Genomic DNA, 52,736 nt, shown 5'->3' with positions numbered 1-52,736 from the left:
TCGTGAAGAAATACGGCGTTGTGGACGGAACGCCGACGATGACGGCCCATTGCCCGCCGTTATTGACCGGTCGCACAAAGGTGCCTGCCGACGTCCGCACAGAGCCGCCAGGCACGAGCCGCTGAAAGTCGCTCGGGAAATTCTCCGGCGATGCGGTAACCGTGTGCGACCGGTCAATAACGGCGGGCAATGGGCCGTCATCGTCGGCGTTCCGTCCACAACGCCGTATTTCTTCACGAAAGGCGGCCAATTCCTGTTCTCGCCCGCATCTTCGGCCGTTGGCGCCGTCGTCGATTATGTGTCGAAGAATTGGGTATTGAACGACCCGGCCGGGCCGCAGGCAACGTTGCAAGCCGATGACGACACCACGCTCTTTCCTGAACGGCTCTTGGTCAAAGGCGTGCTCTGGCGCTGGAAGAGGCAAAAGGGCCTCCCGTTCGAAGACAATCTTGCCGAGTTCGAAGCCGACCTCGAGCAGGAAATTAACGCCGATCGGGGTGCGGCATGAAGATGGCTGTCAGACCCGGCAGGATCGGGCAAAGCAATCGCGGGGCGGTCTCCATCGGCCGACAGCAGACATCGCAGCCGGTAACGTTCCCTGCGCCAAAGGGCGGACTTGTGACCACCGTGGACATGGCGGCGCAGCAACCGGGCTCGGCGGCAGTGCTCCGCAACTTCCTGCCGACGCTCACCGGTTGCAAGATCCGCGGCGGCTCCCAGAAAAAGGGGCTGGCGGCGGACGGCGGCGACATCAAGAGCGCGTTCAAATATAAATACGGCTCGACCGAAAAGCTGTTCATGGCGACAGATTCGGCGATCTACAACATGACGTCTCCCGCGGCGCCTCCGACCACCACCGCAGCGGACGTCAGCGGCATGAGCGGCGGCGACTGGTGCGCCTTCCAACATACAAACGCCGGAACGTCCTATCTTGTTTGTCTGAACGGCGCTAACGACCGGCAACTCTACAACGGCACGAGTTGGACGACATCTCCGGCTATCACCTTCAGTGACTCTACGACGATGTCGCAGCTCAATTACGGCTGGCTGTTCAAGAACCGGGAATTCTTCCTGAAGAACGGCACGCTGGACGCCTATTACTTGGCCGTGAATGCGGTTGGCGGCGCGGCCTCTGTGTTCCCGCTCGGCGGCGTCATGAAGCGTGGAGGCTCACTGCTTACCGGCTTCTCGTGGTCGGTGGAAAGCGGCGACGGCCTGTCCGATATGTGCGTCTTCGTTTCGACCGAGGGCGAGGTGGCAGTCTATGCCGGGTCGGATCCGTCCAGTGCGTCGGATTTCGCGCTGAAGGGCGTCTACCAGATCGGCCGGCCACTCGGCAAAAACGCTTGGATTAGAGCAGGCGGTGATATCCTCGTCGCCACCTCCGATGGGCTTACGCCGATTTCGCAGGTCTTCCAGCGCGACCGTCAGGCGCTGAGCCTCGTTTCCGTCTCGCGGCCGATCGAGGACAATTGGAGACTGGCGGCGAACGCGACGGGCGGTGGCTGGACGCTCAAGCAATGGCCTGAGCAGAACCTTGTCTTTGTCGCTTTCCCCGAGAACACAGTCGTCACTGACACGACGTTCGTCCTCAATGTTCTCAACGGCCGCTGGTCGACCATCACCAACTGGCTCGCCAACTGCTACGACACCCTGCAGGGCAGTTTGTTCTTCGGCTCGATCGACGGTTATGTCTGGCAGGGTGACACCGGCGGAACAGATGACAGCCTGACATTCAGCGCCGCCTATCTCTCGCAAGCCTCGCCCGCCGGTCAGTTCGGGCAACGGGCTACCGCGACCATGGCGCACATGTTCTTTCGCGCTAAGACTAAGCCGAAGGTCCGGTTGTTCGCCCGGGCGGACGATGCCAAGTCCGTCCCGACCTTCAACAGTGTGTCCGAGGGCGACAGCACCTCATCCGAGTGGGATGTGGGCCTTTGGGACGTCGCCACATGGGACGGGGTATCGCAGCAAGCGCGCTACGACTTCCGCCAGAACGTCAGGGCAGCGGGCGACATGCTCGCAGTCGGCTGCATCATCACCTCGGGTGGGAGTTTCAAGCTCGACATCGAGGTTGATCTTGCCACCCTGCAAGTATCAATCGGGGAGGCGAGCGCCTGATGCTGCCCAACGATCCGGAGACGGTGCGCTCGGCGCTGTTGCGCTGGACGCGCGGCGATGAGACGGCGGCCGATTTCCTGGCCGAGATAGCCGCGATTGCGCGTCTCGCCGACAATATCGTTGACGAGGACGAACACCGGCAACGGAACGTCTGTTGGCTGCTCATCCGCACGCTCACGCAACTACCGCTCAACCCGTTTTTTATCCGTTACGCGGCGACCCTGGCACCACTGATCAACAGCGTCATTGTTCAGTGGCAGTTGAGCGACGAATGGCGCTCCTCGCGAGACGCGCTGAAGCGGCAATTCGGCTTCGTTATGCGGGAAGCGGTCGGATCGATTGTCACTGCGGTTGCCGCAATCTGCGGCGGCTACGACCACGCCAAAACCGCCACGGAAGACTTTTTCGAACTCTGCCATGCCGGCTCGCGAGAGACCGTCGAAGACTGGATAAGGGATTGACACATGGGCCTTTACGGTAGCGCGCCGGAATCTCCGGATCCGAAGGAAACGGCATCGGCACAGACCGCGACGAACATTGGAACCGCCGTCGCCAACAACGTCATGGGAAACGTCAACCAGGTCACGCCCGATGGGACGCTGAAATATACCTACACCACGCAGAAATGGACCGATCCTCTTAGCGGTAAGGTCTACGATCTGCAGGTTCCGACCGCGACACAGACGCTTTCGCCCGAGCAGCAGGCGATCAAGAACCAGACCGATGGCGCCGAACTGAACATGGCGACGCTGGCGAACACGCAGTCGGGTAAGCTGAACGACCTGCTCGGCAAGCCGATGGACATTTCCAAGGCTCCGGCGGCCGGGGACCCCACGAAGATTAGCTTGCCGCAATACCAGCAGTTCCAGAGCGGTCCCAATCTTCAGACCAGCCTTGGCAACGCAGGCGACATCACGAAGTCCTACGACGTTGATTTCGACACGACGAAATACGAACAAGCGCTAATGGATCGCCTCAACCCGCAGCTCGAGCGGGACCGGGCGGCGTTGGAAACGCGTCTTGTCAATCAGGGTCTGCAGCCGGGATCGGAGGCCTACAACCGGGCGATCGACGAGGCGAGCCGGCAATCCAACGACGCCCGGATTTCTGCCGTTCTCAATGCCGGTCAGGAGCAGAGCCGCCTAGCCGGGCTCGCGCGCGACCAGGCGACGTTCCAGAATTCGGCACAGCAGCAGCAGTTCGGCCAGAACCTCGCATCTGCGGGCTTCAGCAATGATGCCAATCAGCAGATGTTCCAGAACGCGAACACGACCACAGCCGGCAACAATGCATTGAAGGATCAGACCTTCAACGCCCAGCAAGCCAAGCTCAACATGCAGAACCAGGCGCGGGCGCAATACCTCAACGAGCAGTACGCCCAGCGCAACCAGCCGATCAACGAAATCATCGGCCTCATGTCCGGCGCGCAGGTCAACAATCCGCAGTTCGTCCCGACGCAATCAAATCCGATGCCCACGGTCGATTATGCCGGACTCGTCCAGCAGGATTATGCGAACAAGATGGGCGCTTACCAGCAGCAGCAGGCGAACATGCAGAGCCTCTGGGGTGGGGCTCTCGGCTTCGGCGGCCAGCTTGCCAGCCTTTCCGACAAACGCGCGAAAAAGGACATCAAGAAGGTCGGCGGCCTCTACTCTTACCGCTACAAGGGCGAAGGCAAGAACGCTCCGAAGCGCATCGGCGTGATGGCGCAGGAGGTGGAGAAGGTCCGCCCCGATGCTGTCGTAAAGGGCCCTGACGGTCTCCGGCGCGTCAATTACGGCGCTCTCTTCAACGCTGGGAAGCGCAAATGATGGGCTATAGCGGCTATCAGGGCTCAAAGCCCACGCGCGAGGATCTGGCTAAGCGGCTGCAGGCCCAGATCATGGGGCAGCCCCTACCTCAGAGAATCGGCGGCGGAATGGGCATGCTCGGGTCGGGCCTCGCGGCTGGATTTGCCAAGCGCAACGCCGCATTCCCGACCACTCCGGGCGGCGCTCAGCCGTCAATGATGACCGGCTTGGCTAACTTCTTTACTGGCGGCCGCAATGGAGGTCTTTACTGATGGCCTATTCCTTCCTGTTCGGCGGCGACACCGGAGAGACGCCCGAATCCATCAAGCGCAAGCGTGAACTGGCGATGGCGATCATGGGCGCGTCGGCCGCCCCGAAGAATGTCGGAGAGGGCTTGAACGCGTTCGGCTCCGGTATCGTGGCCGGCGTCATGAACCGCAGGGCCGACAAGGCGGAAAAGGCCGGCCGCGGTGCGGCAAGCGACCTGTTTAATCGGATCATCGGTCAGGCGCCGCATGTTAGTGCCTCGAGCAGGCTTTCGCCGGGGAGTAGGCCGGCGGCGCGCGGCACGGCGAGCGTCGGCGATGTCAACATGAGCGGGAATGACATCTATTCCGGCTTCATGGATACGGTGGACGACACCATTACGAACCCGTACGGCCTTGCCGCCGTCGCGGCGACAGGACAGGCAGAGAGCAGGTTCTCTCCAAAGAACGTAGACCGCACGTGGAGCGATCCGAGCGAGAGCGGCAAGGACGGGACTGCCGGCGGCATCATGTCCTGGCGCGGGCAACGACTTGCAAACCTTCAGGATTATGCGGCATCAAAAGGCGAGAAAGGGAACGGTTCTCCGCAGACGCAGGCCGAATTCCTTCTGCAGGAAGATCCGAACCTCATCAATGAGCTGAACAACGCCAAAAGCGTCGATGAAGCGCAGGGGATCATCAACCGGGCTTGGAAGTTCGCCGGCTGGAACCGTCCCGGCGGCGAGGCTGCGAACCGGCTCGGCTACGCAAACGCCTTTCTGCCGAGCTTCCAAGGGCAGCAAACACCGCAGCAGGTTGCCAGTCTTGACCCGTCAATCGGCGTCCCCTCCGCGCGGCCGCAGCCGAACCAGTCGACGCCAGCGACCGCCGCACCTCCTCAACCCTCTCTTACCAATGAGGTCGCCGCCTTCGAGCAGACGCCGGAATACCGGGCTCAGTTCCCCGGCATGAACGCTCAGCCGGCACAAGCGCCGCAGGCACAGGCTCCGCAGCCGCAGCAGGTTGCCCAGGCGCAGCCGATCCCGCCACAGCCCCAGCCGCAAGGCCCAGATCAGATGACGTTGCTGCAGGCTCTAAGTAATCCGTTTCTGAGCGACGAGCAACGCGCCGTTCTCCAGACACTCTATCAACAGCAGGTGCAGCAAGCCGAGGCTCAGCGTGAGCAACAGGTTTGGCTTCAGCGCCAGCAATACGAGGTCGAGCAGAAGCGCAGCGATCCGTCCTACCAACTCGGGCTGGAAAAGACACGGCAGGAAGTCGAGAATCTGAAGACGCCGGAATATCAAACGCTCACGTCCGAAGAACGCCAGCGGCTTGGCATTCCTGAGACGGATCAGCGCGTCTATCAACGCTCTCGCGGCGGCAAGATCGACGCAGTTGGCGGCGCCGGCCAGACGATCAACGTGGGCAACGAGGTCGATGCGCGCAAAGTTGCTGCTGAGAGCTTGGGGCTGACTCCGGAAGATCCGCGCTATCAGTCCTTTATCCTAACGGGGAAATTCCCGCGCGAAGATGCGCAGGCGCTCACGGCCACGGACAAGAAAGCAATCCTCGAAGCCGACGAAATGGTTGCGGCGAACCAGAGTGCGCTGGACGCTCTGTCCCAGGCGGAATCTCTGTCGGACAAGGCAAACAGCGGCTGGTTTGCCGGCGCGCGAGCATCGATCGGAAATAATCTGCCCGATTGGGTGGTGCCGGATGTCGTTTCCAGCCCGGAAAGCTCCCAAGCCACGACCGACATGGACAACGCCATCATCGGTCAAGCCATCACGCAGCTCAAAACCATCTTCGGCGGCAATCCGACGGAAGGTGAGCGCAATATCCTGCTCGAGCTGCAAGGTTCTTCTACGATGCCTCGCGAGGTCCGTAAGCAGGTATTCGGTCGCGCTCGTGCGTTGGCCGAAAAGCGGCTGCAGTTCAACAAGGATCGGGCGACCGATTTGCGCGGTGGCACCTACTACAAGCCCGACGGGGCGCCCGCGACCGGCCAGAACATCGATGATCTCCTCAAGAAATACGGAGCGCCATAATGGCCACTCTCGAGCAGCTTTCCAATGCGCTAGTCAATGCCGATCGGGCTGGCGACATCGAAGCCGCGCGGGCGCTCGCGGCGGAGATTTCTCGGATGAGAGGCGGGTCGAACCAGGCATCATCCGGGCCGCCAGCACCACAGGCGATAGAGCCGCAACAGGCGGATGCCCGCGATAATTGGCTTGGGCGTGCTGATACGTTCATGCGAGGCGCTGCGGACACGATGTCATTCGGCCTGGCCGACGAAATTGCAGCCGGCGGGGATGCGCTCTTCAACCCGATTTTCGGTACCGGTGAAAACGGTGGTAGCGTTTCCGAGCGTTACGAGCGCAACGTCAAGCGTCAGCGAGAAATCGACGACCAGGACGCTAAGAACCGGATGGCGGAGCGTTTGACGGGCCAGATCCTTGGCGCGGTCGGCGGCGGGGTTGGGCTTGCTAAAAATGGGCTATCTGCCACCACGAGCGCGATCAATGCTGGCAAGGGCTTGGCTGGCGTCACCAAAGCCTCGGCCATGGAAGGTGCTATTCTCGGTGGAGCTCAGGGATTTGGCAGTGGGGAAGGGGTGGAAGACAGGCTCTACAATGCTGGCGTAAGCGGCTTCGCTGGAGCTGGCATTGGCGGAGCCCTTCCGAGCGTTACAACAGCGGCCTCGGGAGCGGTTAAAGGCGCTATCGCTCCCTTGGTCGCCCCGTTCCGGCCGACACAGTATACCGACAAGGCACTTGCGACCTATCTCCGCCGCTCGGGCAAGACGCCGGAGCAGATTGCCGGAATCATGCGCGCCGCCGCCGATGATGGGCAGCGCATGTATACCCTCGCCGAGGCGATGGGGAACGCAGGACAGCGCGCGCTGGTGCCGGTCACCAGAACGCCGAACGATGCCCGCCAGGAAGTGACGGACTTTCTCGTCCGCCGGCAGATGGGCCAACCTCAGCGCCTAGCTAATGCGCTTGCAGAAGGTTTCGAAGCGCCGCAGACATCCGATCGGGTTACGCGGGTCCTTACCGATGCCAGGGATCTGGAAGCGGATGCTCTCTACACCGCAGCGCGCCGCAACGCTGGAGCAGTCAATATAACGCCGATCTTGGACAGGATCGACGAAACGCTTTCTCCTGGCGTCAATCGCGTCGTCAACCCTCGCGACAATATCGGAAATGACACAATCGAGGGGGCGCTGGCTCGCGTGCGCCGTATGATCTCGGACGGCAATTCACAGGTGACGGATTTCAACGCGCTTTTCAGGGTCAAGCTCGACCTTGACGATATGATCGCAAGAGCGGACGCGCAGGGCGCCGGCAACCGCGCACACTACCTAACACAGGTCAAGCGAGAGGTTGATCGGGCGCTCGAAGAAGCTTCCCCGGCTTTTCGGAGTGCAAATGACATGTTCGCCACGCGGAGCCGCGTAATCGACAGCGTAGCGGATGGGCAGGCCGCGAAGTCCGGCCGTGTTCGGGCTGAAGACAGCATCGAGCAGTTCAACAGTATGACCCCTGATCAGCAGCAGGCGTTCCGATCCGGTTATGTTGACCCGATCATCGCGGATATCGAGAGCCACGCCATGGGGCCGGCGACGAACCGGGCCAGATCCTTGACTACACCGAAATACGAGCAGGAATTTCAGGCCTTCGCTGCACCTGGGAGGGCGGAGCAGCTCGGCAATCGCATCGGCCGAGAGAACCGGATGTTCGAGACGTCGAATGCCGCTCTCGGCAACAGCCGCACCGCTGACAACCTCGGCGATATCGACGACATGGCCAACTTCGATCCGGCGGTCTTGGCAAACCTGCTTACGGGTAACTGGAAGCAGGCCGCGCTAACAGGTGCTCGCCAGGCTTTCAACGCGGGGAAAGGGCTGCCGCCCCGCGTCGTCGAGAGGGTGGGTCGATCACTGATGGAAACAAATCCCGAACAGGCGTTGGCGACGCTTAATCGAGTTCACGGCCAACAAGCCAGCCGCGACCGCCTCCGCGCGCTGATCTTATCGAGCATATTGCAAGGATCGAACGCGGGGATTGCCCGCCTACCATAGGTGCTTGAAACGTACCGACGCCCACAGCATCAAGGCCCCTCCGGTGACGAGCCCCACGAGGAGGGATCGCCAATCAAAAGGAACGAAGTACAGGTACCACACCCATCCAAGCGCCAGGATGACGAAGAAGGCACGAAAGCTTTCGGGCCGACGATCGATCTTCGGCTCCTGGGGGTCGTGCTCAATGGTGTGCCGTGCGGTCATTCCCACAACATACACGAGTACCGGAGAAAATGAAGATGGCTCAGTTAGGCGCCGCCGAGCATTGCTTCGTCCGCGGCCCCGGTCACTGAATTGTCTTCGCTGTCGGGAAGATAACCATGCCCGATGAGCCAGTCCTGCACGATGCGGCGAAGCGCTTCGTCTCGGCTGACAGCGTACTCGGCCATGAAAAGTTGAATGGCTCGTTCTGCGTCTTCGTCCAGGTAGGTCATATACGCCCCTTCGTTGCCCCCCGAGGGGTATGAAACCCAAATCTTGTTGAAATGACAAGGCTTCCGGTTCGGAGGCTTTTTCTATGGAGAATGCCAATGCCCAGAACTGGTGGGGTTTACGCACCCCCGGCCGGCACGAAAGGCGTGTCGAACACGACCATTCAGAGCGTGCCTTACAACGCCTTCGTCGATGATCTGACGGCGGACGCCAATGCTGCCCGACCGATCACGGCAGGCGGTACCGGCGCGACCTCGGCAAGCGCAGCGCGTGCCGCCCTCGGGATTGAGATTGGGGTGAATGTTCAAGCCTATGATGCCGATCTAACGGCTATCGCCGCATTAGTCTCGGCGGCGGATAAGCTCCCCTACGCAACGGGGACGGGCGCATGGGCACTAACGACCTTCACCTCGTTCGGGCGTTCTCTGGTTGACGATGCCGACGCATCGACCGCACTCAGCACGCTCGGCGTCACGACGTTTGCAAAGACGCTACTGGATGATGCCTCCAACTCGGTCGCGCGCACGACACTAGATGTTTACAGCAAATCGGAGGTTGATGGCCTCACGTCGAATTCGACCCCTGCGGGGACGGTCATCTTCTACGCCAAAAACACGGCTCCTAGTGGATATCTGAAGGCAAACGGAGCGGCAGTCTCGCGCACCACTTATGCCGCCCTGTTCACCGCCATCGGAACGACCTTCGGCGCGGGCGATGGTTCCACGACCTTCAACCTTCCTGACCTCCGCGGCGAGTTTGTTCGGGGTTGGGATGATGCTCGCGGCATCGACACCGGCCGTGTCTTTGGGTCTGCCCAAGGCGCCAATATTCAGTCGCACACCCATGCGATCGACCCGCCGAGTACTACAACATCGTCTGACACCCACACGCATACCTTCTCGGCCACGACCAGCTCGAACGGGTCGCACACTCACGGGGTATCCCCCGGAAACTTTGTTACAGAGGCCGCTGGCGGCACATCTGGCGGTGTTGGAGACAGCGGCTCTGAGGCGGCGGCTACTGACGCGGCTGGCGATCACACGCATACGGTTTCCGGTACGACAGGTTCCGACACACACACCCATACGGTTGATATCGCATCGTTTACTTCCGGCGCTGCTGGCTCCGGCACGGACACGCGACCACGCAACATCGCCCTGCTTGCCTGCATCAAATACTAAGACAGAGGTTCCGACATGTCGCTTTCGGTCTACAACTACGATCCGAACACCCTTGAATACATTGGCGCCTCGGAGGCGGACGAGAGCCCGTTGGAACCGGGGGTATATCTTATCCCGGCTTATGCGACGGAGACCGCGCCGCCGGCAGATGTCCCTGGGTATATCTTCAAGTGGATCGACGGTGAATGGATGGCAGAGGAGATCCCGAAGTTGCCGCCCGTCCATATGCCCGCCCTTTCTTCTCGCCAAATCCGCCTCGGGCTTGTCAGCAGCGGTTTCACTTTGGCGCAGGTCAGCGCAATCATTGAGGCCATGCCCGACGGCGCTGACAAGGAAACCGCCCGGATCGAGTGGGAATATGCAACCACCTTCAACCGGACACACCCGCTTATCGGAAGCGTTGGCGTGGCGCTCGGTCTGACTGACGAGCAGATCGATACGATGTGGACTGCGGCACTTAGCCTTTGAGGCTTACTTGATCGCCCAATCGTTCAAGCCTCGGTCCAATTCATCCGGCGTCATCTCACGGGATTCCCACCGGCCATCGCGCCAGCGGCGCCAGTAGAATCGCCCGTCGTCTACGGCCTCGTGCCATGCCGTCAGGGCAAGCACCCGCATCACAAATTCTCTGACTGAATTCAGCATTGCCCCGTACTCCCTCTGTTGCGGATGTATCGCAACCAGAGGGCGAAATACAACTTAATTTTAGCAAGGTGAAACATGAATAAGACCGTGCAGTCTCTGCAGCGGCGCTTGATCGCGCTCGGATTCCCGCTGCCGGAACATGGAGCGGATGGAGATCCTGGCGGCGAGACGATCACCGCCATGAATTCGGCGCTGAATGAGTTGGAAGCGTTGAGAGGCGAGAAACCGCCACCGCCAAAGCCGGAACCGTCCGCCTCGATCGTCCCAGCCGACTGGATGCCGCCGGCAAAGGTGGACCGGATCATCTGCCACTGGACGGCTGGTGCGCACAAGGCGAGCGAGTTTGACCGGAGCCATTACCACATCCTCATTGAGGGCGACGGCAAGCTGGTCCGCGGCATCCCTTCGATCAAGCTCAACGAGGCGCCGGCAAGGAAGGGCTATGCGGTGCACACGCTCAACTGCAACTCCGGCTCCATCGGCGTCTCACTGTGCTGCATGGGCGGATCTCATGAGCAGCCCTTCAATCCTGGCAAGTATCCGGTGACGCGGAAGCAATGGGACGCGCTGACGAGCGCCGTCGCCGACCTTTGCCGGTGCTACGGCATCAAGATCACCGATAAGACTGTGCTCTCGCATGCGGAGGTCCAGAACAATCTGGGCATTCAACAAAGGGGCAAGTGGGATTTCACCCGGCTTGCTTTCGACCCGTCGATCGTTGGCGCGAAGGCCTGCGGCGACAAACTGCGCGCGGAAGCCTCCGCGAAACTCTGACCTTTCCCAACATCGAAGGAAACGATCATGCGTTCACTGATCATCGCATCAGCGGCGTCGGCATGCCTTATGCTGTCGTCCTGCACCACTACCGGCTCGATCGACTCGGCAATTCAGAAGAACCTGCCGCAGGTTTGCTCGGCCGCGGCAACCGCGCACTCTGCATTCCTCATTGTCGCAAGCACCGGCAACATCAAGCAACGCACCATCGCCAAAGAGGCCGCCGCCTGGTCGGCGCTCGACGTCGTCTGCAAGGACCCAGGCAGCGTCACAGCCGCGACGGCGCTCGTGAAGGCCGCCGAGGCCTATGCAGCAATCACGCTCGCTCTGCGCGAAGCCAAGGCGGCGGAATAAGGAGAGACCATCATGCAGAACATATCGAAAGCCATCGCCGCCGCAGCCGGTGGCGCTCTGACCGGAACGGCCGGAATCCCCTTCATGCCGGATGACACGCCCTGGTACGGATACTTAGCGCTCTATGCGCTCACGATCGGACTGCCGGCGCTGCTCACCTACTTCGCGCCGAAGAACACCTAAACAACAGAACACGCCGGCCCTCATCCTCGGGGGCCGGTTTCTTCTTCCGTGGCATTGCATACGAGGGACAGGGATTGACCAACGGGACAGATGATATGGCAAACGTCCGCGCACCAGCCTGGAAATGGGAGTGGAACCTAAACACCGTCGTTATCCTGCTGGGCTTTGCCGGAGGGCTCATAGCATGGGGCGCGACATGGGAGCGGTTGAGTGCGAACCAAGATTCTCACGCTCAAAGCATAGACCGGCTCGACAAGAGAATGACCGCGGTGGAGGCATCCATCCGGCAGATCGACAATCACGAGCTGCGGCTATCTGGGGTCGAGAAGCAAGCAGCCGAGGCGGCGACGTCGATGCGGGCGGTGGAGAGCACATTGAACGCTCTCGCAGCCGACATGCGGGTGACCCGGGAGATATTGCAGAGGATCGAGGCAAGCCAGCGCGACGGTGCTCAACTGCGCCGCTGAGCAATAGGCCCTTTGATCTAGCTCCCTCCGGGAGTACAATAGTTGTGAGCGACGTCGAAGCGGTTCCCTTGGATGGAACAGGGCGAGTAAGCCCCAGCTACATAATTGATACGTCGCGACCGGAGCTGCAGGGACTGACACCTCTGCAGCTCTATTTGTGTTGTTACGCCATTTCGCGGTCTTGAGGAGATGGACCGCCGTCGTCGCCGCCATCATCGTCACCCGGCCACCACCCCTTCCAATCATCACCGAGCGCCTCTTTCGCCTGCTGACCATCAAGCCGGGTCATGAGCCGTTGGAGTAGCTGGTGCTCCGTGATGCCGCTCTCCGGCGGCAGGTATGCGGCGATGTCCCTCTGGCAATCCCAGATCAGCTTTTTCATTTTGAGCGCATCGGCCATGATCGCCTCCTCGGCAGGTCAACACCTAACATGGCGTAAGGGTTCCGGCCCTTGCCGCCGGCTGCTCGGCCCCTATCCTTCATGGTTGAACATGGAGGAACGCATGGCAGATAATCCGAAGAAGAAAGGTCGCGACCGTGAGCTCGTTTCCGAGCAGGAGCACGAGGTAGCATACCTCATGAGGACGTCGAAGGTGACACGGCAGAAGGCTCTCGAAGCAATCCGTGAAGCCGGGCCGAACCGAAAGAAGGTGATGGACTATCTTCAGAGCAAGTAGAAGGCATCGAAAAAGTGAGTGCCCGCACCAGGGGGACGGGGGGCGGGCACTCTGATCAGGTTCGGGGACCTAGTGCCGCAGAATTGCGCGGCGCCACTAGCAACGCATCTCGTGGCACATTGTTCCCGGTCCTATTGTCTGGTCCGCATCCATTCCTCATTGTCGAGCATGCACTGCAGGTCCTCCGGTACCATGCCCGGCCATTCGCACCTCAGGATGGCCTCGTAGCATGCCTCGGCTTCGAGCGCCGCGGCCCTGGCGGAATCGGCTTGGCCGTTCGGCCGCTTCCATCGGCTCGCGTTTTTCGCCCAATTCCAGCACATGTACCAGTTCCACCAGCCGAGATGATGCCAGTGAATGGACGCAATATGTCGGCTGCCGTCGTAGCCGGAAAAGTGTTTCGGGGCATCCGGCCAGGTCTGCCGCCATTTGTATTTCGGTTTGGGGGGATCGGGCATGCGTTAATCCTCCTCGGGTGAGGTTGTCGATTCCCGCATGTCGTGCAAGGCGCGTCCGCATCGCGCCGGATCGCGTTCTTAATATGTTCTCATAATCCAAATAGTCAATGCGACCATTTCGATGATCTGTGCGTTAATGAGCGCATGGCCAGATCCTCCTCGAAAAAGCTACCCGACCATCCGATGCCGGCGCGCATCGAACCGTGCTTGGCTACCCTGGTCGAGAAGCCGCCGAAGGGGCAGGACTGGGCCTACGAGGTGAAGTGGGACGGCTACCGTCTGGCCGTGCACATCGAAACCGGGCGGGTGCGGATACTGACGCGCGGCGGCTATGACTGGACCGAAAGATTTCCCTCGATCGCTGACGACGCGCGCCGGCTCGCCTTGAAAACGGCCATCCTGGACGGAGAGGCTGTTGTGCTCAACGATCACGGCCGTTCCGATTTCGGCATGCTGCAGAGGGCTCTCGGCCGGCTGCCTTCCGCGATCGAGGCCGGCGCCATCGTCTTCTACGCCTTCGATCTCCTCTACCTCGACGGCCGTGATCTGCGCCGCCTGCCGCTGCACGAGCGCCGGCGGCTGCTGGAGCCGCTTGTTGCCGATCGTGAAGGCGCCGTTCGCCTTTCAGAGGAAGTGCAAGCGGACGGGGAAGAGTTCTATCGGGTTGCCTGCGCGCACGGCCTCGAAGGCATCATCGCCAAGCACATCGACAAGCCATACCGCAGCGGCCGCGGCGAGTGGTGGCAGAAGATCACCTGCAAGCGTCGTGACAGTTTTGTCATCGTTGGCTTCGAGCCGTCGACCGTGCCAGGCCATGTCGGTCGACTGCTGCTGGCGGCGCGGAAGGGAGCCGATCTCGTCTACGTCGGCGGTTGCGGTACTGGCTGGTCAAACGAGCTGTCACGCGAGCTGCGGAAGGTGCTTGAGGGAATGGTGACGGAAACGGCGGCCGTGTCGCTCCGTCGAAAGGCCGCAGTCTTCGTCGAGCCGTTCCTTATCGCCGAGGTCGAATATCGCGCCTGGACCGATGACGGAAAACTGCGGCACCCGTCGTTCAAGGGTATCCGCGAGCAGGCTGATGATGCGAGCGTTTATGAATTACAGGCGTGATTGTTCCGCTGTGCCTATTCCGCCGCGCGTTCGCGTGAGTTCATGCGCGTTGCCAAAGACGCAGACCAGCAGGAGCGATCGGCGGCGTGACGACCGATAGTATTAGAGACCTCTAAATCTATCTGTGGTACACTTCCGACATGCGCGACCTGCTGCTCTATATTGTTGTGCTGGGCTGCCTTGTGGCGGTCGATTGGATCACCATCGAAGGGAAGTACAGCCGCGCGGTATGGCAAGTAGTGAGCGAGCAATCTGAATCCGTCCGGTATCAGGTGGAATACTTGGTTGATGACATCGCCAAGCTTTAGGGCCGGCCCAGAGCAGGTTGAGTTAGGATGGAAGCGATTTCCGCGGTTCCCCTGCCATGTATCGGGAAATCATCGAAACCCTCTCCAACTGCCCTCTAGACGAAAAAGAGCGGCATCCTTCGAGGGGTCGGGACACCGCTCCCTGCAGCGATTGTCGCGCTGTAGGCGACGTTATAAAAACGCGGATCTCCTAGGTTAGTTTCCCGGTCGCAAACAAAAAGGCCGGGGTAAACCCGACCTTCCTGCAGCCATTGCCAGTACATCAGTGGTCAATGCGAATACGTATCCCTTAGCCGCCGATCGTGACGACAACGTCACGCCCACTTGGCCTAAAGGTCGTTGACCCTTTCAAGCAGGTCGACCGGGTTCCTGACGCCATTCTGATACAGCGCGATCAGCCTCCTTGCGAGCGCATCAGCATCCGGCGTGTCGCACTTCATATTCGTTCTGGCGAGCTCGCTCTCGAACAAGCGTTGCAGGAGATTGAGGTCAGCCGGTCGGATGACACAGTCAAAGTCGCGAAAAGGATACATGACGCGGCCTCCATGGTTGGGGCGAAAGCGTTACGTATCTTCCGGCCAACGGCGCCCTTGCTGATAGCCGCTGATGGGAGAGAGCATGCGCCTCAAATGAGGCACCGGCAAGGGACGAAGGTCCTACTAGGAGGTGAGTCCTCCGGCCTCCCGTTCAGGTTCGCCTCTACCCAATCACTGAACCGAAGGCAGAGCATAGCGCAACCAAAAAGGCCGCGGTAACCCGACCTTCCTGCAGCCATTGCCATACGTCCCTAGTCAACCGTCAATGTACAGTGTGAATCGACTGCTCAAGAAAGCTGCGGATGCCGTCGCGCCGGACAGTGGGAGAAACTCCTGGAAGGCATCACGATCAGTATCGAACTGATCATCCCAGACGGTCGAGTATCCCTCTTGATCAATGACCTTTAGCGTCCAATCTGCGTTGGTTCCGGCTGGGCGGTATATGCTGATAACCACCATCACGCCGTCATCGACAAATTCGCCGCAGAATTCAGAAAACTCGTAGTGCTGCTCGCTTTCAGGCATGGACATTCATAACATGTTCCGTGTGCGAACACGATTGCTGGCTTTGCCACCGCACCCGTGGCCTTGGGCTCCTCTGGCCACGAAAAAGCCCCGCGCGACGGCGGGGCAAATCCCACATCCAGTTGCCTTCATTGAATGCGGGGACGCAGCCGAAGAGAATCAGCTACGCAGAGACGCTATCTACGCTTTCACCAGAGAGGAAGTCCGATTCCGCGTTTCCGCTACGCCTCTTCAAAAAACACGGGGCAGCGTAAACGCATTTCATTCCTTGCCATCAAGCAGAATCTTCAACGTCCTGATCACATCGGCGGCATCGATGAGGGCGTCTCTAATTTCGCCGGAGGATAGGCGGTCCGCCCGGGCGGCCGCCACCTGAAGATCAATCACAACATCCTTAGCTCGCTTGCTGCCTGGTATGCCGGTCTCCTCGCGCATGTCGCGTATCGTGGCGATCGATCGGTTCAGGAGCCGCTTTACCTCGAACAGGGTCAGCCTGTTCGCTTCGTTCGCAGCTCTGACCAGTTCGGCAATGAATTGAGTCGTAAGGCTCATGGGTCATCAGTGACGAGGGGGCTTCAGTGGCAAGGTCAACAACGGACCATTGCGGACGGCAAACTGTCTCCTGACTTGGCGGGAGGCCGTTCCATCGAAAAGAGACCGTGGAAGCGGGCTATTAATGCCCCATTTGCACGGGGCGGCAGGATCAGCGCTCAGGTCCTTATGTCGTACAGCTTTGATCGGCAAGACGTACTCAGGCTTTCGGAGGCCCATTTCTGGATTTGCCAGCCATGTCAAAACCACCAGGATCTCACCCCTCAATTCGATCGCATCAAGGGCGCACAGCTTGTCCGCCGCCATAGCGTGGACTGCCTGCTCGTGGAACGTGAATGCACTTAGCTTGACCTCATCTGCATGGGACGTCATTTCGTTCGCGCCTTCCTCGCTGCTTTGTTTCGCTGCTTGTTCTGATTCAGAATTCTCTCCCTTAGCTTCTCGGTGTCGTCGTCCGTCCAAGCTCTGATTGGAGCGGGCTGAGGTTCGTAAGGGGAAACGTCATAGCGAACTCTGGGTTTGGGCTTTGCAGCCTCAAGAATCACCTCGATATCTGATGGTAGCAGGAACATTGCCTTCCCAATTACCCGGCAGGCGCCGAGGGCTCTTGCCCTCTCTCGCAACGTTCTTTCCGAAACCTGGATGCCAGCAGCCTGCAGCTTCGCAACTGCTGCGGCTGGCGTCAGCGCCCCGTCGAGCGTGTTAATTTCTGTCATCCCTATTCCTGCGCTCGTTATCGGACTTCACCCGTTCCGGAAGTCACTTCTTCTTTTTCGCCGCTGCTTCCTTTTCCTTCTTCATGCGTGCCCGCAGCCGCAAAAGCTCCGCATAGTCGCCTCTCGGGTGGTAGTCAGGTTTAGGCTTCGGCTTCGATGCCTCTAGAATTATCTCGATGTCGGCGGGCAACAGAAACATACGATTGCCAATAATACGGCACGCGCCCAGCTCACGTGCCATTTGACGCAGCTTGCGGGGGGAAACGCCGAAGTGACGTGCGACTTCTTCCGGAGTACGCCCCTCGGGTAACGCGACAAGAGCTTCTTCGGTATTTCCGTCTAAAAACATGGATACTTATCCCGGTGCGAACGCTGGTCACGCATCGCTTTTGCTCCCGCTCTAGTCAACCATACTTCGTCCGGGTGGCCGTGGCGGTCTGTTTCTGAGCTTGCCTCGATGAACCCCCGCTCTTGGAGTTTCTTCTGCGTGTGGGTGCCGAAATCCTTCAACATGTACCAGTCCACTCTGACCTCGGCGCCGCGCTCAACTAGGTAGTCCATCGCCTTGCTCTCTCTCCAATTCAGTGGAGGCTGAATTGGCTCTGGCGGAATATCTGCCCAAGGAATGTCCCACCGCGTATCCAGCTCCGGCTCTGGCTCTGGTAAGGGTGCGACAGCTGCTGGCGATCCTGGGGACATCCGGATCGTGTATCCTTCTGCCTCAACCTCAACAGTGATGTTGTTCCGCTTAACGACAGCAGCCAAGCGGTTGAGATCCGCTTGTTTAATCGGCGCTCTCTTCGTCATTTTCCCTCAATGCTCTTATTCAGTTCGACTTCGAGTGCCAGGCAAATATCGATTTTCGGGTACACCAGCTTCCCGCCGCGGCCTCGGAAACCGCGGATAACTCCCGAGCGCTTCCACTTGTTCAAGATTTGCGCGCTCAGCCACTCGTATCGCTCCAGCAACACGTCGTGCTCAATCATGTCGTCGATCGTAAAGGGTTGTCGAGGGGGAATAGTCGCCATCTTGCCTCCGCGGCGGATGCATGGCGAGACAGTTCCCAATGCGGATCGGCTATGTCAAGGGCCGTCTATGTCTGTCCCTGGGTTTGTCCAACTCCTTGATTGCCCGGCATAGCTCCCAAGCGAGTTCCTTTCTCATTCTCAGCCGCGCCACGACGTCAGCCTTCTTCTGTCCTTCGCCGTCCTGCGTCAGCGCGGCGAACGAAAGCCGAACTATCCCCTCCTCATCAGCGAGCTCGGTGAAAAGATCCACGAGCAAAGGTGGCGAACCGTTGTCGATGATTACGACCACGTCTTCAGGGCCGGAGCCAATGCGTATCTTCCCGACACTTGGCATCATCAACCTCCATCCGATCGAAGGTTGAAATCATAAGTGATATCGCTTATACCTCAATAAGCGATATCGCTTATGCGCCAGCGGAGGGCGGTTTGACTCACTTTCCGATATCGAATAATCCTCGCCGCATGGGGCGGCCTCCACTGAAAGTGAAACCTATTCTTGTGCGGCTGCCAGAGGGCATGCCGGAGCGGATAGATGCGCTCGTTGGCAAGAATAAGCGGGCTGAATTCATCCGCCAAGCCGTCGAATCTGAGCTTGAACGGCGCGAGCGCGCAAAGGCGGACGACTAAGCAAGATGGCAAAGTTGGAGGGATTATTCCCTGGCCCGTTCGCCGGTCCTGAAATGAGGAAAAAGTACGCCGCGGCGGTGGGCGAGTTCCTAGTGCATTTCAACGCCCTCGAAAACGCAGTCCGGCGCACCATAGAAATCATTTTGGCGCAGCATCATAGGGAAGACCTGCTCCCCGACCTCCGTAACGACTATTACGTGAAGCAGATTACGAATCTGCAGCTTCTCAGCCTCTCAATTCAAGGCTTCCCAGAACTTCCTTATGATCGGCTAATCGCCATCAATGGCCGTCGCAATACGGTCGCTCACGGTCATTTTGATCAAGACCTCTTTAGCGAAGCCTACAATGTCGTCGGGCGGGGCAAGCGCGTTGATGTATCACTCGATGAGATTAAAAGTAACACCGATGAGGCAATTGATCTCCTGCATGAGATAGAGGGGGCTTGGGCTTTCCTGTGGTTCGATGACCTGGACGCGCAGGAAGCCGCCAAGTAGCCCGTCTCGCTCAATCGAGCTTCTTCCCCACAAGCCGCACGCCTGGTTGGCCGTGGTTCAAGAATTCGATCCCTTCCTGTTCAAGGACCCGCTGAACGTTCTGCACGTTCTGAGCCCGCCCCGCTATCTGCCCGGCGCCGGCCGCTTCCATATTGCGGATGGTGTTTACGTTCACCCCCGCTTTCTCGGCCACATCCTTTTGCTCTAGTCCTGCTAGAGCCCGCGCCGCCTTGAGCTGATTCCCCGTCGCAAGCATCTGAATTTCCTCTCCAAAACTGGATAACTAGGTATCAGAACTAGATAGGTGTTGACAAGGCCTAGATCCTGAGTATGGTTACTACACATAGTTACCTAGTTCCTAAACCTAAGTATGAGGGATAGATAATGCCGAACGTACCAGTTCAGGCAGCCGCCGAAGGCTTGCCGAAGAATTTCACTACTCAGGCTCAACGGCTTAGGAGCATTTACAGCGAGGCGGAGTTCGGCCTGCTGAGCAGGGATCTAATTGCTGTTTCCGACAAGCTCAGCGAGGCGTCGGACTTCTGCGAGGCCATCTTCATGGCGGCAGGCACAGTCGATGACAAAGAGGAAGGAGCGGTTTTCCAGCGTCTCGCCATGGCTGCGAAAAGCCTCGTTCGGAATGCCAGGTCGATCGTCGAAGGCGTCAGGGGAATTCCGGAGGCGCGGCAATGAGCCAGATCACTCGCAGATCCATTCTTGGCGGCATTGCCGCAACTGCAGCACCGCTGCCGGCTATTGCCGCTCCTGCGCCTGTCCTGAGCCCGCGGGAGCGTATGCAGGCAGCGCTAGAGGAATTGAAGGCGGCGGCATTTGAGGCCAATCCGGGGATTAAGAAATGGCAATGTCATTGGGACCCCGATGATAAGGACTGCTTGCATTTGATGATCCTGGCCTTCAACAATTGAGATCAGTTCGCCAACTTGGCGATCTGAAAGCGCCCGCTGCGGAAACGTGGCGGGCTTTTTTCGTTTCTGTTTAACCGGCGCTCATGTTGCGTCGCATGTCGCGTGGATTCGCCGTTCAATCTTTGTGAAGGACTGGCGGCGATTGTGGTCCTATCCTCAGGCGATTCGCCTAGCAATGATGGAGACAGCATGGCGGTTCTGCAGTTCCCGGCCAATCGGCGCATGGGCGATGTCAAACGATGCGCAGAAGCCCTCCAGAGGCTCCATGGAGAGCAAGCAAACCGTTTCTGGCGGTCTGAGATGACCGACTTTGCCGCGGCGCTCAGAAGGTCGGGCGTTGTCGAGGAAGAGATATCACGCCAAGCCAGCCTGTTCATGCACGCGGTACAGATGGAGCTGCAGGTGGCGTTCGCCATCGAAGAGAACAACGCATCCGCTTAACCTGATCCGGCGTCACTGGAGAATTTGCCCGGACGCGCAGAAGGAATGCCCGTTGCTCGTCGCGGCATTCAAGCCAATCAAGTCGGAAAGCTAATATGCCACACTGGCCCGTCCCGAGAGGCGGGCTTTTTTGCTTCTGTTACCCGGAACGTTACCCCGATCAGCCGTCGAGGGCGGGTTAAGAAGGTCGAAGCTTGCTAAGTGTTTGAAAAGAATGGTGCCGCTTACGTGACTCGAACACGTGACCCCATCATTACGAATGATGTGCTCTACCGACTGAGCTAAAGCGGCCCTGATGGTTCCGCGGATGGCCGCGGAACGAAGTGTGAGGCGCTGATAAACGCAAAGCGCCAAGATTTCAAGCCATCAGTTTCGAGAACTTGAAAATTCCTTGGCCGGATGAACATCGCGACGGACGCCGAGCCCGAGCCGGGTTCGTGCCGCGGCATATTCCCGTTCCAGCCGGTCGATGAGCTCAGCCACCGTGCCGATCTCGCGGACGGCGCCGATGCCTTGGCCGCAGCCCCAGATGTCCTTCCAGGCCTTGGCGCCTTCGGCGGCGCTGCCGAAGTCCATCTTCGACGGATCCGCTTCCGGCAGCTTGTCGGGATCCATGCCGGCTGCGCTGATCGAGGGCTTGAGATAATTGCCGTGAATGCCGGTGAAATAGTTGGAATAAACGATGTCGGCGGCGCTGCTGTCGACGATCATCTGCTTGTAGGCATCACTGGCGCGCGCCTCTTCGGTGGCGATGAAGGAGGAGCCGATATAGGCCATGTCCGCGCCCATTGCCTGCGCGGCGAGGATGGCGCCGCCGGTGGCGATTGCGCCGGAAAGCAGGAGCGGTCCGTCGAACCATGCGCGGATCTCCTGGATGAGCGCGAAAGGCGAGAGCGTTCCGGCATGGCCGCCGGCCCCGGCCGCCACCGCGATCAGGCCGTCGGCGCCCTTGCGGATTGCCGAATTGGCGTGGCGATTGTTGATGACGTCATGGAGCACGATGCCGCCATAGGAATGGATCGCTGCGTTCACTTCCGGCACCGCGCCGAGCGACGAGATGACGATCGGCACCTTGTATTTGACGCAGAGCATCAGGTCCTGCTCGAGCCTGGCATTCGACTTGTGGACGATCTGATTGACCGCGAATGGCGCCGCCGGCCGGTCGGGGTGCTTGGCATCGTGGTCGGCGAGCGTCTCGGTGATTTCCGCAAGCCACTCATCCAGTTGCGCTTGCGGGCGCGCATTGAGGGCGGGAAAGGAGCCGATGACGCCGGCTTTGCACTGCGCGATCGTCAGTCGGGGATGCGAGACGATGAAGAGCGGCGCGCCGACCACCGGCAGTCTCGTTGTTCCGGAAAGAATTGGCGGCAAAGGCATCAGGCTTCTCCATCCCTCATTGCTTTGACGTTTGCGTAAACGTCAAAATAGATAGCAGCAATCCGATGGACTTGCAAAGAGACGCATTTTACCCGTCAATCCGGTCCTCGCTCGGTTTTCCCCGCGGAAGTCCCCGGCGGTCTTACGGCCGGACTTGCAGATTCCGAAAGCAACGGTTACCCAATCGTTAATAAAACCAATGTCGTGGATCGGGAAGGGAACCATTCTCTCCTCCCAAGGGTGGGAATGCCCGCTTGGCCACGCCGCGCCGCTGCAGCGTCGCGTGTCTCGTTAGACGCGCAAAAGGTCGCTGTGGTGCTTTGAATTGCTGCATGTTTCCTTAAATCGGAACGATCTAAGGAAACATGCAGCAGGGCTTCGTTGTGCAGAAGGATTTGATGTGAGCGGACTCGAAACTGCGATCAGGAATGCACTGGAACGTTCCGACCGGACCAATGCGGAAATCCGCGCACGCATCTATCAGTCGGCCCGTCAGGCGCTGGAAAACGGACTGAAGAAGCAGCAGATCGAAGACCCGGATCTGATTGCGAAACAACGCCACCGGCTCGAAGCGGTCATTCATGCGATCGAGACCGAAGAACGCGCTGCGTTGCGGCGTGCCGCTGCACCACCGGTCGTCAGCCTCGGTGAAGCAGGCGAGCGGGCAGCGCCGAATGCGGCGGCTGCGGACCTTTCCGTTTCTGCCCGGCGAGAGCCGGCTCTCGGCGGACAAGGACGTGCGGCGCAAGGCGAGAGCGACCTCGGCGCCCTGCGCGCTGATCGCGACGACTCGCTCGCCTCGGGTCGGCCCGTCGCTACACCAGCATCTCCATCGTCGGGTGGCAAGGTCGCACCCGCCGCACCTGACTTGGGCGCTGCCGACAAGCGCCCCCGCAAGCGCCGGCGCGGGCGCTTGCTTTCCTTCGCCATGGTCCTGGCAACGCTCGCGGCGGCAGCCGGCGCTGCTGTCTGGTGGATCCAGACCAACGACCTGCTGAAGTCTCCGGCCGAGCGCGACACCAATGTCGCCAATCCGCCTGCCACGGTGGAATCGGAAGATTTCGAAGGCGCCGCACGGCTTCAGAACCTCGGCGCACAGGAAGGCTTCTCCGGCGATTGGGTCGAGGTTTTCACAGCGGCGAACGCCGCCGCGATCAAGCCGGGCGTGCGCGCCACCGTCGAGCCTTTGAACGACGAGGGCGGAGAGCGCGTGCGCGTGACGTCGGCAGTCGCCGGCAAGGATGGAGATCTCGTCTTCGAAATTCCCGCCGATATCCTTGAGCAGCTCTCGGGCAAATCATCGACACTGGCGCTCACGGTCCAGGCCGCGCCCGGCAAGACCGCGGAATTTTCCGTCGAATGCGACTTCTCTTCGCTCGGCGCCTGCGGCCGCCACCGGTTCACCGTTCATGACGAACGCCTCGACATGCTTTTCAAGGTTTCGTTCGAGCAGAGCCCTGCGCCAAGCAGCCCGGGCAGGCTCGTGCTCAATAGCGACGTCAGCGGAGCGGGCAACAGCCTGGATATTTTTGCGATCCGCGTGCTGCCGGGTCAGTGATGCGGTCAACCGCTTCGCGGATCATTTCAGGAATCCCGGTCCGGAACCGACGATCTTGTCGTCGATCTCGCCGATGGCCGCCTTGTCCTTGCCGTCGTAGTCCAGGTTCTTGAGCATGTGGCGGATCAGGTTGATCCGGGCTCGGCGCTTGTCGTTGCCGCGGATGACAGTCCAGGACGCATGGTCGGTGTGCGTCTCCTTGAGCATCCGGTCGCGCTTTTCGGTATAGTCATCCCACTTGTTCAGTGCCGCGATGTCCATCGGCGACAGCTTCCAGATTTTCAACGGATCATGCCGGCGGTCATGGAAGCGCTTCAATTGCATCTCCCGGCCGATATTGAGCCAGAACTTGAAGAGCTGGATGCCCTCGTCGGCAATCATCTTCTCGAAGCGGGGCGCCTGTTTGAGAAAATGCTCGTATTGCTCGGGCGTGCAGAAACCCATGACCGGTTCGACGCCGGCGCGGTTGTACCAGGAGCGATCGAAGAGTACGAATTCGCCAGCGGTCGGAAAGGTCGCCACGTAGCGCTGGAAATACCATTGGCCGCGTTCGGTCTCGGTCGGCTTGGTAAGCGCGACGATGCGAGCGGAACGAGGATTCATATAGGCCATTGTCGCGTGGATGGCGCCGCCCTTGCCGGCCGCGTCGCGCCCTTCGAAAACGGCCATCACGCGCTTGCCGGTAGCCTGCATCCAGAACTGGACCTTGACGAGTTCGATCTGAAGTTTCGTCAGCGTTTCTTCGTACTCGTCCTCGTCGAGCTTCTTCTTGTAGGGGTAATCGTCGGAGGAAAAGGCCTCGTCATCGATCCATTTCGGCAATTCAGGAATGTCGATATCGAAGATGCGGGACTTGCCGCCGATCCGCAGTTCGACCGCCCGGCTCTCCGGTTCGGACTGGGCTGCCGCCGTTTCTGCCGCCATCTGCTTTGCCTCCCGCTGACGCTCGATTTCTCTGAAAGAGGCCATAATTGCGTTGCGGATTCAAGCATGTCGTGAAAATCATGTCATGAACCAGCGCTATCTCTCTGCCTTCGCGGTGCGTGATCAGGAGGGCGCAATTGAGTCATGAGGATGTTGTGTTGGACAATGCAAGGGTGCTCTGGCGGGCCCTGCTGCCGAAGCTGAAGGCGGAACGGTGGGTTCTCGGCCTTTCGGTCTTGCTGGCCGTTCTCGCTACGCTCGCCGGTATTCATATCCTTGCCGTATTGCCGTTCTGGATCGTGCTTGCCGCGGCGCTGCTCAATCGCAGCGTGCCGTCCGTGCAGCCGGCTCCGGTAACCGCTGTTGCGACCGAAAAGGGAGGAGACCCGCTGGTCCCGGCGTTGAATGCGCTCGACATGCCCGTGCTCGTCGTTGCGGCGGATGAAACCGTGCTCTTTCAGAACGTTGCTGCCGAAAAGGCGTTCGGCAGCATTCCCCCGAATACCGACCTTTCCGCACGCGTCCGTTCACCCGGCATTCTCGATATGGTTCGCGAGACCATCGCCACCGGCAAGATCAATCAGATCGAACACACCGAGAGGCTACCGTCGGATACTGTCTATGTCGTCAGGGTCGCACCCGCCGAGATTGAAGCCGATGCTTCGAACCGGCGCATCTTCCTGCTGACCTATCGCGACATTTCGCAAGTGCGCCGTATCGACCGGATGCGCTCCGATTTCGTCGCCAATGCCAGCCATGAACTGCGCACGCCACTCGCATCGCTGCGCGGCTTCATCGAAACGCTGCAGGGTCCGGCGCGCAACGACCTGAAGGCACAGGAGAGATTCTTCGGCATCATGCACGAGCAGGTCACCCGCATGAGCCGTCTCGTCGATGACCTCCTGTCGCTCTCCAGGCTCGAACTAAAGTCACATCTTGCTCCCGAGGACATGGTCGACCTGGCGCCGCTGCTCGGGCATGTGCGCGACAGCCTGCTGCCGCTCGCAACCGAGCTTGACGTCACGATCTCGCTCGATGTTCCTGATGCGCCGGTTTTCGTCCCGGGAGATCGCGACGAATTGATCGAGGTCTTCGAGAACCTGATCGAGAACGCGTGCAAGTATGGACAGGAAGGCAAGAAGGTGGATGTCCGGCTGACCGGAGACCAGGGCAAGCAGGCCGAGGTGACTGTCGAGGATTACGGGCGAGGCATTCCGGCCGAGCACGTACCGCGAATTACCGAACGTTTTTATCGCGTTAACGTGGAGGCGAGCCGCTCCAAAAAAGGCACCGGCCTGGGGCTCGCCATCGTCAAGCATATCCTCACGCGCCACCGTGCCCGTCTCCTAATTCATTCGGAGGTCGGGAAGGGTACGATCTTCACGGTCCGCTTCTGACACAAAACGTCGCCGGCGCATCGCGGATGTCGAAATTACGAAGCTTCTTCAATGACATAGACTGTCATAAATGTTTCACCGAATTGACATAAAAGGTGTGACCATCGGCGGCTAACTAGGGGCGGCCGATCATACGGCGAAGAGAGCGCTGGAATTGAAGCGCACCAACACAAGCCCATTCCGGGAGAACATCTATGAAAGCTCTTAAACTCACTGTAGCGGCGCTGGTCGCCTCCGCCGCGTTCGCGGGCGCCGCAGCGGCTCGCGACCAGATCAAGCTCGTCGGTTCCTCGACTGTGTTCCCCTATTCGCAGGCTGTGGCCGAAGAGTTCGCCAACAAGTCCGGCAAGACAGCTCCGGTCGTCGAGTCCACCGGTACCGGCGGCGGCTTCAAGGCCTTCTGCGGCGGCGTAGGCGAAGATTTCGCTGACGTCACCGGCGCGTCGCGCGCCATCAAGGAATCCGAAGTGAAGCTCTGCGCCGACAACGGCGTGAACGACATCACCGAAGCGATGATCGGTTATGACGGCCTCTCGATCGCTGTTTCGCGCGCCAACGAAACCGACTGGAATCTCACCGAAGAACAAATCTTCAAGGCTCTTGCAGCCGAGCTTCCGGACGGCAAGGGTGGCTTCGTCGCCAACCCGAACAAGAAGTGGTCGGACATCGACGCTTCGCTTCCGGACACCAACATCGTTGCCTTCGGCCCGCCGCCGACCTCCGGCACGCGTGACGCCTTCGTCGAACTCGTCATGCACGACGGCTGCAAGGGCCTGCCGGGCATGGCCGACCTGAAGAAGGCCGATGAAAAGAAGTGGACCGAAGTCTGCTCGCGCATGCGCCAGGACGGTCCGTTCGTCGAAGCCGGCGAAAACGACAACCTGATCGTGCAGCGCCTTGAATCCGACCCGAACTCGGTCGGCATCTTCGGCTACTCGTTCCTCTACGAAAACTCCGACAAGCTGAAGGCCATCAAGGTCAACAATGTTGAAGTTAACTTCGACACGATCGCTGATGGATCCTACCCGGTCGCTCGCCCGCTCTTTGTCTACATCAAGAACGCTCACCGCGACGTCATTCCGGGCATGAAGGAGTTCCTGGAAGAGTTCGTCTCCGACGCGGCTCTCGGACCGGATGGCTACCTGGCAGAGCGCGGCCTGACGCCGCTCGACGACGCCAAGCGCGGCGAAGTCCAGAAGGCTGTTTCCGAAGCCAAGAAGCTCGGATCGTAACTCAGGCATTGGGGCTGGCTGCCGCCTGTGGTAGGCAGCCCCACCTTTTGATCTGGGGGCCACGATGTCCGGATATTTGTTAGCCATTTTGGCGCTTGCGGCGCTTGTTATGCACTTTGTCGGCTCTGCGCGCGCACGCGCGACGCAAAACGGAGCTTCTGAAAAAACCCATTCGCGACCGATCTACCACGGTCTGAATGCCGCCATCTGGACCGGTGTGCCTGCCTTCATCTTCCTTTTGCTGTGGCTGGCCGGGCAGAACAGCGTCATCAATCAACTGGTTGTCGCCAGTTTTCCTGGCTCGGAAAGCCTCGACGCGACCACTCGTTCTCTTATTATGAGCGAAGTCCGCCAGGTCGCGGCCGGGAATATCTTCAAGGAACCGACCCCCGAAATCCAGGCTGCCGTTACGCATCTGAAGTCGCTTCAGCAGATTTCGGCCATTGCGATGGTCGCTGTCATCGCAGCCCTGATGGCGATCGGTGCCTTCCTCGGCTACAAGGTCATCGGCAACCGCTTCCGGGCACGCCATAGCGTCGAGCGTTCCGTCACCTACTTCATGATGTTCTCGTCGCTCGTCGCGATCGTGACGACCCTCGGCATCATCGCCTCGCTTGTCTTCGAGGCGCTCCAGTTCTTTGCGAAGGTGCCGATCACCGAATTCCTGTTCGGGTTGCGCTGGGAGCCGCAGATTGCCATCCGCGCGGACCAGGTGGCGGGGCAGGGCGCATTCGGCGTCATTCCGGTTCTCTTCGGCACCTTCGTGATCTCGCTCATCTCGATGATCGTCGCCGTTCCGACCGGAATCCTTTCGGCGATCTATCTGACGGAATATGCCGACAAGCGTTTCCGCGCGGTGATCAAGCCGCTGCTCGAAATCCTGGCAGGCGTTCCAACCGTCGTGTACGGCTTCTTCGCCGTTCTCACTGTGGCGCCTGCCGTGCGCAGCCTCGGCATCAGCCTCGGGATCGAATCCTCTCCGAACAGCGCTCTGGCGGCCGGGGCGGTGATGGGCGTCATGATCATCCCGTTCATCTCCTCGCTTTCCGACGATGCTCTCGCGGCCGTGCCGACGGCGATGCGCGAGGGTTCTTTTGCTCTCGGCGCCACGAAGGGTGAAACCATCCGGAAGGTTCTGCTTCCGGCGGCATTGCCCGGCATCGTCGGCGGCGTATTGCTAGCGCTCAGCCGCGCCGTCGGGGAAACGATGATCGTCGTGATGGCCGCGGGCCTGATCGCGAAGATGACGGTGAACCCGTTCGACGCGGTTACGACAGTGACCGTGCAGATCGTCACGCTTCTCATCGGCGACTCCGAATTCGACAATCCGAAGACACTGGCGGCGTTCGCGCTGGGTCTGATCCTCTTCATCGTGACGCTCATCCTGAACCTCATCGCTCTGCGCACCGTGCGGAAGTACCGGGAGAAATATTGATGTCCAGCGCAGCACTGACCGACACCGTCTCAGCGGCCGGCGTGGACTGGCACTCCGACGAGATGAAAGCCCGACGGAGGGCCCGGTACGCCTCCGACCGACGGCTGCAGATCTATGGCATCATCGCAATTACGTTCGCGCTGGGCTTCCTCGCAATTCTCGTCGGCTCGCTTACCTTCACGGGCTACACGGCCTTCACGCAGACCGTCGCGACCATCGAAATCGATCTGTCGACGGCAAAAGTAGATCCGGCGAACATTGGCGAGGCCGACTGGCGCGGCATCGTCCGTGGCGCATTGCGGGCACAGGTGCCTGAGATGCGCAGAAGCGATGAACGCAAGTTCTTCGAAATGTTCACCTCGTCGGCACCATTCCTCGTACGCGATGCCGTCGTTGACGACCCCGGCCGGTTGACCGGCAAGAGCAGCTTCACCATTCCGATGGCCGATCCCGTCGATCAGTTGGCCAAGGGCGCGATCAGCCGCGACATCCCGGAGAACCAACGCCGCATCAATGACAAGCAGATCGGCATGTACGATCAGTTGGTCGCCAATGGCGTGATCTCGAAGCCGTTCAACTGGGGTCTATTCTTCAATGCCGACAGCCGCTTCCCGGAGCTTGCGGGTCTGGCGGGTGCGATCTCTGGCTCGTTCTGGTCGCTGCTGGTGTGCTTCGTGATCAGCTTCCCGATCGGGATCGCCGCTGCGATCTATCTCGAAGAGTTCGCGCCGAAGAACAGGTTCACTGACCTCATTGAGGTGAACATCAACAACCTGGCCGCCGTGCCCTCCGTGGTGTTCGGTCTGCTCGGCCTTGCGGTTTTCCTCGGATGGCTAGGCTTGCCCCGCTCCGCTCCGCTCGTCGGTGGCTTCGTTCTCGCGTTGATGACGCTGCCGACGCTTATCATCGTGACCCGCGTATCACTGAAGTCGGTACCGTCCTCGATCCGCGAGGCCGCGCTCGGCGTGGGTGCGTCGAAGCACGAGGCGATCTTCCACCACATCCTGCCGCTTGCGATGCCGACCGTCATGACCGGCAGCATCATCTCGCTGGCAAGAGCGCTCGGCGAAACCGCACCGCTGCTGCTGATCGGCATGAACGCCTTCATCACCAGCCCGCCCGAGGGCGTCTTCGCTGCATCCACCGCACTACCGACACAGATCTACATCTGGGCCGATAGCCCCGAACGCGGCTTCGTTTCCCGAACCTCCGCTGCAATCCTGGTTCTTCTGGCATTCCTCGTGCTGATGAACGGGATCGCGATATTTCTCAGGCAGCGCTTCGAGCGCCGCTGGTAGGGAGAAACAGAGATGAATATTATGTCCGAAGCAGCAGTTGAAAAGGCGCTGGATCAGAAGATGAGCGATGCAAACTTCAAGATGGTCGGAAAGGACGTATCCGTCTACTACGGCGAGAAGCGCGCTCTCTTCGACGTGAACCTGAATGTTCGCAAGAATACCGTGACGGCGCTGATCGGTCCCTCGGGCTGCGGCAAGTCGACTTTCCTGCGCACGCTCAACCGCATGAACGACACCATCGAAGGCTGCCGCGTAACCGGCAAGATCACGCTCGACCAGTCGGACATCTACGATCCGAGCGTGGACGTGGTCGAACTCAGGGCTCGCGTCGGCATGGTGTTCCAGAAGCCGAACCCATTCCCGAAATCGATCTACGAGAACATCGCCTACGGCCCGCGCATCCATGGTCTGTCGCGTAACAAGTCCGACCTGGATCAGATCGTCGAGAACAGCCTGGTGAAGGCTGGCTTGTGGAACGAAGTCAAGGATCGGCTGCTAGAGCCGGGCACCGGCCTCTCCGGCGGCCAGCAGCAGCGCCTCTGCATCGCGCGTGCCGTTGCGGTCAGCCCCGAAGTGATCCTGATGGACGAGCCCTGCTCGGCGCTCGATCCGATCGCCACCGCGAAGGTCGAGGAGCTCATTCACGAGCTGCGCGCGAATTTCACGATCGTCATCGTGACCCATTCGATGCAGCAGGCTGCGCGTGTTTCGCAACGCACCGCCATGTTCCACCTCGGCAATCTCGTCGAGGAGAACGACACCGACAAGATGTTCACCAATCCGGATGATCAGCGCACGCAGGACTATATTATGGGTCGGTTCGGCTAAAGCGACTTCCAACCCTTACGATTGATGAAGGTCCGTCCAGACCAGCGCGCGCCTTGAGGAAACGAAAATGACTCATGCACACATAACGTCCGCCTTCGACGAGGAGTTGAAATATCTCACGCGCCGGATCTCCGAGATGGGCGGGCTTGCCGAGCAGATGGTGGCGGACTCTGTCCGGGCGCTGGTGAACTCGGATCTGGCCTTGGCGCAGAAGGTGATTTCCGACGACGCGATCCTCGATGACGCCGAGCGTCAGATCGGCGAGAAGGCGATCGTCACCATCGCCAAGCGTCAGCCGATGGCGTCGGATCTCCGCGAGATCATGGGGTCGATCCGGATCGCCGCCGATTTGGAGCGCGTCGGCGACCTCGGCAAGAATACCGCCAAACGGGTGATCGCGGTCGCCGGATCCGGCATTCCGCGCAAGCTTGCGCGTGGCCTGGAGCATCTTGCGGAGTTGGCTTTGGTCCAGCTCAAGGAAGTGCTCGACGTCTTTGCGTCCCGTTCGCCGGAAAAGGCGAACAGCATCCGCGAGCGCGATGAAGAGATCGACGCGATCTACACGTCGCTTTTCCGCGAACTGCTGACCTATATGATGGAAGATCCGCGCAACATCACACCGTGCACGCATCTTCTCTTCTGCGCCAAGAACATCGAGCGTATCGGCGACCATGCGACCAACATCGCCGAAACGATCTATTACATGGCGACGGGTGCTCAGCTGCAAGGCGAACGGCCGAAGGACGACACGACGTCGACGCTGGGCTCCGTGACGGACTAGAGCGATTCCATGAAGACGGTTTTTCGTCCGGAGTTGCGTCGTTCAGAGAGTCAGATCGTTTCACTGTTTCAATGAAACGATCTAGGGCGCCCGATACCGCATGCCGAGGTGCATGCGTTAATCTTGTCCCGGTCGCGATTATTCGCGGCCCGTATTGTGCCGCGGTGGCATGATGGCACCCGCGCGTGGGAAGGAGCATGACCGAATGTTGCCGAAGATCGCTGTTGTCGAGGACGAGGAGGCGCTGAGCGTCCTCCTGCGCTACAATCTCGAGGCCGAAGGATTCGACGTCGATACGATCCTGCGTGGAGACGAGGCTGAAATCCGCCTTCAGGAGCGGTTGCCCGATCTATTGATCCTCGACTGGATGCTGCCCGGCGTGTCCGGCATCGAACTTTGCCGCCGGCTGCGGCAGAGGCCGGAAACGGAGCGCCTGCCGATCATCATGCTGACCGCGCGCGGCGAGGAAAGCGAGCGGGTTCGCGGTCTCGCCACCGGCGCGGACGACTATGTCGTAAAGCCGTTCTCTACGCCGGAACTGATGGCGAGGGTGAAGGCGATGCTGCGGCGCGCCAAGCCCGAGGTACTTTCGACGCTCTTGCGCTGCGGCGACATCGAACTCGATCGCGAGACGCACCGCGTCCACAGGCGCAGCCGCGAGGTTCGGCTCGGACCGACGGAGTTCCGGCTCCTGGAGTTCCTGATGTCCTCACCGGGGCGCGTATTCTCCCGTTCACAGCTTCTCGACGGCGTGTGGGGCCATGACATCTATGTCGACGAGCGCACCGTGGACGTGCATGTCGGCCGTCTGCGCAAGGCGCTGAACTTTTCGAACATGCCCGATGTCATTCGCACCGTGCGCGGTGCCGGCTATTCACTTGAAAGCTGAACGCGCCGCTGTTGTCCGCGTTCTGCAGACATAAAAAAGAGGCCCTTGGGCCCCTTTTTTTCATTTGCGTTCGCAAGAACCGATCAGCGCATCCGCCGGCGCTCGCCGGAAGGCTGATAGGCGAGCCGCGTGTGATAGCTGCAATAGGGCGACGATTCCGGCGAGTCATTGCCGCAGAAATGGAACTCTTCCTTCAAAGGGTCGCCGATCGGCCACTTGCAGGTACGCTCGTTGAGCTCCGTCAGGCCGAGGCGGCGGGACATCGGAACGACGACGTTCGGTGCGAGTTCGAGGTCCTGATCCGCGACGAGATCGACTTCGATCTCTTCCTTGAGCACGGTGGCACCAGCGGTGCGGGTGACGGTGCGGGTTGTGACACGCGCGGCGTAATTCGGCGCGCGGGGAGCAGAAGTGGTGCGCTTGGGGCGTGCGGCAGCAGTGGTGCCCCCGGCCTTGGCCCGCCCCGGAAGGCTCAGCCGGTGAACCTTGCCGATAACGGCATTGCGGCTGACGCCACCCAGTTGTGCCGCGATCTGGCTGGCGCTCAGGCCTTCCGACCACAGCTTCTTCAGTTTCTCCACCCGCTCGTCAGTCCAGTTCATTCTGCACTCTCCGTTCTCGGCGTTGGATGGCAGAATCCATCACCATGCTCCGGAAAAACTCCGGAGCTGCAACGCGATAACTCTTTTGGTGACTAGGTCCGCCGCATGCGTCTAGTAATTGAATATTAACCTACTGGCAGGGTGACTCCGTGGCAAGAGTCGCAGGAATCGCGCCGAATCGATTTTGGGGTTTTCCCCAACTTGCTCGCTGGCCGTTGCATTTTTGCAAGCCCTCGCCGGACGTTTTTTCGCACGTCGGAATCCGCGCCTTCAGGGCCGTTGCAAGCCTTGGTTTTGTTGACATTGCGGTGCGAAATAGGAATAGTGCCTGCGCCGCCGAAAGGCGGCATTTTTGATTTTTATCGGACGCGATCAGCCGATATCGATGCCAACAGGACGGAAGGAGAAGTTCGCCATGGCCGCAACAACGCCGCTCTACGACACCTATATGCGCGCGCCGTTGCGTTTCGAGCGAGGCGAGGGCGTCTGGCTTGTTGCCGAAGACGGCTCGCGCTATCTCGATTTTGCCGCCGGGGTCGCCGTGAACTCGCTTGGCCATGCCCATCCGCACCTCGTCGAAGCGCTGAAGGCGCAGGCGGACAAGGTCTGGCATCTTTCCAATCTCTACGAGGTTCCCGGGCAGGAAAGCCTGGCCCGCCGGCTGACGGCCGTGACCTTCGCGGACCGCGTGTTCTTCACCAATTCGGGTGCGGAGGCGCTCGAATGCGCGATCAAGACTGCGCGCCGCTATCATTTCGCCAAAGGGCATCCGGAAAAGTTCCATATCATCACCTTCGAAGGTGCCTTCCATGGCCGCACGATCGCGACGATCGCGGCCGGCGGCCAACAGAAATACATCGAGGGTTTCGGGCCAAAGGCGCCAGGCTTCTATCAGGTTCCTTTCGGCGACCTCGCTGCGGTCAAGGATGCGATCAATGACGAGACGGCGGCGATCCTGATCGAACCGATCCAGGGCGAGGGCGGCATTCGCCTGGCCAGCAAGGAGTTTCTGCAGGAGCTGCGGGCGCTTTGCGACGAGTTCGGCCTGCTGCTGATCCTCGACGAGGTTCAGTGCGGCGTCGGTCGGACCGGCAAGCTCTTCGCCCATGAATGGGCCGGCATCCGGCCCGACATCATGGCGGTCGCCAAAGGCATCGGCGGCGGCTTTCCGCTGGGCGCCTGCCTTGCGACCGAAGAGGCGGCCGCTGGCATGGTCACGGGCACGCACGGCTCGACCTATGGCGGCAATCCGCTGGCAATGGCAGTCGGCAACGCAGTCCTCGACGTTGTTCTCGCCGAGGGTTTCCTGGACCAGGTGCGCGACGTCGCTCTCGTTTTCCGGCAGGGGCTTGCGTCGCTCAAGGACCGCTATCCGGATGTGATCGAGGAAATCCGCGGGGACGGACTTATGCTCGGTATCAAGGCAAAGGTGCCCTCGGCCGATCTGTTGAAAGCAATCCGTGCGGAGAAGCTGCTTGTTGTTCCGGCCGGCGAAAACGTGCTGCGCCTGTTGCCGCCGTTGATCACCACTGCCGCCGAAGCCCGAGAAGGGCTCGCAAGGCTTGAGCGTGCCGCCGAAGCGGTCAGAAGCAACAGCGGCAATGCGGCGGCCTGAACGGCCTGACTTTCACGACAGGAATTTTGAGTGATGACCGGTACCAGACACTTTCTCGATCTTTCGGCGATGACAGCTGCCGACTTGAGGACGATCATTGACGACGCCCGCGTTCGCAAGACGGCGACCAAAGCCGGCACCGCTGAACGGCCGCTTGCCGGCAAGATGCTCGCGATGATTTTCGAGAAGCCCTCCACCCGCACGCGCATCTCCTTTGACGTCGGCATGCGCCAGCTCGGTGGCGAGACGCTGTTTCTTTCCGGAACCGAAATGCAGCTTGGCCGAGCCGAGACGATCGGCGATACGGCAAAGGTTCTTTCGCGCTACGTCGACGCCATCATGATCCGCACGACAAATCATCGCCGGCTGTTGGAACTCGCCGAACACGCCACGGTGCCGGTGATCAATGGATTGACCGATGATACGCATCCCTGCCAGATCATGGCAGACATCATGACGTTCGAGGAGCATCGCGGGCCCGTCAAGGGCAAGACGATCGCCTGGGCGGGCGATGGCAACAACGTGCTCCATTCGCTGATCGAAGGCTCGGCGCGTTTCGGATATCGCATGAACATGGCGGTGCCGCTCGGTTCCGAGCCGCAAGACAAGTTCCTCAACTGGGCGCGCAGCCATGGCGGTGAGATCCTGCTTTGCCACGAGGCCGAGGAGGCCGTCGCGGGAGCCAATTGCGTCGTCACCGACACGTGGGTATCGATGAACCAGGAGCACCGCGCCCGCGGCCACAATGTTTTCCAGCCCTACCAGGTCAATGGGGCATTGATGAAGCACGCCGCGCCGGACGCACTGTTCATGCACTGCCTGCCGGCGCACCGCGGCGAAGAGGTGACGGACGAGGTTATCGACGGCCCACAATCGGTTGTCTTCGACGAGGCGGAGAACCGGTTGCATGCACAGAAATCGATCCTTGCCTGGTGCATGGGCATCGTCTGACGAGCGCGGTGCCGGTCTTTTGACGGCATTCCGCCCTGATCCGAAGACCCGGTCGTTTTGGGTGGTCCTGGAATGGCCGGCGCGGGACCGTCGGAGACCGGAAGCCTGTGGAACCGGGGTGCCTATTGAATTTGCCGAGCTGAAACACAATTTAGGCGGCATGAGGCCGGCTCCGGTCATGCTGCCGGATAGTGGCCGCCAATCAGTCATTGTGCATTGTGAGCGCGTGCCGCGCACCGTCGGAATGCACGTGCCTTCTGGACAAAATCCGATCGCGACAGGGTCAAACGAAATAACGGGCAGACTGCGCCGGGGTATCGATGTCCCCACGCACCTCGCCCGCGATGCAAGGAGCAAGATATGACAGAAACAGCGCGGGGGCTTGGCGAATTCGATTTTGCCGGCGACGACCATGTCGTGCCCTTCCACGTCGAGGGGCTCGACGTGCGCGGCCGCGCCGTGCAGCTCGGCCCTATGCTCGATGCCATCCTGGAGCGGCACAATTATCCGCTGCCCGTGGCGCGGCTGGTCGCAGAGACCGTGGTGCTGACGGTACTGCTCGGCACGTCGCTGAAGTTCGAGGGCAAGCTGATCGTTCAGACTCAGGGCGACGGTCCGGTCGATCTCGTCGTGGCGGATTTTTCGACGCCGGACCGGGTCCGGGCCTACGCCCGTTACAGCCAGGAGGCTCTGGCTGCCGCGGAGGAGGGGGGGCGTACGCAGCCCCACGAACTCCTTGGCAGGGGCGTTCTTGCCTTCACCATCGACCAAGGCGCCGACATGCAGCGCTACCAGGGTATTGTCGAACTCGACGGTGCAACGCTCGAGGAAATCGCCGGTGTCTATTTCCGCCAGTCGGAGCAGATCCCGACCAAGGTGCGCCTTGGTGTCGCCGAGCTTCTCGATCGCGACGAAAACGGCAAGCCGCGGCACCGCTGGCGCGCCGGCGGCATGGTTGCCCAGTTCCTGCCGGACGCTCCCGAACGCATGCGCCAGCCGGACCTTCCGGGCGGTGACGGCGACGAGGGGGAGGAGATGTTCCACCTCGTTGAGGAAGATGATCTCTGGTCGGAGGCGAAGGTGATGGTCGAGACGATCGACACTGACGAGCTGACCGACCCGACCGTCGGAACGGAAAGGCTGCTCTATCGGCTGTTCCACGAACGCGGGGTCCGTGTCTATCAGCCGCAAGCGGTCTATGATCGCTGCAGCTGCTCGCGCGAGAAGATCCGCGGGGTGTTGTCGGGGCTCGACAGCGATGACATCGAAAGCAGCATCGAAGACGGCGTGATCAAGGTGACGTGCGAGTTCTGCTCCACCACCTATCGTTTCGAGGCGAGCGAGGTGCGTCCCCAGTGATGAGCTATCGGGGCCGCACTCTCAGTTGAGGGTGCGCACAAGCCCGGGCGAATCGAGCGAGAAGGCGGGGATCGCCACATTGAATGTCTCCCCGCCTTCGGCCTCCATGCTGTAATGGCCGAACATGACGCCGGAGGGGGTATCCAGTGGGCAACCGGAGGAATATTCGTAAGTGTCGCCGGGGTTGAGCAGAGGCTGCTCCCCGATCACGCCGGGGCCGCTCACTTCGTCCACCTGGCCGTTCTCGTCGGTAATGTGCCAGTAACGGGTCATCAGGCGAACCGAGATATCGGAGTGGTTCGATATCACGATGCGGTAACCCCAGACATAGCGGCTATCGTCCGGATCCGACTGTTCTTCCAGATAATACGGTTCAACCGTGACCTCGATGTCGCGAGTCAGGGCACGATACATGTGCACACCCTATGCCAAATCTATTCGGGTATTTTACTGCAATATGGTTTCGGCAAGAATAACAGCAAGATTGCACAAGTCCCATTCAAATTAGACGGAGCCGAAATCCATGCTGGACGGTGCGGTGCGCAGGCGGCTTGATCCACTCCTTGACGGACTGGGCGTCGCTCTCGTGAAGCGGGGCGTAAATGCCGACGCTATCACCATTTTCGGCCTCGGCCTCGGACTGCTGGCCGCCGGCCTCATCGGACACGGGTTCTATCTCGCCGGCGCCGTCATGATCCTGCTCAGCAGGTTGTGCGACGGTCTCGACGGGGCGATCGCACGCGCCAGCCGCAGCACGGATTTCGGCGGTTTTCTCGATATCGTCCTCGACTTTGCATTCTACGGCGCGATACCGCTCGCCTTCATCGTTGCGGATCCGGTTGCAAACGGCCTTGCTGGCGCGTTTCTGCTTTTCTCTTTTTATGTCAACGGTTCGACGTTTCTCGCCTATGCCACCATCGCCGAGAAGCGAGCAATGACGACCAGCGTGCGCGGGACAAAGTCGCTCTATTTCACGACAGGGCTCGCCGAAGCGACCGAAACCATTATCGTCTTCCTGGCCTTCTGCCTGTTTCCCGGCTGGTTCCCGCTGCTCGCATCCTTATTCGCGATCGTCTGTCTTTACACGGCGGTGTCGCGCATCGTTCTTGCCCGCCTCAGTTTCCCCGAGCCGCGATAAAAACCGCCCGTGCGTGCGCGCGCGGTTTCGGAGCAATTTCAGGAAGCGCGTATAGCGGTTTTCCGTCCGGAATTGCGTCGTTTCAAAGAGTTGGATGCGGTTTGATCAGGCCTTCACACCTTTCAAAGCACGGGCGAAATCCTCGATGAGATCCTCGCTATCCTCGATGCCGGCGGAGAAGCGCACGGTGCCGGCGGAGATGCCGAGTTCGGCGCGTGCCTCGTCCGTCAGGTTCTTGTGCGTGGTCGTCGCCGGGTGGGTGATCAGGCTCTTGGAATCGCCGAGATTGTTGGAAATGCGGGTGATTTCCAACGCGTTCTGGAGAGCGAAGGCCGCCTCCTTGCCGCCCTTGAGTTCGAAGGCGACCAGCGTCGAGCCGCCGCTCATCTGCTTGGCGATGATGTCCGCCTGCGGATGGTCCTTGCGGCCGGGATAGATGACGCGCTCGACTTGCGGCTGTTCCGCCAGAAAATCGGCAAGTCGGCGGGCGCTCTCGGTCTGCTGCTTCACGCGCAGAGGAAGCGTCTCGACGCCCTTGAGCAGGGTCCAGGCATTGAACGGTGACATCGCAGGGCCGGTATGGCGGAAATAGTCGTGCAGGTTCTCGTCGATCCATTCCTTGCTGGAAAGCACGACGCCGCCGAGGCAACGGCCCTGGCCGTCAATGTGTTTGGTGGCGGAGTAGACGACCACATGGGCGCCGACTTCCAGCGGCTTCTGGAAGAGGGGCGTGGCGAACACGTTGTCGACAACAAGCTTGGCGCCGATTTGATCGGCAAGCTTCGCGACGCCGGCGATGTCGATCACTTCGAGCGTCGGGTTGGTCGGGCTTTCGAGGAAGAAGACCTTGGTGTTCGGGCGAACCGCCTTCTCCCAGTTTACGAGATCGCGACCATCCACCAGCGTGCATTCGACGCCGTATTTGGGGGCGAGCGTTTCCACGACCCACCGGCAGGAACCGAACAATGCGCGTGCAGCCACGATATGGTCGCCGGCCTTTACCTGGCAGAGGATCGCCGCGGAGACAGCTGCCATGCCCGACGCGGTGGCACGGGCGTCTTCGGCCCCTTCGAGCATGCACATGCGCTTCTCGAACATGTCATTGGTCGGACTGCCGTAGCGCGCATATATGAAGCCGTCGGTCTCGCCCTTGAAACGGGCTTCCGCCGCTTCGGAGGTTTCGTAGACGAAACCCTGTGTCAGAAAGATCGCTTCGGAAGTCTCGCCGTACTGCGAGCGGAGGGTCCCACCGTGAACGAGTTGGGTTGCCGGGCGCCAGGTCTTGCTCATGCGACAATCACTTTCAAAACAAAAAAACCGGCCGCGAAACGGGCCGGTTTGACACCCGGCCTTTTTAGCTACTTGTTTAACGTGGCTGCAAGCCGACCGGCCAAATCACCACGGGATAAAGCTCCAATACTGCCTGGGCGTGCTTGCGTCAATTCCCGGAGTTTGGTTTTGTCTGGCAACTGGAATGAGGATCGGAATGGCTCGCGAGACAGGAATTTTGGCCGACCGCGCAATTGCCGCGCTGTTCGCCACGAGACGCTTGAAAAGCGAGAGGCCGCTGGATGAAGACCAGATCCAGCCGGCGAGCCTCGACCTGCGTCTCGGCGCCAAGGCGTTTCGCGTCAGGGCGAGCTTCATGCCCGGTCCCGCCCATCTCGTTGCCGACAAGCTGGACCGGCTGAAACTGCACGTCATCGACCTCAGCGAGGGCGCGGTGCTCGAAACCGGCTGCGTCTATATCGTGCCGCTGATGGAGAGCCTTGCACTGCCGGAGAGCATGTCGGCCTCCGCCAATCCGAAGAGCTCGACCGGTCGCCTCGATATCTTCACCCGCGTCATCACCGACAGGGCGCAGGAATTCGACAAGATCCCGGCGGGCTACAGCGGACCGCTCTACCTGGAAATCAGCCCGCGCACCTTTCCGATCGTCGTCAGGCGCGGTTCACGGCTGTCGCAGATCCGTTTCCGCATCGGCCAGGCCATGCTCTCCGAACAGGAGCTTCTGGCGCTGCATGAAAGCGACGTGCTGGTTGCCAGCGAGCGGCCCAATGTCACCGGCGGCGGCATCGCGCTGTCGATCGATCTCAAGGGCACCGGACCGGACGGCCTGATCGGCTATCGCGGCAAGCACCACACCTCGGTGGTCGATGTCGACAAGAAGGCCGAGCACCCGGTCTTCGACTTCTGGGAGCCGCTTTACAGCCGAGGCCGTGACGACCTGATCCTCGATCCGGACGAATTCTATATTCTCGTCTCTCGCGAAGCGGTTCACGTTCCGCCGCTCTACGCAGCCGAGATGACGCCCTTCGATCCGCTCGTCGGCGAATTCCGCGTTCACTATGCCGGCTTCTTCGATCCGGGCTTCGGCCACGCTTCCGCCGGCGGCAGCGGCAGCCGGGCGGTGCTCGAGGTGCGCAGCCACGAAGTGCCGTTCATTCTCGAGCACGGGCAGATCGTCGGCCGCCTCGTCTACGAGCACATGATGGAGCGGCCGGAAGGTCTCTATGGCCTCGACCTCGGCTCGAACTATCAGGCGCAGGGCCTGAAGCTTTCCAAGCATTTCCGCGCCGAGTAAGCCTGCGGCATGTTCCTTGAACAGGGCCCGATTGGAAGAAAAACATGCGGCAATGCGCGTCTGATGACAGGCGCGGCGCTGTAAGTGCTTGACAGATCGCGGCCGTTGATGAAATTTCCGCTTCTGTTGCGGGTGTAGTTCAGTGGTAGAACGCCAGCTTCCCAAGCTTGATGTCGTCGGTTCGATCCCGATCACCCGCTCCACTTTTTCCTGTGGTCTTCCGACAATACTGATCGAACCGCCTTCGTCGCGCCTGCCCGTCTCGTGGAGGTTCCTGTAGCCAGCCGGGCAACATCTCGATAATCTTTCGAAAAACCAAACCGAATCCGCGTGTTCCCGGGCCGCGGCGCCAAGAATCGGATCGCAATGACGCGTGCTCTGAGTCTACGAATTTGCGTTACATTGGCGCTTTGCGCCCTGCTCGTCGCCAAACCGGTGCTTGCGCAACCACGGGATCTACCGCTGCTTTTCGACGCCCGCGAACGTATCGCCCGGCCGGATCTCACCGGGCTTGCACGGCTTCGTTTTCTGACAACGGTCGATTTCCCGCCGTTCAACTTCATTGACCAATCGGGAAAGCTTTCCGGTTTCCACGTCGACCTCGCGCGCGAAATCTGCCGGGAACTGCTGATCGAAGACAAGTGCCAGATCCAGGCCGTGACCTACGCTGAGCTCATCCCGGCGCTTGAGCAGGGCCAGGGCGAGGCCGTCGCGGCGGGCATTGCGGTTCGCCCGGAGTTGCGCCAGCGTTTCGCTTTCTCCAGGGCCTTCATGCAGTTACCGGCCCGTTTTGCCGTCAACACGAAGGCCGAAGAGCCTGTGGCAAGTGCGGTCGAGCTTGAAGGCAAGCCCGTCGGCGTCGTGTCCGGTACAACGCACGAGGCGATGCTCAAGACCTTCTTTCCGAAAATCGAACCCAAGACCTTTCCTGACCGGAACGCCATGCTCTCCGCGTTGCAACAAGGCGGGGTTGCAGCGGTCTTTTCCGACGGCATGCAACTCTCGTTCTGGATTTCGAGCAGCGTTGCCGGCGGATGCTGCGCCTTGCTCGACGGCGCCTATTTCTCGCAGCACTTCCTGGGAGAAGGATTGACGATCATGAACCGCAAGGCCGAGCCGGCCTTGACGCAGGCGATCGATCACGCGCTTTTGGCGCTGTCGCGCAACGGCAGGCTCGAAGAGATTTATCTGCGCTATTTCCCGAATGGCATCTACTGAGCAGAGCCGTATCCGTCTCAGCCTAAATCACGCCGGAACGGCAGCATGAGCGACCAGACGAGCTTGGTCGGCTCCTTGCGTCCGTAGGCCTTGAGGCCGGTCTCGATCGCATCGTCGCCGCTCGCGGGTTGTGCGACATAGGTCGAGAACAGCCGGTCCCAGATGGAAAAATTGAAGCCGTAGTTCGAATCCGTTTCAATTCTCTCGACGGAGTGATGGATGCGATGCATATCGGGAGTGACGATGAAGCGCCGCAATATGCTGTCGGCCCGCTGGGGCAGGCGTAGATTGGCATGGTTGAACATGGCACCGGCGTTGAGGACGATTTCGAACAGCAGCACGGATAGCGCTGGCGCGCCGAGCGCGATGATCACCGCAGCCTTCCAGGCCATCGAGAGAAGAATTTCCAATGGATGGAAGCGGAGCGCCGTCGTCAGGTCGACGCCCGGATCGGCATGGTGGACCCGATGGATGCGCCAAAGGATCGGCAGCTTGTGCGACGCGACGTGCTCCAGCCAGACAGCAAAATCCAGCATGACGAAGGCGATGAGGCCGGCAAGCAGAGGCGGGACGCCGAGCGCGGGCAGCGCTCCGTATCCGCGTGCGTCAGCCCATAGCGCAACCCCTGTGGCCGCAGCCGGAAAGGCAACACGCAGCAGCAGCGAGGAGAGAAGAAGGATCGAGAGGTTCGTCGCCCAACGGCGGGCCTTCAACGCCTTCATGAGTTCCGGTCGCTCAAGACGCGGATGAGAAAGTTCGAAAAGCGCGAGCAGGGTGAAGGCGGCGCCGAAGGCGACCAGCCGCCAGAGGGGTTCCGCAATACCGAAAAACAGCATCTGTCAGGACCTCATCAACGAGGCTGCGCTCCAGTTGAGCGACCGTCGGGCAGCTTTCCACGCGCATTCTTGTGTCTCAGCTTACGAGAATCGAGGACGCAAGACACGCTGGCATCCCGCGGGCGGCGGTTACTTCCGGAAGCGCGCGATGGCGGCGCGTTCGATCGCGGCGCAGGTCAGCTTGTCGAGGCCCAGCCGGTCGCGCAGCAATTGCAACAGCCGGATTTCCTCGTTGCGAATGCGCTGATCGGCGGCGGCAAGCTCGACGGCGAGCGCATAGGCCGTGTCATAAAAACGTTGCGGCAAGGCTTCGCGGATCATTTCGAGAATGACGTCAAGGCCCTCCGGCGCGGAAAGCTGGTTCGCGCATTCGCGACCGATCTCGATCAGTCGATGCTCGTCGAAGCCGTCGAAGGCAGGCAAAAACTGGACGAGCCTGCCGATCCCGGCGAACTCATCGTCGGCCATGTTCCTGTCGACGGCGGACATCATCACCATGACATAGATGAAGGCTTCGTGCTGGCTGAGGCTTGGCGGCATTGTTCTCCGGACTCCTGTAACCGAGTGCAGTCAGAGCAATTCCAGGTGGGCAACGGTTTTCCGTTCGGAATTGCGTAGTTTCAAAGAGTTAGATCGATTTCGCTGTTTCAAAGAAACAGTAAGGTGATCTAGGAATTTCGGGTTGGGCTTACAAGTCCGGTGCTGCGTCGTCCTCGGTCATGCCCGCCGTCGGGTCATCAATGACGAGCGGCGCACGGCCGAGATCGCGCGGGTCATCGCCGTAAAAGCCGCGCTTGGCGCTTCGAGCGGCTTCTGCCCTGGCTTCGAGGGCGGTGCCGGGCAACGGCGTCGCCCAGCCGTTGCTGACCAGCCATTCCGCCGGGTTTTCGGTTCCGATCTTGCAAGCCGCAGTAACGGTTCCCTCGGAACTGTTGTCGGGTTGATCGCAGACGAGGGCGCGCGCTCTCAGGAAGTTGCGAAAGGCGGTGCGTGCGACTATGCCGCAGGGCCAGCTTCGGCCGTTGCCCGCGCAGGTCTTCTCGGCGCTTTCCGGCTCGATATCCTTGAGTTGCACGGTCGTGTCGCCCGAGCGGATCAGCCCGGCTGCAAGCGCGACGGGACGCTGGAAGACCACCGTGGTCGCTGCCGGCTTCTCTTTCGGTTCCGAGAGCTGCGGCCTCGGTGCAATGCGCTCGAGCGGCTGCGCGATACCGTCTTCCGGCAAGGCGAAAAGCTGCGGCTCGATTTTGCGTACCGGGAGTCGGTCGACCTTTCCGGTTCTGGCTTTCTGCTCGGGCAATGCCGCACTTATTTCGACGGGAACATCTTCCGGCGAATCCGGCGCTTCGACTGCCGCCACATCCGGCGTTTCGAGGGGAAAGTCCGCTACGGCACTTTCGTGGCTGCGGATCGCGGCAGCACCGCCCCAAAGGATGCCGGCGTAGAGCAGGAGGGCGGCAAGCCCGCCGGCGAAGGTGAACAACTGCTGCCGCATCAGGAAGAATATCCTATTGGCTGGCCCAGATGATCCGGGCGATCCACTCCACGTCTGACATTTCGAAATTACGGTTCGGGTGGTCCGGGTTGAGCGACAGGAGCTCGATGCCGCGCGGCGTCTGCCGAGACAGTACCTTCGCCATCACCTCGCCCTCGCAGGTCTTGACGACGACGCGATCGCCGCGGCGCACCTGCGCGGCCGGATCGACGATCAGGACATCGCCGTCGCGATAGAGCGGCAGCATGCTGTCGCCTTGGATCTCCAGCGCGTAGATACCGGAGCGGCGGCCAAGCGCGGTGGGAAATTCGACAACATCCCATCCGTGGCCGACCGGAAAGCCGCCGTCATCGAAAAAACCCCCGGCGCCGGCCTGGGCGAAACCGATAAGCGGGATATCCGCTGCCGGATGCCCCCGTTCGTCCGCCGACGCACTGCTTCCCGCTACAGGGCGCATGAGGGCCATGAACTGGTCGAGGGATGAGCCGGTTGCTTCCAGGATTTTCGAGATCGATTCCGTCGAGGGCCACCGGTCCCGACCGTCGGCAGATTGGCGCTTCGACTTGTTGAAGGACGTGGGATCGAGCCCCGCACGGCGCGCTAGGCCGGACGGCGACAGCCGATGACGCTCGGCCAGCGCGTCAATGGCGCGCCAGATGCTGTCGTGTGAAAGCATTCGATCCACTCCGGAAGGGCGAGGGACCGCCATTCCTTCTGCCTCCTCTACATTAGCGAAGCAGGCAATGGCCGTAAAGAATGCGAAGGAAAATAGTCCTTTTCGGCAGAAGTCAGGCGAGCTCACGCTCGGTTGTGTTCCTGGCCACGACCTGCTCATAGGCCGCCTGCAGCGTCTGTCGCACTGTCGGTCCGTTCGGAACCGGAGGTGAGGCGCCGAGATGTTCGACCCGCAGTTCATCCATGAACCGCTCCCAGAGTTCCGGGCCGCCTTCCTCCATCAGCTGGGCGCGGATGCTTAACTCCTCGCTGACCGGCAGGTAACGCCGGCCCCAGGCCCCGAGATGCGCCATGATCGGCACCAGTGCGATCGTCATCTCGGTCAGGCTGTAGATCGCCTTCTGCTTGTGGCTGGGGTCGTCGCTCTTCGTCAGCATGCCCATTTCCACCAGTGTCTTCAGCCGATCGGCGAGAATGTTGGAGGAAATGCCCTCCTGCGAGCGCAAGAGTTCTCGGAAATGCCGTTTGCCGCCGAAAATCATGTCGCGGATGATCAGCAGGCTCCATTTGTCACCGAAGACTTCGAGCGAGAGATTGATTGGGCAAGCCGAGCGATGGTCGTCTGTCATGCTGGTCCCTGTGGTTCACGTTGATCTTGTGACTGACCCAAGATCATGAACGCGAACGATTCTGGCAAGTTGAGATGCGAGATGCTGGCGGAAATCGCTTGCATATTTGCACATCCGGCTAAACTGCTTGCATTATCGCACCAGTGAGGCTAATGTGCAACTGCTTTCAGTTTGATAGCAGTTGGCATCGAATGACATAGTCGCCAAGCCATGGACAAAGACGTTAGTCCCGAAGGATTCCTGGTGGAGGAGCGCCGGGGTACGATCACGGAAAGGAGAAGACCATGACCAGCCCATCCGCAGAGCATGCAAGCTTCACCATAGAACGCGTCTTCAAGGCATCGCCCGAGCAGGTCTTTCGCGCCTTTGCCGATCCTGCGGCGCATGACCGATGGTTCGTCAAAGCGGACAATTGGCCGGTGGCGGAATACCGGCACGATTTCCACGTCGGCGGGCGTGAAAGCGGCCGTTTCAGCCAGGACGGCAAAACGTTCTATTTCAACGAGACCGTCTATCTCGACATCGTCGAGAACAGGCGGATTGTCTCGGCCTACACTATGGCGAAGGATGACCGGCGGATTTCCGCCTCCATCGCCACCGTCGATATCCTGCCCGAAGGCAAGGGCACCCGCTTCATTTTCACCGAACAGGCGGCCTTTCTCGACGGGCTGGACAAGGTCGAATATCGCCGGGAAGGCTGGGAGCAGTTGATCGGCTTTCTCGCCGCAGAACTCGGTGAGACGGGCGATGCAGCCTGAGCCTGAGGAACGCGGCTTGCGCCATCAGGCCATGGACGCAAGCGCGCTGCTCGCCATACCGAACGAGAAGATCATCAGGCAGACAGCCGCCACGCGGCGCGGCAGTCCTGCCGCCGCCGGCGTCTTCGATAGCCGCGCAAGCGTGGCGCCGGCGAGAATCCACGCCGAACCGGCGAGAACGACCAGCAGCGAGAATCCGGCTAACCAAGGCATCATCGCGCCAAGCCCCACCTGCGGCATCATTACCAGAGCAACGATCAGGGCTTTCGGGTTCAGCAGCGTGGTCACGAACACCTGCCTGAACGAGATCGGCTGGTCGTCCGATTGAAGTCCACGGGCTGTCCAGAGCGTGTGAGCCATGAACAGGATCCAACCGGCAGCGGCCAGTTTCACGGCGAGGCTTATTTGCGGATGCGCAGCAAGCAGCGGCGCAGCGAAGCCGGCGACCGGGATGATGACGCAGAGATAGCCGCTGAGCTCCGCAAGGAGCAGCCGCGTAGAGGGCCGCACGCCCGAGACTGCGCCGGAAAGGCAAAGCAGCGTGTTTGTCGGCCCCGGCGTCGCGAGCAGGAGCAGAATGCCGAGCGTGAATTGAAGTGGCTGCATGAAGTCCGTTCTGGCTTGTCTGGATATTGCTGTCTTTTAGCCGGAAGACAAGCCGAGCGGCTTGATCATGATCAAAGCCGGCGAATTGATCTCTGCACGTCCACGGTTCTGATCACGGCTCGGAAACCTTCGTCAGATCTTGTGCAGCCGCATCGGACTCGTCTTTTCCCGCGCGATCACACCCTTCGCCTCAAGGTCGAGTTGCACGGTCTTCGACCACCAGCTTACCCCTTTGCCACGTGGAAATTTCTCCTCCAATAGATGCGCGAAAATACGCTCGCGGATTTCAGCAAGCGTGAGGCCGGGCACTTCGGCCGGAACGACGGCCAGCAGGGCGGTCTTCATTGCCGCGTATTTCTCGGCGTCGACCGAATTGGTCTTGCCGGGGCGGATGATGTTCTCAACGATGATCCTGTTTGGTTTGGCCATGGGAGCTCCTCCTGTCATGACCAGAGGACGATCTGGCCAAGCACGAGCCGACAGAACATTGTGGGTCAGCCGTTTGCCAAGATTGATTGCCTCCATTCCGAGGGTCACTGATAAAGAGGCCAGCGCATCTCGCAAAAAAAGGGCCGCACCCGACGGGCCGGCCCTTGAATGCTGCCATGAACGTAACAGGCGAGCGATTTACGCCGCCTTCTGCGCCTCCCCGTAAGGATCGAAGCGTCCGTAGAAGGTCTCGCCCTTTTCCGCCATCTCCTTGAGCAGCGGCGTCGGCTTGAAGTGGTCGCCGTAATTCTTGGCGAGCTTCTCGCAGAGATTGACGAAAGCCTTCGCACCCATGCCGTCGATGTAGGAGAGCGTGCCTCCGGTATAGGGCGCGAAGCCGAAGCCGAGGATCGAGCCGACATCGGCTTCGCGCGGGTCGGTGACGATGCCTTCCTCGATGGTGCAGGCGGCTTCCAGCGCGATGGTCGCCAGGAAGCGCTGCTTCAGCACCTCGACGTCGATCCTGTCGGCGTCCTGCTGCGGATAGAGCGTCTTCAGTTCCGGCCACAGGTACTTCTTGGCGGGCTTCGCCGGATACTCGTAGAAACCCTTGCCGTTCTTGCGGCCGCGGCGATCGAGCTCATCGACCATTTTGTTGATCAGCTCCATGTGGCGCGGATCGACGGCCTTTTCACCGAGATCGGCGACGGTCGCCTTCAGGATCTTCTGGCTGAGATCGATCGCCACCTCGTCGTTGAGCGACAGCGGACCGACCGGCATGCCCGCCATCTTGGCAGCGTTTTCGATCATCGCCGGCGGCACGCCCTCGATCAGCATATCGTAGGCTTCATGGATATAGCGGAAGACGCAGCGGTTGACGTAGAAGCCGCGGGTGTCGTTGACGACGATTGGTGTCTTCCTGATCGCGGCGACATAATCGAGTGCCGTGGCGAGTGCCCTGTCACCGGTTTCCTTGCCGAGGATCACCTCCGTCAGCATCATCTTCTCGACGGGTGAGAAGAAGTGGATGCCGATGAACTGGTCCGGCCGCTTCGAATTCTTGGCAAGGCCGGTGATCGGCAGCGTCGAGGTGTTGGAAGCGAAGATGGCGTCCGGCGCGATCACCGCTTCCACGTTCTCGATCACGTCCTTCTTGACCTGCCGGTCCTCGAAAACCGCCTCGACGACGAGGCCGGCGTCCTTGAGGTCGCCATAGTCGGCCGACGGCGTGATGCGGGCAAGCAGCGCCTCGCCTTCTTCCTTGGTCAGCCGGCCCTTGCCAATAGAATCCTTCACCAGCCCTTCGGAATGCGCCTTGCCTTTTTCGGCCGATTCCATGTCGCGGTCGATGAGGGTTACGGGGATGCCGGCGGCAGCGGTGACATAGGCGATCGAAGCACCCATAAAGCCGGCGCCGACGACGCCGACCTTTTTGAATTCGGACTTCGGCACGCCGGCGGGGCGACGCGCGCCCTTGCCGAGCTCCTGCATCGAGATGAACAGCGACCGGATCATCGAGAAGGCTTCGGTCGTCTGCAGGATCTCGGTGAAGTAGCGCTGCTCGATCTTCAAGGCCGTGTCGAAGGGCACCTGCAGGCCTTCATAGACGCATTTCAGGATGGCGATGGCACCCGGATAGTTGCCATAGGTCTCGCGGCGAAGAATGCCCGAGGCGGCGGGCCAGAGCTGGGCCGAAGCCGGCGTCCAGATGCCGCCGCCCGGCACCTTGAAGCCCTTTTCGTCCCAGGGCTGTATCGGCTTCAGGCCGTTCCTGATCATCGCCTTGGCGGCGTCGATCAGCTTGTCCGGATCGACCACCTCATGCACGAGCCCCATCGCCTTGGCACGCGCCGCCGTCAACGACGAGCCGGTCGTCATCATCTGCAGCGCGTCCTGCGCATTGGTGAGGCGCGGCACGCGCTGGGTGCCGCCGGCGCCGGGGAATATGCCGACCTTGACTTCGGGCAGCGCGATCTTGACCGCTTTCGAATTGGAGGCGACACGGCCGTGGCAGGCGAGCGAGAGCTCGAAGGCGCCGCCCATGCAGGTGCCGTTGATCGCCGAGACCCAGGGCTTGCCCGAGGTCTCGAGCTTGCGGAAAAGTCCGGTCATGCGACCGACCAGGTCGAATAGCTTCTGGGCGGCGTTGGCCGGGTCCTTTTTCTTTTCCTCCGCCTGGAAGGTGAACATCGACTTGATCATCGAAAGATCGGCGCCGCCGGAGAAGGACGACTTGCCCGAGGTGAAGACGACGCCCTTGACGGCCGCGTCGGCGGTCGTCTGGTCGACGATCGCGTTCAGTTCCTCCATGACCTCCTGGGTGAAGACGTTCATAGACTTCTCGGGCATGTCCCAGGTAACGAGCGCGATGCCATCGGCATCGGTTTCGATCTTGAAATTCGTGTAAGACATTTTCTCTCTCCCAGGACCGGATCAGACGCGTTCGATGATGGTGGCAGTGCCCATGCCGGCGCCGATGCAGAGCGTGACGAGCGCGGTGTTGAGATCGCGGCGCTCCAGTTCATCGAGCACTGTGCCGAGGATCATCGCGCCGGTGGCGCCTAGCGGATGGCCCATCGCGATCGCCCCGCCATTGACGTTGATCTGGTCGTGCGGAATGTCGAAGGCCTGCATATAGCGGAGCACCACGGCGGCAAAGGCTTCGTTGAGCTCAAAGAGATCGATGTCAGAAAGCTTCATGTCGGCGCGCTTCAGGAGCTTTTCGGTCACATCAACCGGACCGGTCAGCATCAGCGCCGGGTCGGAGCCGATATTGGCGAAGGCGCGGATGCGCGCGCGAGGCTTCAGGCCCATGGATTCGCCGCCGGCCTTGGAGCCGAGGAGAACGGCGGCCGCGCCGTCGACGATGCCGGACGAATTGCCGGCGTGGTGGACATAGTTGATCTTTTCGATCTCCGGATGCGCCTGGATGGCGACGGCTTCGAAGCCGCCCATCTCGCCGGGCATCTGGAAGGACGGATTGAGCGAGGCGAGCGCCTGCATGTCGGTGGCGGGCCGCATGTGCTCGTCACGGTCGAGAATGGTGAGCCCGTTCTGATCCTTGACCGGCACGACCGAGTTCTTGAAGTAGCCCTTTTCCCAGGCATTGGCTGCACGCTTCTGGCTTTCGACCGCATAGGCATCGACGTCGTCACGCGAAAAGCCGTATTTCGTGGCGATCAGATCGGCCGAGACGCCCTGCGGCATGAAATAGGCCGGCAGGTTGACGGAGGGGTCCATGAACCAGGAGCCGCCCGACATGCCGAGGCCGACGCGCGACATGGATTCGACGCCGCCGGCGATCACGATATCGTCCGCGCCCTGGGCAATTTTGGCCGCACCGAAATTGACGGCATCAAGCCCGGAGGCGCAGAAGCGGGAGATCTGCATGCCGGGCGCCCGCGTCGAGTAGCCGGCCTCGAAGGCGGCGGCCTTGGGGATCACCGAGCCGGCATCCATCACCGGATCGACGCACCCCATGACGATGTCGTCGACGGTCGACGTGTCTAGCCCGCTGCGGTCGCGGACCGCCTCGAGCACCTTGGCGGCGAGCCGGACGGACGGCACTTCGTGCAGCGATCCGTCCTTCTTGCCACGCCCGCGCGGCGTGCGCACGTGGTCGTAAACGAAGACTTTCGTCATGTCTCATCTCCCTTTTGCCGGCGCCTCGTCGGGCCGCGCATCATCAATTGAAACGGAGCGCGGGCGGAAAGCCGCTCCGCAGGCCGTTCCTCGTCCAGTTCCACTCTGAAATCAGAACGCGGCGGCGTCCAGCGCCATCAGCGTGTCGGCGCCGGTTTCAATGCGCGCCTTGCGCAGGGCCGTCTCCGGCAGGATGCGCTCCATGAAGAACTTGGCGGTGATCAGCTTGTTCTTCAGGTAGTCCGCCTGTGCGGTTTCGCCAGCGGCAAGCTTCTCCTCAGCCGTTTTGGCCATCCTCGCCCACATGTAACCGAGCACGACGAGGCCGAAGAGGTGCATGTAATCGGTCGAGCCGGCACCCGCATTGTCGGGCTTCGCCATGGCGTTCTGCATGAACCACATGGTCGCCGCCTGCAGGTCGTTCAGACCTTTCTTCAGCGCTTTGGTATAGCCCGACAGCTTCTCGTCGTCGCGGTTCTCCTCGCAGAAGTCGCCGATCTCCTTGAAGAGCGCCATGACCGCGCGGCCGCCGTTCATCGCCAGCTTCCGGCCGACGAGGTCGAGCGCTTGGATGCCGTTGGCCCCCTCGTAGATCATCGCGATGCGGGCATCGCGTACGTACTGGCTCATGCCGTGCTCTTCGATATAGCCGTGACCACCGAAGACCTGCTGCGCCATAACCGCATGGTCGAAGCCCTTGTCGGTCATGACGCCCTTGAGGATCGGCGTCATCAGACCAAGAATGTCGTCTGCCGCCTGGCGCTCCTCTTCGCTGTCGGAGCGGTGGGCGATGTCGGATTTCAGCGCCGTCCAGAGCGTGAAGGCGCGGCCGGCCTCGTTGAAGGCCTTGATTGTCATCAACGTGCGGCGCACATCCGGATGGACGATGATCGGATCGGCCTTCTTGTCCGGTGCCTTCGGGCCGGAAAGCGAACGGCCCTGGATGCGCTCGCGAGCGTAGTTCGCGGCATTCTGGTAGGCGATTTCCGCGATCGAAAGCCCCTGCATGCCGACGGCAAGGCGGGCCTCGTTCATCATCACGAACATGGCGCTGAGGCCCTTGTTCTCCGCGCCGATCAGGTAGCCGGTCGCCTCGTCATAGTTCATCACGCAGGTCGAATTGCCGTGAATCCCCATCTTGTGTTCGATCGCGCCGCAGGAAACGCCGTTGCGCTCGCCGGGTTCTCCGCTGTCGTCCAGCTTGTACTTCGGCACGATGAAGAGCGAGATGCCCTTGACGCCTTCCGGGGCTCCCTCGATGCGGGCCAGTACCAGATGGATGATGTTCTCAGCCATGTCGTGTTCGCCGGCGGAAATGAAGATCTTCTGGCCGGAGATCCTGTAGGAGCCGTCGCCGTTCGGGACGGCCTTGGTGCGCAAGAGGCCGAGGTCGGTGCCGCAATGCGGCTCCGTCAGATTCATCGTGCCGGTCCAGGTGCCGTCGACCATCTTCGGCAGATAGGTCCGCTTTTGCTCCTCGGAGCCGTGCACGAGGATGGCGGCGATCGCCCCCTGCGTCAGGCCCGGATACATCATCAGCGACATGTTCGCGGCGGACATGAATTCGCCGACGGCTGTGTGCAGCGTATAGGGCAGGCCCTGGCCGCCAAATTCTTCCGGCGCCGCAAGGCCGAGCCAGCCGCCTTCTCGATAGAGACCGAAGGCCTGCTTGAAACCCTTCGGCACCGTGACCGAGCCGTCGTCATGGCGCTTGCAGCCTTCCTGGTCGCCGGAAAGATTGATCGGAAAGAGAACCTCTTCCGCGAGCTTCGCGGCCTCGCCGACGATCGCCGCCACGGTGTC

Annotated in this window: 61 protein-coding genes, 2 tRNA genes, 3 pseudogenes and 1 riboswitch (1 of these 67 only partly in view); of the genes and pseudogenes, 36 read left to right on the top strand and 30 right to left on the bottom strand. The window is 60.7% G+C overall.

Annotated elements, in window-relative coordinates; translation table 11 throughout:
* A pseudogene (locus QN219_RS25550) lies at positions 1-190 on the bottom strand (hypothetical protein); the annotation flags it as partial.
* Between QN219_RS25550 and QN219_RS25545 the strand changes: the two are divergent.
* From QN219_RS25545 to QN219_RS25515, 7 genes and pseudogenes are all read left to right on the top strand, one after another.
* A pseudogene (locus QN219_RS25545) lies at positions 155-508 on the top strand (hypothetical protein); the annotation flags it as partial. The pseudogenes QN219_RS25550 and QN219_RS25545 overlap by 36 nt on opposite strands.
* Before the next feature lie 2 nt (positions 509-510).
* Positions 511-2,121: a hypothetical protein gene (locus QN219_RS25540; RefSeq protein ID WP_405052263.1), complete on the top strand. Its 1,611-nt coding sequence runs from the start codon at positions 511-513 to the stop codon at positions 2,119-2,121.
* Complete coding sequence (locus QN219_RS25535) at positions 2,121-2,582, top strand: hypothetical protein (RefSeq protein ID WP_284002910.1); 462 nt, start codon at positions 2,121-2,123, stop codon at positions 2,580-2,582. The genes QN219_RS25540 and QN219_RS25535 overlap by 1 nt, the downstream gene beginning before the upstream one ends.
* A 3-nt stretch (positions 2,583-2,585) precedes the next feature.
* Complete coding sequence (locus QN219_RS25530; protein ID WP_284002909.1) at positions 2,586-3,932, top strand: tail fiber domain-containing protein; 1,347 nt, start codon at positions 2,586-2,588, stop codon at positions 3,930-3,932.
* Entirely contained in the window at positions 3,929-4,183 is a 255-nt protein-coding gene (locus QN219_RS25525) for a hypothetical protein (protein WP_284002908.1), read from the top strand. Before QN219_RS25530 ends, QN219_RS25525 begins: the two co-directional genes overlap by 4 nt.
* Entirely contained in the window at positions 4,183-6,207 is a 2,025-nt protein-coding gene (locus QN219_RS25520) for a phage tail tip lysozyme (protein WP_284002906.1), read from the top strand. Before QN219_RS25525 ends, QN219_RS25520 begins: the two co-directional genes overlap by 1 nt.
* A complete protein-coding gene (locus tag QN219_RS25515; protein WP_284002905.1) occupies positions 6,207-8,243 on the top strand; it encodes a hypothetical protein in 2,037 nt (678 codons plus the stop codon). The genes QN219_RS25520 and QN219_RS25515 overlap by 1 nt, the downstream gene beginning before the upstream one ends.
* 248 nt (positions 8,244-8,491) lie before the next feature.
* Here the strand turns inward: QN219_RS25515 and QN219_RS25510 are convergent, their stop codons facing one another.
* Positions 8,492-8,677 (bottom strand): hypothetical protein, encoded by a 186-nt coding sequence (locus QN219_RS25510; protein WP_284002904.1) that lies wholly within the window; start codon positions 8,675-8,677, stop codon positions 8,492-8,494.
* 96 nt (positions 8,678-8,773) lie between these two features.
* Here QN219_RS25510 and QN219_RS25505 point away from each other — a divergent pair, with 96 nt between their 5' ends.
* Positions 8,774-9,856 carry a phage tail protein gene (locus tag QN219_RS25505; protein WP_284002903.1) on the top strand — a complete coding sequence of 361 codons (1,083 nt, stop codon included), beginning with the start codon at positions 8,774-8,776 and terminating at the stop codon, positions 9,854-9,856.
* Positions 9,857-9,871: 15 nt separating this feature from the next.
* Positions 9,872-10,324, top strand: a complete 453-nt coding sequence (locus QN219_RS25500; RefSeq protein ID WP_284002902.1) for a hypothetical protein — start codon at positions 9,872-9,874, stop codon at positions 10,322-10,324.
* A gap of 3 nt (positions 10,325-10,327) precedes the next feature.
* Here the strand turns inward: QN219_RS25500 and QN219_RS25495 are convergent, their stop codons facing one another.
* Positions 10,328-10,501, bottom strand: a complete 174-nt coding sequence (locus QN219_RS25495) for a hypothetical protein (protein WP_284002900.1) — start codon at positions 10,499-10,501, stop codon at positions 10,328-10,330.
* Between the two features lie 75 nt (positions 10,502-10,576).
* On the opposite strand from QN219_RS25495, the gene QN219_RS25490 reads away from it, so the two are divergent.
* From QN219_RS25490 to QN219_RS25475, 4 genes are all read left to right on the top strand, one after another.
* Complete coding sequence (locus QN219_RS25490) at positions 10,577-11,275, top strand: peptidoglycan recognition family protein (RefSeq protein ID WP_284002898.1); 699 nt, start codon at positions 10,577-10,579, stop codon at positions 11,273-11,275.
* Between the two features lie 27 nt (positions 11,276-11,302).
* Entirely contained in the window at positions 11,303-11,629 is a 327-nt protein-coding gene (locus QN219_RS25485) for a cell wall anchor protein (protein WP_284002896.1), read from the top strand.
* 12 nt (positions 11,630-11,641) lie between these two features.
* A complete protein-coding gene (locus QN219_RS25480) occupies positions 11,642-11,812 on the top strand; it encodes a hypothetical protein (RefSeq protein ID WP_284002894.1) in 171 nt (56 codons plus the stop codon).
* Between the two features lie 95 nt (positions 11,813-11,907).
* Positions 11,908-12,279, top strand: coding sequence for a hypothetical protein (locus QN219_RS25475; RefSeq protein WP_284002893.1), 372 nt, complete (start codon positions 11,908-11,910; stop codon positions 12,277-12,279).
* A gap of 163 nt (positions 12,280-12,442) precedes the next feature.
* Here the strand turns inward: QN219_RS25475 and QN219_RS25470 are convergent, their stop codons facing one another.
* Positions 12,443-12,679 (bottom strand): hypothetical protein, encoded by a 237-nt coding sequence (locus QN219_RS25470; RefSeq protein ID WP_284002891.1) that lies wholly within the window; start codon positions 12,677-12,679, stop codon positions 12,443-12,445.
* Positions 12,680-12,782: 103 nt separating this feature from the next.
* On the opposite strand from QN219_RS25470, the gene QN219_RS25465 reads away from it, so the two are divergent.
* Complete coding sequence (locus QN219_RS25465) at positions 12,783-12,956, top strand: DUF3606 domain-containing protein (RefSeq protein WP_284002890.1); 174 nt, start codon at positions 12,783-12,785, stop codon at positions 12,954-12,956.
* Positions 12,957-13,087: 131 nt separating this feature from the next.
* On the opposite strand, the gene QN219_RS25460 is transcribed toward QN219_RS25465, so the two are convergent.
* Positions 13,088-13,414: a hypothetical protein gene (locus tag QN219_RS25460; protein WP_284002889.1), complete on the bottom strand. Its 327-nt coding sequence runs from the start codon at positions 13,412-13,414 to the stop codon at positions 13,088-13,090.
* A 144-nt stretch (positions 13,415-13,558) separates the two neighbouring features.
* Between QN219_RS25460 and ligD the strand changes: the two genes are divergently transcribed.
* Together ligD and QN219_RS25450 are read left to right on the top strand one after the other, a co-directional pair.
* Positions 13,559-14,524 (top strand): non-homologous end-joining DNA ligase, encoded by a 966-nt coding sequence (gene ligD, locus QN219_RS25455; protein WP_284002888.1) that lies wholly within the window; start codon positions 13,559-13,561, stop codon positions 14,522-14,524.
* Positions 14,525-14,664: 140 nt separating this feature from the next.
* The gene (locus QN219_RS25450; RefSeq protein WP_284002887.1) at positions 14,665-14,832 is read left to right on the top strand and encodes a hypothetical protein; all 168 of its coding nucleotides are present in this window, start codon (positions 14,665-14,667) and stop codon (positions 14,830-14,832) included.
* A 329-nt stretch (positions 14,833-15,161) separates the two neighbouring features.
* On the opposite strand, the gene QN219_RS25445 is transcribed toward QN219_RS25450, so the two are convergent.
* The 8 genes and pseudogenes from QN219_RS25445 to QN219_RS25410 form a co-directional block, all read right to left on the bottom strand.
* Positions 15,162-15,365, bottom strand: coding sequence for a hypothetical protein (locus QN219_RS25445; RefSeq protein ID WP_284002885.1), 204 nt, complete (start codon positions 15,363-15,365; stop codon positions 15,162-15,164).
* A gap of 265 nt (positions 15,366-15,630) precedes the next feature.
* Positions 15,631-15,893: pseudogene (locus QN219_RS25440) on the bottom strand (hypothetical protein).
* Positions 15,894-16,154: 261 nt separating this feature from the next.
* Positions 16,155-16,445 carry a hypothetical protein gene (locus tag QN219_RS25435; RefSeq protein WP_284002884.1) on the bottom strand — a complete coding sequence of 97 codons (291 nt, stop codon included), beginning with the start codon at positions 16,443-16,445 and terminating at the stop codon, positions 16,155-16,157.
* Positions 16,446-16,813: 368 nt separating this feature from the next.
* Positions 16,814-17,161, bottom strand: coding sequence for a hypothetical protein (locus QN219_RS25430; protein WP_284002883.1), 348 nt, complete (start codon positions 17,159-17,161; stop codon positions 16,814-16,816).
* Between the two features lie 43 nt (positions 17,162-17,204).
* A complete protein-coding gene (locus QN219_RS25425; protein ID WP_284002881.1) occupies positions 17,205-17,510 on the bottom strand; it encodes a hypothetical protein in 306 nt (101 codons plus the stop codon).
* A complete protein-coding gene (locus QN219_RS25420; protein WP_284002879.1) occupies positions 17,501-17,968 on the bottom strand; it encodes a hypothetical protein in 468 nt (155 codons plus the stop codon). Before QN219_RS25420 ends, QN219_RS25425 begins: the two co-directional genes overlap by 10 nt.
* Positions 17,965-18,189 carry a hypothetical protein gene (locus QN219_RS25415; protein WP_284002878.1) on the bottom strand — a complete coding sequence of 75 codons (225 nt, stop codon included), beginning with the start codon at positions 18,187-18,189 and terminating at the stop codon, positions 17,965-17,967. Before QN219_RS25415 ends, QN219_RS25420 begins: the two co-directional genes overlap by 4 nt.
* 49 nt (positions 18,190-18,238) lie before the next feature.
* A complete protein-coding gene (locus tag QN219_RS25410; RefSeq protein WP_284002877.1) occupies positions 18,239-18,523 on the bottom strand; it encodes a hypothetical protein in 285 nt (94 codons plus the stop codon).
* A 298-nt stretch (positions 18,524-18,821) separates the two neighbouring features.
* Between QN219_RS25410 and QN219_RS25405 the strand changes: the two genes are divergently transcribed.
* Positions 18,822-19,310 carry a hypothetical protein gene (locus QN219_RS25405; protein WP_284002875.1) on the top strand — a complete coding sequence of 163 codons (489 nt, stop codon included), beginning with the start codon at positions 18,822-18,824 and terminating at the stop codon, positions 19,308-19,310.
* A gap of 10 nt (positions 19,311-19,320) precedes the next feature.
* On the opposite strand, the gene QN219_RS25400 is transcribed toward QN219_RS25405, so the two are convergent.
* Positions 19,321-19,566, bottom strand: coding sequence for a helix-turn-helix transcriptional regulator (locus QN219_RS25400; RefSeq protein WP_284002873.1), 246 nt, complete (start codon positions 19,564-19,566; stop codon positions 19,321-19,323).
* 128 nt (positions 19,567-19,694) lie between these two features.
* On the opposite strand from QN219_RS25400, the gene QN219_RS25395 reads away from it, so the two are divergent.
* From QN219_RS25395 to QN219_RS25385, 3 genes are all read left to right on the top strand, one after another.
* Complete coding sequence (locus QN219_RS25395; RefSeq protein ID WP_284002872.1) at positions 19,695-20,003, top strand: hypothetical protein; 309 nt, start codon at positions 19,695-19,697, stop codon at positions 20,001-20,003.
* Positions 20,000-20,236: a hypothetical protein gene (locus QN219_RS25390; protein WP_284002871.1), complete on the top strand. Its 237-nt coding sequence runs from the start codon at positions 20,000-20,002 to the stop codon at positions 20,234-20,236. The genes QN219_RS25395 and QN219_RS25390 overlap by 4 nt, the downstream gene beginning before the upstream one ends.
* Positions 20,237-20,425: 189 nt before the next feature.
* On the top strand, positions 20,426-20,677 hold the full coding sequence (locus QN219_RS25385) for a DUF6074 family protein (RefSeq protein ID WP_284002870.1): 252 nt from the start codon (positions 20,426-20,428) through the stop codon (positions 20,675-20,677).
* Positions 20,678-20,892: 215 nt separating this feature from the next.
* On the opposite strand, the gene QN219_RS25380 is transcribed toward QN219_RS25385, so the two are convergent.
* Positions 20,893-20,968: transfer RNA gene (locus QN219_RS25380), tRNA-Thr, on the bottom strand.
* A gap of 75 nt (positions 20,969-21,043) precedes the next feature.
* Positions 21,044-22,054 carry a nitronate monooxygenase family protein gene (locus QN219_RS25375; protein WP_284002869.1) on the bottom strand — a complete coding sequence of 337 codons (1,011 nt, stop codon included), beginning with the start codon at positions 22,052-22,054 and terminating at the stop codon, positions 21,044-21,046.
* Between the two features lie 400 nt (positions 22,055-22,454).
* Between QN219_RS25375 and QN219_RS25370 the strand changes: the two genes are divergently transcribed.
* On the top strand, positions 22,455-23,612 hold the full coding sequence (locus QN219_RS25370; protein WP_284002868.1) for a biotin transporter BioY: 1,158 nt from the start codon (positions 22,455-22,457) through the stop codon (positions 23,610-23,612).
* 21 nt (positions 23,613-23,633) lie between these two features.
* Here the strand turns inward: QN219_RS25370 and ppk2 are convergent, their stop codons facing one another.
* Positions 23,634-24,536 (bottom strand): polyphosphate kinase 2, encoded by a 903-nt coding sequence (gene ppk2 / locus QN219_RS25365; RefSeq protein WP_284002867.1) that lies wholly within the window; start codon positions 24,534-24,536, stop codon positions 23,634-23,636.
* 137 nt (positions 24,537-24,673) lie between these two features.
* Here ppk2 and phoR point away from each other — a divergent pair, with 137 nt between their 5' ends.
* The 7 genes from phoR to phoB all read left to right on the top strand — a co-directional run bounded on the left by phoR (position 24,674) and on the right by phoB (position 32,396).
* Positions 24,674-25,933, top strand: a complete 1,260-nt coding sequence (phoR, locus tag QN219_RS25360) for a phosphate regulon sensor histidine kinase PhoR (RefSeq protein WP_284002866.1) — start codon at positions 24,674-24,676, stop codon at positions 25,931-25,933.
* A 194-nt stretch (positions 25,934-26,127) separates the two neighbouring features.
* A complete protein-coding gene (locus tag QN219_RS25355; protein ID WP_284002865.1) occupies positions 26,128-27,165 on the top strand; it encodes a substrate-binding domain-containing protein in 1,038 nt (345 codons plus the stop codon).
* A gap of 64 nt (positions 27,166-27,229) precedes the next feature.
* A complete protein-coding gene (gene pstC, locus QN219_RS25350) occupies positions 27,230-28,600 on the top strand; it encodes a phosphate ABC transporter permease subunit PstC (protein WP_284002864.1) in 1,371 nt (456 codons plus the stop codon).
* 14 nt (positions 28,601-28,614) lie between these two features.
* Positions 28,615-29,898: a phosphate ABC transporter permease PstA gene (gene pstA, locus QN219_RS25345; RefSeq protein ID WP_405052262.1), complete on the top strand. Its 1,284-nt coding sequence runs from the start codon at positions 28,615-28,617 to the stop codon at positions 29,896-29,898.
* Positions 29,899-29,910: 12 nt separating this feature from the next.
* Positions 29,911-30,726: a phosphate ABC transporter ATP-binding protein PstB gene (gene pstB / locus QN219_RS25340; protein WP_280660240.1), complete on the top strand. Its 816-nt coding sequence runs from the start codon at positions 29,911-29,913 to the stop codon at positions 30,724-30,726.
* A 67-nt stretch (positions 30,727-30,793) separates the two neighbouring features.
* Positions 30,794-31,507, top strand: coding sequence for a phosphate signaling complex protein PhoU (gene phoU / locus QN219_RS25335; protein ID WP_284002863.1), 714 nt, complete (start codon positions 30,794-30,796; stop codon positions 31,505-31,507).
* 205 nt (positions 31,508-31,712) lie between these two features.
* The gene (gene phoB / locus QN219_RS25330; RefSeq protein ID WP_034797168.1) at positions 31,713-32,396 is read left to right on the top strand and encodes a phosphate regulon transcriptional regulator PhoB; all 684 of its coding nucleotides are present in this window, start codon (positions 31,713-31,715) and stop codon (positions 32,394-32,396) included.
* Between the two features lie 83 nt (positions 32,397-32,479).
* On the opposite strand, the gene QN219_RS25325 is transcribed toward phoB, so the two are convergent.
* The gene (locus QN219_RS25325; RefSeq protein WP_284002862.1) at positions 32,480-32,998 is read right to left on the bottom strand and encodes a GcrA family cell cycle regulator; all 519 of its coding nucleotides are present in this window, start codon (positions 32,996-32,998) and stop codon (positions 32,480-32,482) included.
* Positions 32,999-33,413: 415 nt separating this feature from the next.
* Here QN219_RS25325 and QN219_RS25320 point away from each other — a divergent pair, with 415 nt between their 5' ends.
* The 3 genes from QN219_RS25320 to QN219_RS25310 all read left to right on the top strand — a co-directional run bounded on the left by QN219_RS25320 (position 33,414) and on the right by QN219_RS25310 (position 36,923).
* Positions 33,414-34,613 carry an aspartate aminotransferase family protein gene (locus tag QN219_RS25320; protein WP_284002861.1) on the top strand — a complete coding sequence of 400 codons (1,200 nt, stop codon included), beginning with the start codon at positions 33,414-33,416 and terminating at the stop codon, positions 34,611-34,613.
* Between the two features lie 33 nt (positions 34,614-34,646).
* On the top strand, positions 34,647-35,564 hold the full coding sequence (argF, locus tag QN219_RS25315) for an ornithine carbamoyltransferase (RefSeq protein ID WP_284002860.1): 918 nt from the start codon (positions 34,647-34,649) through the stop codon (positions 35,562-35,564).
* A gap of 360 nt (positions 35,565-35,924) precedes the next feature.
* A complete protein-coding gene (locus tag QN219_RS25310; RefSeq protein ID WP_284002858.1) occupies positions 35,925-36,923 on the top strand; it encodes an Hsp33 family molecular chaperone in 999 nt (332 codons plus the stop codon).
* Positions 36,924-36,944: 21 nt separating this feature from the next.
* On the opposite strand, the gene apaG is transcribed toward QN219_RS25310, so the two are convergent.
* Positions 36,945-37,337: a Co2+/Mg2+ efflux protein ApaG gene (gene apaG, locus QN219_RS25305; protein ID WP_284002856.1), complete on the bottom strand. Its 393-nt coding sequence runs from the start codon at positions 37,335-37,337 to the stop codon at positions 36,945-36,947.
* A gap of 109 nt (positions 37,338-37,446) precedes the next feature.
* On the opposite strand from apaG, the gene QN219_RS25300 reads away from it, so the two are divergent.
* Positions 37,447-38,061 (top strand): CDP-alcohol phosphatidyltransferase family protein, encoded by a 615-nt coding sequence (locus QN219_RS25300; RefSeq protein ID WP_284002854.1) that lies wholly within the window; start codon positions 37,447-37,449, stop codon positions 38,059-38,061.
* A 105-nt stretch (positions 38,062-38,166) separates the two neighbouring features.
* On the opposite strand, the gene QN219_RS25295 is transcribed toward QN219_RS25300, so the two are convergent.
* Positions 38,167-39,351 (bottom strand): O-succinylhomoserine sulfhydrylase, encoded by a 1,185-nt coding sequence (locus QN219_RS25295; protein WP_284002852.1) that lies wholly within the window; start codon positions 39,349-39,351, stop codon positions 38,167-38,169.
* 43 nt (positions 39,352-39,394) lie between these two features.
* Positions 39,395-39,473, bottom strand: a riboswitch (SAM riboswitch).
* A 74-nt stretch (positions 39,474-39,547) separates the two neighbouring features.
* Here QN219_RS25295 and QN219_RS25290 point away from each other — a divergent pair.
* The 3 genes from QN219_RS25290 to QN219_RS25280 all read left to right on the top strand — a co-directional run bounded on the left by QN219_RS25290 (position 39,548) and on the right by QN219_RS25280 (position 41,863).
* Positions 39,548-40,645 (top strand): 2'-deoxycytidine 5'-triphosphate deaminase, encoded by a 1,098-nt coding sequence (locus QN219_RS25290; RefSeq protein WP_284002851.1) that lies wholly within the window; start codon positions 39,548-39,550, stop codon positions 40,643-40,645.
* A 128-nt stretch (positions 40,646-40,773) separates the two neighbouring features.
* Positions 40,774-40,848 (top strand) — tRNA-Gly (locus QN219_RS25285).
* Between the two features lie 163 nt (positions 40,849-41,011).
* Positions 41,012-41,863 carry a transporter substrate-binding domain-containing protein gene (locus tag QN219_RS25280; protein WP_284002849.1) on the top strand — a complete coding sequence of 284 codons (852 nt, stop codon included), beginning with the start codon at positions 41,012-41,014 and terminating at the stop codon, positions 41,861-41,863.
* A gap of 17 nt (positions 41,864-41,880) precedes the next feature.
* Here the strand turns inward: QN219_RS25280 and QN219_RS25275 are convergent, their stop codons facing one another.
* The 5 genes from QN219_RS25275 to QN219_RS25255 all read right to left on the bottom strand — a co-directional run bounded on the left by QN219_RS25275 (position 41,881) and on the right by QN219_RS25255 (position 45,498).
* Positions 41,881-42,699: a sterol desaturase family protein gene (locus tag QN219_RS25275; protein ID WP_284002847.1), complete on the bottom strand. Its 819-nt coding sequence runs from the start codon at positions 42,697-42,699 to the stop codon at positions 41,881-41,883.
* A 129-nt stretch (positions 42,700-42,828) separates the two neighbouring features.
* The gene (locus QN219_RS25270; RefSeq protein WP_284002846.1) at positions 42,829-43,239 is read right to left on the bottom strand and encodes a tellurite resistance TerB family protein; all 411 of its coding nucleotides are present in this window, start codon (positions 43,237-43,239) and stop codon (positions 42,829-42,831) included.
* A 148-nt stretch (positions 43,240-43,387) separates the two neighbouring features.
* Positions 43,388-44,194 carry a thermonuclease family protein gene (locus QN219_RS25265; RefSeq protein ID WP_284002844.1) on the bottom strand — a complete coding sequence of 269 codons (807 nt, stop codon included), beginning with the start codon at positions 44,192-44,194 and terminating at the stop codon, positions 43,388-43,390.
* Between the two features lie 13 nt (positions 44,195-44,207).
* On the bottom strand, positions 44,208-44,870 hold the full coding sequence (locus tag QN219_RS25260; protein ID WP_284002843.1) for a helix-turn-helix transcriptional regulator: 663 nt from the start codon (positions 44,868-44,870) through the stop codon (positions 44,208-44,210).
* Between the two features lie 112 nt (positions 44,871-44,982).
* Positions 44,983-45,498 (bottom strand): helix-turn-helix domain-containing protein, encoded by a 516-nt coding sequence (locus QN219_RS25255; protein ID WP_284002841.1) that lies wholly within the window; start codon positions 45,496-45,498, stop codon positions 44,983-44,985.
* Between the two features lie 284 nt (positions 45,499-45,782).
* On the opposite strand from QN219_RS25255, the gene QN219_RS25250 reads away from it, so the two are divergent.
* The gene (locus tag QN219_RS25250; RefSeq protein WP_284002839.1) at positions 45,783-46,256 is read left to right on the top strand and encodes an SRPBCC family protein; all 474 of its coding nucleotides are present in this window, start codon (positions 45,783-45,785) and stop codon (positions 46,254-46,256) included.
* Positions 46,257-46,280: 24 nt separating this feature from the next.
* Here QN219_RS25250 and QN219_RS25245 read toward each other — a convergent pair whose 3' ends face one another.
* The 5 genes from QN219_RS25245 to QN219_RS25225 form a co-directional block, all read right to left on the bottom strand.
* Entirely contained in the window at positions 46,281-46,862 is a 582-nt protein-coding gene (locus tag QN219_RS25245) for a threonine transporter RhtB (protein WP_284002838.1), read from the bottom strand.
* A gap of 132 nt (positions 46,863-46,994) precedes the next feature.
* The gene (locus QN219_RS25240; protein ID WP_284002837.1) at positions 46,995-47,291 is read right to left on the bottom strand and encodes a DUF6958 family protein; all 297 of its coding nucleotides are present in this window, start codon (positions 47,289-47,291) and stop codon (positions 46,995-46,997) included.
* A gap of 198 nt (positions 47,292-47,489) precedes the next feature.
* Positions 47,490-49,703 carry a 3-hydroxyacyl-CoA dehydrogenase NAD-binding domain-containing protein gene (locus QN219_RS25235; protein WP_284002836.1) on the bottom strand — a complete coding sequence of 738 codons (2,214 nt, stop codon included), beginning with the start codon at positions 49,701-49,703 and terminating at the stop codon, positions 47,490-47,492.
* A gap of 21 nt (positions 49,704-49,724) precedes the next feature.
* Positions 49,725-50,933, bottom strand: a complete 1,209-nt coding sequence (locus tag QN219_RS25230; protein WP_284002835.1) for an acetyl-CoA C-acetyltransferase — start codon at positions 50,931-50,933, stop codon at positions 49,725-49,727.
* A 111-nt stretch (positions 50,934-51,044) separates the two neighbouring features.
* Positions 51,045-52,736 carry the 3' portion of an acyl-CoA dehydrogenase C-terminal domain-containing protein gene (locus QN219_RS25225; protein ID WP_284002834.1) on the bottom strand. Its footprint extends 105 nt past the window's final position, so 1,692 of the gene's 1,797 nt are visible here — the last part of the coding sequence; its start codon lies beyond the right edge, outside the window — the gene reads right to left on this strand; the stop codon is at positions 51,045-51,047.

Origin of the sequence: Sinorhizobium sp. 8-89, assembly GCF_030124325.1 — a bacterium.
GTDB lineage: Bacteria > Pseudomonadota > Alphaproteobacteria > Rhizobiales > Rhizobiaceae > Sinorhizobium.
The sequence above is the reverse complement of the archived record's forward strand: the minus strand, read 5'-3'. Positions and strand labels throughout refer to the sequence as shown.

What these genes read in the sequence shown, in the direction of transcription:
- QN219_RS25540 (WP_405052263.1), top strand. Translation starts at nt 511, where the DNA reads ATGGCTGTCAGACCCGGCAGGATCGGGCAAAGCAATCGCGGGGCGGTC.
- QN219_RS25535 (WP_284002910.1), top strand. Translation starts at nt 2,121, where the DNA reads ATGCTGCCCAACGATCCGGAGACGGTGCGCTCGGCGCTGTTGCGCTGG.
- QN219_RS25530 (WP_284002909.1), top strand. Translation starts at nt 2,586, where the DNA reads ATGGGCCTTTACGGTAGCGCGCCGGAATCTCCGGATCCGAAGGAAACG.
- QN219_RS25525 (WP_284002908.1), top strand. Translation starts at nt 3,929, where the DNA reads ATGATGGGCTATAGCGGCTATCAGGGCTCAAAGCCCACGCGCGAGGAT.
- QN219_RS25520 (WP_284002906.1), top strand. Translation starts at nt 4,183, where the DNA reads ATGGCCTATTCCTTCCTGTTCGGCGGCGACACCGGAGAGACGCCCGAA.
- QN219_RS25515 (WP_284002905.1), top strand. Translation starts at nt 6,207, where the DNA reads ATGGCCACTCTCGAGCAGCTTTCCAATGCGCTAGTCAATGCCGATCGG.
- QN219_RS25510 (WP_284002904.1), bottom strand. Translation starts at nt 8,677, where the DNA reads ATGACCTACCTGGACGAAGACGCAGAACGAGCCATTCAACTTTTCATG.
- QN219_RS25505 (WP_284002903.1), top strand. Translation starts at nt 8,774, where the DNA reads ATGCCCAGAACTGGTGGGGTTTACGCACCCCCGGCCGGCACGAAAGGC.
- QN219_RS25500 (WP_284002902.1), top strand. Translation starts at nt 9,872, where the DNA reads ATGTCGCTTTCGGTCTACAACTACGATCCGAACACCCTTGAATACATT.
- QN219_RS25495 (WP_284002900.1), bottom strand. Translation starts at nt 10,501, where the DNA reads ATGCTGAATTCAGTCAGAGAATTTGTGATGCGGGTGCTTGCCCTGACG.
- QN219_RS25490 (WP_284002898.1), top strand. Translation starts at nt 10,577, where the DNA reads ATGAATAAGACCGTGCAGTCTCTGCAGCGGCGCTTGATCGCGCTCGGA.
- QN219_RS25485 (WP_284002896.1), top strand. Translation starts at nt 11,303, where the DNA reads ATGCGTTCACTGATCATCGCATCAGCGGCGTCGGCATGCCTTATGCTG.
- QN219_RS25480 (WP_284002894.1), top strand. Translation starts at nt 11,642, where the DNA reads ATGCAGAACATATCGAAAGCCATCGCCGCCGCAGCCGGTGGCGCTCTG.
- QN219_RS25475 (WP_284002893.1), top strand. Translation starts at nt 11,908, where the DNA reads ATGGCAAACGTCCGCGCACCAGCCTGGAAATGGGAGTGGAACCTAAAC.
- QN219_RS25470 (WP_284002891.1), bottom strand. Translation starts at nt 12,679, where the DNA reads ATGGCCGATGCGCTCAAAATGAAAAAGCTGATCTGGGATTGCCAGAGG.
- QN219_RS25465 (WP_284002890.1), top strand. Translation starts at nt 12,783, where the DNA reads ATGGCAGATAATCCGAAGAAGAAAGGTCGCGACCGTGAGCTCGTTTCC.
- QN219_RS25460 (WP_284002889.1), bottom strand. Translation starts at nt 13,414, where the DNA reads ATGCCCGATCCCCCCAAACCGAAATACAAATGGCGGCAGACCTGGCCG.
- ligD (WP_284002888.1), top strand. Translation starts at nt 13,559, where the DNA reads ATGGCCAGATCCTCCTCGAAAAAGCTACCCGACCATCCGATGCCGGCG.
- QN219_RS25450 (WP_284002887.1), top strand. Translation starts at nt 14,665, where the DNA reads ATGCGCGACCTGCTGCTCTATATTGTTGTGCTGGGCTGCCTTGTGGCG.
- QN219_RS25445 (WP_284002885.1), bottom strand. Translation starts at nt 15,365, where the DNA reads ATGTATCCTTTTCGCGACTTTGACTGTGTCATCCGACCGGCTGACCTC.
- QN219_RS25435 (WP_284002884.1), bottom strand. Translation starts at nt 16,445, where the DNA reads ATGAGCCTTACGACTCAATTCATTGCCGAACTGGTCAGAGCTGCGAAC.
- QN219_RS25430 (WP_284002883.1), bottom strand. Translation starts at nt 17,161, where the DNA reads ATGACAGAAATTAACACGCTCGACGGGGCGCTGACGCCAGCCGCAGCA.
- QN219_RS25425 (WP_284002881.1), bottom strand. Translation starts at nt 17,510, where the DNA reads ATGTTTTTAGACGGAAATACCGAAGAAGCTCTTGTCGCGTTACCCGAG.
- QN219_RS25420 (WP_284002879.1), bottom strand. Translation starts at nt 17,968, where the DNA reads ATGACGAAGAGAGCGCCGATTAAACAAGCGGATCTCAACCGCTTGGCT.
- QN219_RS25415 (WP_284002878.1), bottom strand. Translation starts at nt 18,189, where the DNA reads ATGGCGACTATTCCCCCTCGACAACCCTTTACGATCGACGACATGATT.
- QN219_RS25410 (WP_284002877.1), bottom strand. Translation starts at nt 18,523, where the DNA reads ATGCCAAGTGTCGGGAAGATACGCATTGGCTCCGGCCCTGAAGACGTG.
- QN219_RS25405 (WP_284002875.1), top strand. Translation starts at nt 18,822, where the DNA reads ATGGCAAAGTTGGAGGGATTATTCCCTGGCCCGTTCGCCGGTCCTGAA.
- QN219_RS25400 (WP_284002873.1), bottom strand. Translation starts at nt 19,566, where the DNA reads ATGCTTGCGACGGGGAATCAGCTCAAGGCGGCGCGGGCTCTAGCAGGA.
- QN219_RS25395 (WP_284002872.1), top strand. Translation starts at nt 19,695, where the DNA reads ATGCCGAACGTACCAGTTCAGGCAGCCGCCGAAGGCTTGCCGAAGAAT.
- QN219_RS25390 (WP_284002871.1), top strand. Translation starts at nt 20,000, where the DNA reads ATGAGCCAGATCACTCGCAGATCCATTCTTGGCGGCATTGCCGCAACT.
- QN219_RS25385 (WP_284002870.1), top strand. Translation starts at nt 20,426, where the DNA reads ATGGCGGTTCTGCAGTTCCCGGCCAATCGGCGCATGGGCGATGTCAAA.
- QN219_RS25375 (WP_284002869.1), bottom strand. Translation starts at nt 22,054, where the DNA reads ATGCCTTTGCCGCCAATTCTTTCCGGAACAACGAGACTGCCGGTGGTC.
- ppk2 (WP_284002867.1), bottom strand. Translation starts at nt 24,536, where the DNA reads ATGGCGGCAGAAACGGCGGCAGCCCAGTCCGAACCGGAGAGCCGGGCG.
- QN219_RS25355 (WP_284002865.1), top strand. Translation starts at nt 26,128, where the DNA reads ATGAAAGCTCTTAAACTCACTGTAGCGGCGCTGGTCGCCTCCGCCGCG.
- pstC (WP_284002864.1), top strand. Translation starts at nt 27,230, where the DNA reads ATGTCCGGATATTTGTTAGCCATTTTGGCGCTTGCGGCGCTTGTTATG.
- pstB (WP_280660240.1), top strand. Translation starts at nt 29,911, where the DNA reads ATGAATATTATGTCCGAAGCAGCAGTTGAAAAGGCGCTGGATCAGAAG.
- phoU (WP_284002863.1), top strand. Translation starts at nt 30,794, where the DNA reads ATGACTCATGCACACATAACGTCCGCCTTCGACGAGGAGTTGAAATAT.
- phoB (WP_034797168.1), top strand. Translation starts at nt 31,713, where the DNA reads ATGTTGCCGAAGATCGCTGTTGTCGAGGACGAGGAGGCGCTGAGCGTC.
- QN219_RS25325 (WP_284002862.1), bottom strand. Translation starts at nt 32,998, where the DNA reads ATGAACTGGACTGACGAGCGGGTGGAGAAACTGAAGAAGCTGTGGTCG.
- QN219_RS25320 (WP_284002861.1), top strand. Translation starts at nt 33,414, where the DNA reads ATGGCCGCAACAACGCCGCTCTACGACACCTATATGCGCGCGCCGTTG.
- argF (WP_284002860.1), top strand. Translation starts at nt 34,647, where the DNA reads ATGACCGGTACCAGACACTTTCTCGATCTTTCGGCGATGACAGCTGCC.
- QN219_RS25310 (WP_284002858.1), top strand. Translation starts at nt 35,925, where the DNA reads ATGACAGAAACAGCGCGGGGGCTTGGCGAATTCGATTTTGCCGGCGAC.
- apaG (WP_284002856.1), bottom strand. Translation starts at nt 37,337, where the DNA reads ATGTATCGTGCCCTGACTCGCGACATCGAGGTCACGGTTGAACCGTAT.
- QN219_RS25300 (WP_284002854.1), top strand. Translation starts at nt 37,447, where the DNA reads ATGCTGGACGGTGCGGTGCGCAGGCGGCTTGATCCACTCCTTGACGGA.
- QN219_RS25295 (WP_284002852.1), bottom strand. Translation starts at nt 39,351, where the DNA reads ATGAGCAAGACCTGGCGCCCGGCAACCCAACTCGTTCACGGTGGGACC.
- QN219_RS25290 (WP_284002851.1), top strand. Translation starts at nt 39,548, where the DNA reads ATGGCTCGCGAGACAGGAATTTTGGCCGACCGCGCAATTGCCGCGCTG.
- QN219_RS25280 (WP_284002849.1), top strand. Translation starts at nt 41,012, where the DNA reads ATGACGCGTGCTCTGAGTCTACGAATTTGCGTTACATTGGCGCTTTGC.
- QN219_RS25275 (WP_284002847.1), bottom strand. Translation starts at nt 42,699, where the DNA reads ATGCTGTTTTTCGGTATTGCGGAACCCCTCTGGCGGCTGGTCGCCTTC.
- QN219_RS25270 (WP_284002846.1), bottom strand. Translation starts at nt 43,239, where the DNA reads ATGCCGCCAAGCCTCAGCCAGCACGAAGCCTTCATCTATGTCATGGTG.
- QN219_RS25265 (WP_284002844.1), bottom strand. Translation starts at nt 44,194, where the DNA reads ATGCGGCAGCAGTTGTTCACCTTCGCCGGCGGGCTTGCCGCCCTCCTG.
- QN219_RS25260 (WP_284002843.1), bottom strand. Translation starts at nt 44,870, where the DNA reads ATGCTTTCACACGACAGCATCTGGCGCGCCATTGACGCGCTGGCCGAG.
- QN219_RS25255 (WP_284002841.1), bottom strand. Translation starts at nt 45,498, where the DNA reads ATGACAGACGACCATCGCTCGGCTTGCCCAATCAATCTCTCGCTCGAA.
- QN219_RS25250 (WP_284002839.1), top strand. Translation starts at nt 45,783, where the DNA reads ATGACCAGCCCATCCGCAGAGCATGCAAGCTTCACCATAGAACGCGTC.
- QN219_RS25245 (WP_284002838.1), bottom strand. Translation starts at nt 46,862, where the DNA reads ATGCAGCCACTTCAATTCACGCTCGGCATTCTGCTCCTGCTCGCGACG.
- QN219_RS25240 (WP_284002837.1), bottom strand. Translation starts at nt 47,291, where the DNA reads ATGGCCAAACCAAACAGGATCATCGTTGAGAACATCATCCGCCCCGGC.
- QN219_RS25235 (WP_284002836.1), bottom strand. Translation starts at nt 49,703, where the DNA reads ATGTCTTACACGAATTTCAAGATCGAAACCGATGCCGATGGCATCGCG.
- QN219_RS25230 (WP_284002835.1), bottom strand. Translation starts at nt 50,933, where the DNA reads ATGACGAAAGTCTTCGTTTACGACCACGTGCGCACGCCGCGCGGGCGT.